The sequence below is a fragment of the Cellulosimicrobium sp. MI9406 genome (assembly GCF_040595865.1).
In the GTDB taxonomy this organism is placed as follows: Bacteria; Actinomycetota; Actinomycetes; order Actinomycetales; family Cellulomonadaceae; genus Cellulosimicrobium; species Cellulosimicrobium funkei.
Window position 1 is genome coordinate 229,684 of record NZ_JALIZI010000003.1, and the last position, 55,294, is coordinate 284,977.

Here is a 55,294-nt window from a genome sequence, read left to right on the forward strand (position 1 = left end):
GGCCTCCCCCCGACGCAGGTGCGCCTGCTCAGCGACGGGCGCGAGCTCGTCATCGACGTCGTGGACCACTCGCCGGACGTCCCCGTCATCGCGGGCCGGCGCTCGCCGGGCGCGGGCGGGTTCGGCCTCGTGCTCGCGCAGCGCGCCTCGACGGCCGTCGGCTGGTTCCGCGCCGGCACCGGCGAGAAGCACGTCTGGGCGCGCTTCGACGTCCCCGTCTTCCGCGGCGGTGCGGGCGTGCGCAGCGCGCTCCTCCCCGTCGGCTGACCCTCCGCCGCACCCGCTCCCCCGCCGCGACGCTCGACCCCCCGCACGTACGCGCCCGGCGCGCGTGCCTCAGGCGTCGCGCCGCACCAGGAGCAGGGTCGCGTCGTCCGCGGAGCGCGGGTCGCGCGCGGCGGCCACGACGCCGTCGACGTCGACCGTCCCCGGCTCCGCCGCGAAGAACGCCGCGAGCCGCCGCAGGCCGTCGAGGATCGACTCCTCGCGCCGCTCCACGAGCCCGTCGCTGTACAGCACGAGCGCGCCGCCGGGCGGCACCTGGACGTGCTGCGCGGGCGGCACGCGGTCCACGAGGCCGAGCGGCGGCACGATCGCGCTCTCCGTCCAGCTCGTGGTCCCGTCGGGCGCGACGACGAGCAGCGGCGGGTGCCCCAGGGAGACGTGCTCGACGACGCCGGTCACCGGGTCCAGCACCGCGACGGCGATCGTCGCGACCTCGCCGGGGAGCGTCCAGCGCGCGACCTCTCCCAGCAGCGTCACCGCCTCGACCGCGGAGCCCGTGCTCACGAGCGCGGCACGCAGCGTCGTCCCGAGCTGGCCCATCGTCGCCGCGGCCTGGAGCCCGTGGCCCGTCACGTCGCCCACGACGAGCGCGAGGCGCCCGGACGGCAGCACGAGCGCGTCGTACCAGTCGCCGCCCACGAGACCCGTGCCGGCCGACTCGTAGCGCGACTGCAGCGTCCACCCCGGGACGTCGGGCAGGAGCGCGGGCAGGAGGCTCCGCTGGAGCTCCTCCGTCGCCCGCACCGCCTTGCGGCCGCGCAGGTAGAGGGCCTCGACGAGGTGGCCACGCAGCGACGTCGCGACGTCCGTCTGGTCCGACGTCCAGGGCACGCTGTGCCCGCGCACGACCTCGCGCCACCGCTCGAACGACTTGCGCGGGCTGAGCCGCACCGAGTCGTCCTCGCCGCGCGCGATCTCCTTGTTGTACGGGTCGCCGCCCCAGTCCACGTGCCGCAGGACCTCGTCGCGCACCCACAGCACGACCTGCCCCTCGGGCAGCACGATCCCGAGGACGCCCGCGACGTCGGGCACGAGCGCCGCGACGTCGGGCGCGTCCCGGTGCAGGGCGTCGGACATGACCAGGTCCTCGCCGTGCCCGAGGACCCACGCGACGAGCGCGCGGCACCCGTCCTCGTCGGGCACGTTGCCGACCGCGATGAGGCCGCCCTCCGCGACGACGACCGCGCCGTCGGCCCGCACGAGGCGGCGCAGCCACCCCGAGCGCGTCAGGGCGATGCCGATGGGGACGCTCTCGTCGCGGCTGTCCGCGGCCAGGTGGGCGAGGACGCCCTCCGCGCGCCGCACCTCGGTCTCGCGCTCGTCCTCCGCCTGGGAGACGAGCCGGACGGAGAGCGCGGACCCGAGGAACTCCGCCGCGGTGCGGACCTCGAAGGGCGGCTCGTGCGGGCCGGAGTAGTGGTGGCACGCGACGAGACCCCACAGCCGGCCGTCGCGCAGGAGCGAGATCGACATCGACGCCCGCACGCCCATGTTGCGCAGGTACTCGAGGTGGATCGGCGAGACGCTGCGCAGCGTCGAGTACGTGAGGTCGAGCGGCGCGCCCGTCGTGGGGAGCAGCGTCGGGACGATCGGCTGGGGCGCGTAGTCCACGTCCGCGATGAGCCGGATCCAGTTCTTCTCGTACAGCGCGCGCGCCTGCGGCGGGATGTCCGACGCCGGGTAGTGCAGCCCGAGGAACGCGTTGAGGTCGTCCCGGCGCGCCTCGGCCACGACCTCCCCGTTGTAGGCCGCGTCGAAGCGGTAGATCATCACGCGGTCGAAGCCCGTGAGCTCGCGCACGTGGCGGGCCGCGTCGTCGTACAGCTCGTCGAGCGTCGCCGCGCGCTCGAGGTCGCGCAGCGCCTGCCGGACGGCGAGGTAGGTGTTGGGGAACGTCAGCGGGCGCGCGCCCGACGCGGTCTCGATCTCCACGACGAGCACCGGCTCGGACCCCGGGCCATGCTCGGGCAGCGGGGGCCGGTGGAGCACGGCGTCGACGTCGAGCGGCCTGCCGTCCCAGCGGTCGAGGTGCAGGGTCACGGGGTTGCGCGTCGCGAGGTCGGTCCCGTCCGCCGCGTGCGCGAGCAGGTCGCGCGCGGGCTCCTCGCCGAGCACGTCGGCGAGCGGCCGGCCCGCGAGCTCCTCCGCGGGGACGCCGAGGTGCCGTTCCACGTTCGCCGACGCCTGGAGCAGCACGCCGTCGGCCTCGCGGACCACCAGCAGGACCCCGCGCGGCTGGATCATGCCGGGGACGTGGATGGGTTCGCGGGCGCAGTTGTCGAGGTCCACCGCCTCGCCGGGCGCGAGAAGCTCCGGCTCGTCGACCGTCCTGGTCACGATCCTCCGTCCGGGCATCGCGTCCGGGGACGGTTGCCGTACTACGGTCGGCGGACCACCTTGGCTCGAGGATCCGGAGACGCGTGCCTCAGGCTACCGCGCTCCGCCGCCCGTTCGTGCGCCGGGCCTCCGGGGAGGTCGGTGGGTGAGCCCCGTGAGCGACGCCACGGAACTCCGCGGTAGCGTCGTTCGTCGGACGAGCGGGAGCCCGGACCGCCCGCCCGGACCCCGACGACCAGAAGGTGACCCATGAGCACGACGACGACCCCCCTCCTGCGCGCCAGCGGCCTCGCGGCCGGTTACGGAGGCCCCGACGTCGTGCACGGCATCGACCTCGACGTGACGCCCGGCACCGCGCCGGTCGGGATCGTCGGGGAGTCGGGCGCCGGGAAGTCGACGATCGTGCGCGCGCTCGTCGGCCTCGTGCGCCCCACGGCGGGCCACGTCACCTACGCCGAGCGGACGGTCGGCAAGCTCTCCCGCCGGGACAAGAAGCAGTTCACGGCCGACGTGCGCCGCGTCTCCCAGGACGGCCTCGCCGGCATCGGCATCGACCCCCGCTGGACGGTGGACCGCACGCTGTCCGCGGCGCTCAAGGACGCGCGGCGCGCCGGCCGCCCGAGCGGACGCTCCGTCGAGGACCTGCTCGGCGACGTCGCGCTCGAGCCCCGCTACGCGCCGCGCACCGTGCAGTCGCTCTCGGGCGGCGAGAAGCAGCGGGTCGCGCTCGCCGTCGCGCTCGCGACGCGCCCCCGGGCGCTCCTCCTCGACGAGCCGCTCACCGCCGTCGACCCCGCGATGCGCGGCGACGTCGTGCGCCGCCTCGCCGACGCGACGACCGCGCTCGGCACCGCCGTGCTGCTGGTCTCGCACGACCTCGAGCTCGTCGAGCGGATGTGCCCCACCGTGCACGTGCTCGCCGACGGGACGTTCGTGGCGTCGGGGTCGCTGCGCGACGTGTTCGCGGGCACCGCCCCGGGTGCCGACCACCCGGCCGTCCGCGGACTCGCCGAGGCCGCCCCGCTCGCCGTCCAGCGCTTCCGCTGACCCGCGAGGTAGAACCTCCCGACGCGAGGTAGAACGCCGCGGGCTCTACCTCGCGACCGGTGCTTCTACCTCGCGAGGACGGACTCGATGGTGGCCGACTCCTCCGGGGTGAGCGGGGGCGCCGAGAGGGCCGCGACGTTGTTCTCGAGCTGGCGGACGCTGCTCGCCCCGACGAGGGCGGAGGTGACGCGGTCGTCGCGCAGCACCCAGGAGAGGGCGAGCTGCGCGAGGGTCTGGCCGCGGGAACCCGCGATCTCGTTGAGCGCCCGGGCGCGCTCCAAGTACGTCTCGTCGAGGTTCTTCTCCGACAGGAACGGCGAGTCCGGGCGGGCCGCGCGCGACCCCTCGGGCGCCGACCCGGAGAGATACCGGTCCGTGAGCAGGCCCTGCTGGAGCGGCGAGAACACGATGGTGCCGACGCCGAGGTCGCCCACGACGTCGAGCAGCGACTCGGTCTGCACGCCGTCGTACGCGTCCTCGTGCGCCGGGTCCTCGACGTGGCGGTTGAGCATCGAGTAGCTCGGCTGGTGGATGAGCAGCGGGGTGCCGAGGTCGGCGAGGATCGCCGCGGCCTCGCGCGTGCGCGCCGGCGAGTAGTTGGAGACGCCCACGTACAGCGCCTTGCCCTGCTGGACGGCGTCGTGCAGCGCGCGCATGGACTCCTCGAGCGGCGTGCTCGGGTCCGGACGGTGGTGGTAGAAGACGTCGACGTAGTCGAGGCCCATCCGGCGGAGCGACTGGTCGAGCGAGGAGAGCAGGTACTTGCGCGAGCCGCCGTCGCCGTAGGGGCCGGGCCACATGTCGTAGCCCGCCTTCGACGAGATGACGAGCTCGTCGCGGTACGCGCCGAGGTCCTGCGCGAGGTGGCGGCCGAAGTTCTCCTCCGCCGAGCCGTAGGGCGGGCCGTAGTTGTTCGCCAGGTCGAAGTGCGTGATCCCGAGGTCGAACGCGCGGCGCAGCACCGCGCGCTGCGTCTCGAACGGGTTCACGTCACCGAAGTTGTGCCACAGACCGAGCGAGATCGCGGGCAGGTCGAGGCCGCTGCGCCCCGTCCGCCGGTAGGTCATGGTGTCGTAGCGGTCGTCGGCGGCGAGGTAGCGCGGGGCGAGAGGCATGGGCCCATTCTGGCGCGCGCCGGCCGCGACGCCCACCCCGGTCCACGACCGCGCCGCCCGGGCCCGGTCCCCGTGCCGGCGACGGAGCGCCTTCCTAGAGTGGCCGGGTGAGCGTCGTGTACACGGTGGGGCACTCCACGCGTCCGGTCGAGGAGCTCCTCGCGCTCCTCCGGGCGAACGGCATCCGCCGCCTGGTCGACGTCCGGACCGTCCCGCGGTCGCGGCACAACCCCCAGTTCGGCCAGGACGCGCTCGCGCCCGTCCTGCGGTCCCACGGGATCACGTACCGCTGGGTGCGCGCGCTCGGCGGCCTGCGGCACGCCCGTCCCGACAGCCCGAACGGCGCGTGGCGCAACCTGTCGTTCCGCGGGTACGCGGACCACATGCAGACGCCGGAGTTCGGCGCCGCGGTCGACGACCTCGTGCGGCGCAGCGCCCACGACGACCTCGTGCTGATGTGCGCGGAGGCCGTCCCGTGGCGCTGCCACCGGTCGCTCGTCGGGGACGCGCTCGTCGTCCGCGGCGTCGAGGTGCGCGACATCGTCTCCGACGCCGCGCCACGGCCCCACACCCTGACGTCCTTCGCCCGCGTCGAGGGCACGCGCGTCTGGTACCCGCCGGAGCCGGACCACACGGCGGGCTGACGCAGCGGGCTCGTCGTCCCGCGTCAGCGGGTCGGGGTCTCCACGACCTGGCCCGCCCACGCGAACCCGCCGCCGAAGCCGAAGAGCAGGGCCGGGACGCCCGCGGGGATCTTGCCCGCGTGCCACCACTTGGAGAGCCCGAGCGGGATGGACGCCGCGGACGTGTTGCCGGACTCGACGATGTCCGTGACGACGACCTTCGACTCCATCCCGAGCGCCTTCGCGAGCGGCTCGATGATGCGCAGGTTGGCCTGGTGCGCGACGAGCACCTCGATGTCGTCGAGCGAGACGCCGGAGCGCTCCACGACGGTGCGCGCACGCTCGGCGGCGCGCGTGATGGCCCACTTGAAGACGGCGCGGCCGTCCTGGGCGAACTTCTCCTGCGGCGCCTCGATGAGCACGGCCGGGGTGAGGTCGGGCTCGGAGCCCCAGGTCACCGGGCCGACGCCGGGCTCGTCCGTCGCGCGCAGCACGGCAGCGCCCGCGCCGTCCGCGGTGAGGATGCACGTGCTGCGGTCGGTCCAGTCGGTGAACGCGGTGAGCTTCTCCGCGCCGATCACGACGGCCGTGCGCGCCGAGCCGCCGCGGATCGCCTGGTCGGCGAGGCCGACGGAGTGGGCGAAGCCGGAGCACGCGACGTTCACGTCGAGCACCGCCGGCCCGACGACGCCTCGCAGGTCGAGCTCGGACGCCTCCTCGGGCGTCGACTGCCCGGGCATGACGCCGGTGCGCAGGTGGTACGCGACGCGGCCCGCCGTGTTGGGCGAGCGGTCCGTCGCGGTCGCCGTGGCGACGATGACGAGGTCGACCTCGGCCGGGTCGACGCCCGCGTCGTCGAGCGCGTGGCGGGCCGCCGCGGTCGCCATGTCGGCGACGGTCGTGTCGTCGTCCGCGACGTGCCGCGTGACGATGCCCGTCCGCGAGCGGATCCACTCGTCGTTGGTCTCGACGAGCTGCGCGATGTCGTCGTTCGTCAGCGTCTTCTCGGGCTGGAAGTGACCGAGGCCGACGATGCGCGACCCGGCCGCGCCGGTGGCGGGAGTGAGCATGAGGACGATCATGTCACGCGGCCGCTCGTCGTCAGAACGCTCCGGGCGGGGCTCCGGGAGGTCGTGCGCCACACCCGTGACGTACCGTCGGGAGGTCCGCCGTCGTGCCACCGAAGGAGCCGTCGTGTCCCGTCCTCCGCTGCCCTCCCGTCTCGTCGAGATGCTCCGCCGCCCGAACGCCGCCGTCATGGCCACGGTGCGCTCCGACGGCGCGCCCGTCACCGCCGCGACCTGGTACGTCTGGGAGGACGACGGCCGCGTGCTCGTCAACCTCGACGAGTCCCGCGTGCGGCTCAAGCACCTGCGCAACGACCCCCGGGTCTCGCTCACCGTGCTCGACGAGAACTGGTACACGCACGTGACGCTCATCGGTCGCGTCGTCGAGCTGCGCGCCGACGAGGGCCTGGCCGACATCGACCGCATCTCGCGCCACTACACCGGCCACGAGTACGCGAACCGCACCGACCCGCGCGTCAGCGCCTGGGTCGAGGTCGAGCGCTGGTACGGCTGGGGCGAGGCGAAGGCCGGCGACGACGCGTAGCGCCGTCGGCCGCCCGCCGTCCGTCCCCGAGGCCGCACTGCGACGCCCCGCGAGGGACGGTCGCGAGAAAGATGTCGATCTCGGCGACCGGGCTTCGTCGTCCTCTCGTACGGCCGCCCGGGCCGTGCGAGAGGAGGAGGCACGATGACGACGTTCCTGGAGACGATCCTCGCGGCGGACCGCGAGCACCCGCCGGACCCTGCGCGGTACCGTGACGGGCGACGCAGCGTCGGGGACGGGACGTCCGCCGCCGACGGGGCGCTCTCCGGGCCGACGGTGCTCCGTCGACCCGCGGCGACGAGGGCGGAGGACCTCTGATGCGCTACCTCATGCTCGTGCTCGGCACCCCGGACGACCCGGGGCTGCCGCCCGAGGAGGCCGAGGCCGCGGCCCCGATCGGGGAGTGGGTCGGGCGGCACTACGGCAGCGGCGCCGCGGTGGTCGGCGACCGGCTGCGCCCCCCGGAGGACGCCGTGGGCGTGCGGGTCCGGGGCGGCAAGGTGCTCGTCACGGACGGGCCGTTCTCCGAGACGAAGGAGTCGATCGCGGGCTTCGACGTCCTCGAGGCACCCGACCTGGACACCGCGATCGCCATCGCGTCCGAGCACCCCATGGCGTACGGCGGCGCGATCGAGCTGCACCCCGCGTGGCCGCTGGACCTCGACGGGTCCTGACCTGCCGACCGCGACGGACCCCGTCGAGGACGCGTTCCGCACCGAGTGGGGACGCGTCCTCGGCGCCGTCGCGCGCAGCACGGGCGACCTCGACCTGGCCGAGGAGTCCGCTCAGGAGGCGTTCGCCGCGGCGCTGCGGACGTGGGGCCGCGACGGCGTGCCCGAGCGTCCCGGCGCGTGGCTGACGACGACCGCGCGCCGCCACGCGATCGACGTCCTGCGCCGTCGTCGGGTCGAGGCGGAGCGGGTCGCGGCGGCGGGCCGCCTGGGCGAGCGCGTCGACCCGGGTCCCCGGGGCGGGGGCCGAGCCGCGGACCCCGTGCTCGACCACGTCGCGCGCGGCCTCGACGACGACGCCTGGGACGCCGACGACCCGGACGGCGACCTCGTGCGCCTGCTCTTCACGTGCTGCCACCCGGCGCTCCCCGCCGAGGCGCGGGTCGCGCTCACCCTCCGGTCGCTGACCGGCATGACGACCGCCCAGGTCGCGCGCGCCTTCCTCGTCCCCGAGGCGACGATGGCGCAGCGCCTGGTCCGGGCCAAGCGCCGCATCCGCGCGACCGGAATGACCTTCCGCGTGCCGCCGGCCGCGCTGCGGGCCGAGCGCGTCGAGGGCGTCCTCGCGGTGCTGTACCTCCTGTTCACCGAGGGGTACGACGCGTGGGCGGAGCCGGCCGACGCCGTCGAGGGCTCGGCCGAGCGGCGCGCGCTCGCCGACGTCGCCGTCCGGCTCGCGCGGCTCACCGCGCGCCTGCTCGACGACGAGCCCGAGGCCCGCGGGCTGCTCGCCCTGCTGCTGCTCCAGCACGCGCGCCGCGACGAGCGCGTGGGCCCCGACGGCGTCACGCGGACCCTGGCCGAACAGGACCGCGCACGCTGGCGGCACGACGAGATCGCCGAGGGCCTGGCCGTGCTCGACGCGGCGCTCGCCGTCGGGCGGCCTGGGCCGTACCAGGTGCAGGCCGCCGTCGCGGCCCTCCACGACGAGGCGACCGACGCGGCCGCGACCGACTGGCCGCAGATCCTCGGCCTCTACGACGTGCTGCTCGACCTCACCGGCTCGCCCGTCGTCGCGCTCAACCGCGCGGTCGCGGTCGCGGAGGTGCACGGCGCGGACGCGGGGCTGGCCGCGGTCGACGCCGTCGCGGACGAGCAGGCGCTCGCGGGCTACCACCTGCTGCCCGCCGTCCGCGCCGAGCTGCTCGTGCGGGCCGGGCGCCCCGCGGACGCTGCCGTCGACCTGCGCCGCGCCCTCACGCTCGTGGACCGTGAGGGCGACCGCCGGCTCCTGGAGCGCCGCCTGGCCGGCCTGCCCCGCGCGCGACCTGTCTAACCGTGGAGAGATCGTCCCCCTGCGCGTCGATCTCGGACTCTCGGTCCGATCTCGTGGTGCCCGGCATCGACCGTCATGTCTGGAAGATGGTGCGAAGCGCCCCGTCGAACCACTCACGAAGCGGCATGCCGACGTCCCACGAATAGAGGCATGCGCCGTAGCCGTGCTCGACCAGCAGGTCGAAGTCCACCTCGGCCGGACACTCCCGGAGCAGGGCGTCGATCTCGTGAGCGGCGTCTCGCTTCTCCTCGTCCGTCATCTCCACCACGTACGACCGGACCGCCTCGTCCGCGCTGGGAAAGTCCTCGCGCCAGTCCTGGTGGAGGGTGGATCCAAGGACCTGGTCGAGAGTGGGACGGAAGGTCACCGACGCTCCCCCTCCTCGAAGACGGGGCCGTAGGCGTCCTCGTCCCGCGAGAAGTACTGGAGCCTCTCGGCGACGCACGCCCGCAGCGCGTCACCCGCGTGGGGCCGGAGCGCGATCCACTGGTCGGGGTGCCCGAGGAGGCGTTCCACCGGCACCTCCTTGCGCAGGTAGACCCAGTGCTCGCCGGGGTGCAGGTCGCGAGGCTCTGCAACGGGCACCTGCACGGGCGTGAACTCGATCTCGACCTCCGTCGAGAAGTCGGCGATCGCGTAGGTCTCGGCGAGCGACACGTTCTCACGGTCGTCCTCCGACGGCTCGCCCTCGAACAGGAAGCGGGCCGTGATCCTGGGGTGGTCGGCGCGCACCGCGACGCCTCGCAGGTTCGGCGTCACGACGTCCCACAGCGCACGCTGGAGCGACAGCAGGACGCTCGTCCGGAACTCCATCGGCTCGGGCCTCCGTCGTGTCGCACGCCAGGAACAGGTTCGCCGGGCCACGGTAGCGCCACCACGGCGCTCGCGACGGCCGCTCGCCGGGCCTGACGGGGAGCGGTCCGGGGCGGCGGGGCGTCCCTCACGCCACCCCGGCAGCGGTGCGGCCGTCAGAGACCCGTCTCGGCATAGAAACCCTCGATGTGGGCGCGGACCTCGCGCGCCGCGCGCTCGCCGTCACCGTCGACCACCGCTCCCAGGACGGCGCGGTGCTCGGCGCGCAGGCGCACCGCGGTCCGCTCCCAGGACGGCAGCCCCGCGCTGCCCGCCGCGACGTAGGACTCGATCGCGCCGCGCAGCCCGGTCATGACGGCCTCGACGAGCGGGTTGCCCGCGAGCCGGACGAGCAGCACGTGGAAGGACGCGTCCAGCTCACGGAACTCCTCGGCCGGGAGCGCCGGGTCGTCCATGCGGTCGAGCAGCTCGCGCGCCGCGGCGAGCACCCCGGCGACCTCCGGCGTGCCGGTTCCCGGCTCGACCCTCCGCTCACCGGCGTCCCGTCCGGCGACGACCCACTCGGCCGCCGCGCGGACGGCCCACGTCTCCAGCAGCACGCGCGTCTCGACGACGTCGCGCACCGCGAGCGTCCCGGACGCGACGTGCAGGCGCACGGCCGCCCCCAGCCCGGCGGCGGGCCGGTCGACGACGGTGGCGCCGGCGTCGGGCCCGGAGCCCACGGCGGTGCGCACGATGCCCATGGCCTCGAGCACGCGGAGCGCCTCGCGCACCGAGGGTCGCGAGACGCCGAGCTCCTCGGCGAGCGCGCGCTCGGCCGGGAGGCGCTCGCCGAGCGCCCAGCGGCCCGCGGCGAGGTCCGCCTCGATGCGGGCGAGGACGCGTTCGTGGGTGCGCACCCGCTCAGGGTAGGCGACCCCGGCTCGCTGTGGTCAGACCACGCCGGCCTCGTGGTCTACAGTGGACGGACTGTGGTCAGACCACAGCCGCGGCGCCTCACCGCGGCGGTCTCGGCAGGCGGCACCGACGCGGCCCGGCGAGACTGGACCCGACTCGCCTCCCCCGGAGCCCTGATGCGCATAGCCCTCACCGCGACCTGCATCGGCGACGTGATGTTCCCCCAGGCACCGCGCGCCACCGCCCTCCTCCTCGAGCGCCTCGGCCACGAGGTGTTCTTCCCCGAGCGCCAGGCCTGCTGCGGCCAGATGCACGTCAACACGGGGTACCTCGACGAGGCGGTCCCCGTGGTGCGCAACCACGTCGAGGCGTTCTCCCCCGTGCTCGACGGCGAGTGGGACGCGATCGTCGTCCCGTCCGGGTCGTGCACCGGGTCCGTGCGGCACCAGCAGGGCATGGTCTGCCGGCGCGCCGGTCTCGACGACCTCGCGCGCACCGCCGACGCGGTCGCCGCGAAGACGTACGAGCTCTCCGAGCTGCTCGTCGACGTGCTCGGCGTGACCGACGTCGGCGCCTACTTCCCCCACCGGGTCACCTACCACCCGACGTGCCACTCGTTGCGCATGCTCGACGTCGGCGACAAGCCGCTGCGTCTCCTGCGCGCGGTCGAGGGCATCGACCTCGTCGAGCTGCCCGCCGCGGAGGAGTGCTGCGGGTTCGGCGGCACCTTCGCGCTGAAGAACGCCGAGACCTCGACGGCGATGCTCGCCGACAAGATGACGCACGTGAAGTCGACGGGCGCCGAGGTCCTCACCGCGGGGGACGCGTCGTGCCTCATGCACATCGGCGGTGGACTGTCGCGCATCCGCGCGGGCGTCCGCACGCTGCACCTCGCCGAGATCCTCGCGTCCACCAAGGACGCGCCCGCCCCCGCCGGGGTCGGCCCGACGACGCGCGGGGGTGCCCGGTGAGCCGCACGTTCCTCGGCCTGCCCGTCCGGCGCGGCGCGCGCACCCTGCCCGACGACGTCGCCCACCCGGGCGGGCACGGCACCTCGGCGGGTGCGGGGGCGGCGTCGGACGCGTTCGGCGACGTGCCGCACCCGGACGCCCCGCTGCGCTGGGGCGGGTCGTTCCCCGACGCGGCGCGCGAGGCGCTCCAGAACACGCAGCTGCGGCGCAACCTCGCGCACGCGACGTCGACCATCCGCGCCAAGCGCGCCGCCGTCGTCGGCGAGGTGCCGGACTGGGAGGCGCTGCGCGACGCGGGCTCCGCGATCAAGACCGACGTCATGGCGCGCCTGCCCGAGCTCCTCGAGGAGCTGGAGCGCAACGTCGTGGCGCGCGGCGGCGTCGTGCACTGGGCGCGCGACGCGGACGAGGCGAACCGGATCGTCGCGGACCTCGTCAAGGCCAAGGGGGTCGACGAGGTCGTCAAGGTGAAGTCCATGGCGACGCAGGAGACCGGGCTCAACGAGGCGCTCGCCGCCGAGGGGATCGCGGCGTACGAGACGGACCTCGCGGAGCTCATCGTGCAGCTCGCCGACGACATGCCGTCGCACATCCTCGTGCCCGCGATCCACCGCAACCGGGCGGAGATCCGCGAGATCTTCCTCGCCCGCATGGGCGACGCCCCGCCGGACCTGTCGGACGTCCCGCGCGAGCTCGCGATGGCCGCGCGCGCCCACCTGCGCCGCAAGTTCCTCTCGGCGAAGGTCGCGATCAGCGGCGCGAACTTCGGCGTCGCGGACACGGGGACGCTGACCGTCGTCGAGTCCGAGGGCAACGGCCGCATGTGCCTCACGCTCCCGGAGACGCTCATCACGGTCATGGGGATCGAGAAGGTCGTGCCCACGTACACCGACCTGGAGGTGTTCCTCCAGCTCCTGCCGCGGTCGTCCACGGGCGAGCGCATGAACCCCTACACGTCCCTGTGGACGGGCGTCACGCCCGGCGACGGCCCGCAGGAGTTCCACCTCGTGCTGCTCGACAACGGGCGCACCGACGTCCTCGCCGACGAGGTCGGGCGGGCCGCGCTGCACTGCATCCGCTGCTCGGCGTGCCTCAACGTGTGCCCGGTGTACGAGCGCGTGGGCGGCCACGCGTACGGGTCGGTGTACCCCGGCCCGATCGGCGCGATCCTCACGCCCCAGCTCACGAAGTCCTCCGGCGGGCTCTCCGGCCACCACGACCCCAACGCGTCGCTCCCCTACGCCTCGACGCTGTGCGGCGCGTGCTACGAGGTGTGCCCCGTGAAGATCGACATCCCGTCGATCCTCGTCGAGCTCCGGGCGCGCGAGGTCGACGCCGACCGCGGCCGCCCCACCGGGTGGGGCGCCGCGATGAAGGCGGCCTCGTTCGTCATGTCCGACGCGCGCCGGTTCGAGCTCGCGGAGAAGGCGGCGGGGGTCGGGCGCCTGGTCGCCGGTCCGAAGGGCCGGATCTCGACCCTCCCCCCGCCCGCGTCCGGGTGGACCCGCTCGCGCGACCTCCCGGCGCCCGCGAAGCAGACCTTCCGTGACTGGTGGCGCGACCGCCCGATCGACGAGCCCCGCACCGAGGGAGGTGAGGACCGGTGAGCGCGCGCGACGACGTCCTCGCCCGCGTGCGCACCGCGCTCGGCCGGTCGACGGCGGCGGGCGGCCCCGCGGCGTCGGGCAGCGTGCCGCGCGCCTACCGCGAGCACGGCGAGCTCGCCCCGGGCTCGCCCGAGGTCGTGGACGTGCTCGTCGACCGGCTCGTCGACTACCGGGCGCACGTGCACCGCGCCGAGACGGCGGCGGACGTGGCGACGGTCGTCGGCGACCTGCTCGCCGACGCGACGTCCGTCGTCGTGCCGGCCGGTCTCGACGCGGCGTGGCTCGCGGGCCTGGGCGCCGGGACCGCCGTCGTGCGGGACGTGCGCGACGACCCGCGCACGCCCGACGAGCTCGACCGCACGGACGCCGTCGTCACCGCGGCGCGCGTCGCGGTCGGCGACACGGGCACGATCGTGCTCGACGGCGAGCCCGACCAGGGCCGCCGGGCGATCACGCTCGTCCCGGACCTGCACGTGTGCGTCGTGCGCACGGACCAGGTGGTGCAGACCGTGCCCGAGGCCGTGCGCCTGCTCGCCGCGCACCCCGGGCGCCCCCAGACGTGGATCAGCGGCCCCAGCGCGACGAGCGACATCGAGCTCTCCCGCGTCGAGGGCGTGCACGGCCCCCGCACCCTCCACGTCGTCCTCGCCCCGCCGAGGTAGAGCCCCGGTCCGCCGAGGTAGAGCCCTGGTTAGCCGAGGTAGAGCCCTGGTTAGCCGAGGTAGAGCCCTGGTCGTGACCAGGGCTCTACCTCGCGCGACCGGGGCTCTACCTCGTGGGGAGTCCTGCCCGACGGCGGTGGCGCACCTCCGCGAGGACCGTCGCCAGGCGGACGGGGAAGTCGTCGGGCGTGCCGGGCGGCAGCGCGTCCACCGGGAACCACGCGACGTCCTCGCTCTCGTCGCTGACGACCGTGCGCGCGTCCGGGTCGGCGAACGCGACGAACCCGACGTCCCAGTGCGTGCGGCAGGTGCCGAACGCCGCGGCGAGGTCGTGCCGGTGCACATCGACCGGGGCGGACGGCGCGGCGTCGGCCCCGACCACGGACTCCGCACCCGGCTCGGGGTCCGCGTCGAGCGGGACGCCCGGCTCGGGGTCCGGGTCGAACGGGACGAGGTCCTCGATGCCGCTCTCCTCGCGCGCCTCGCGGTAGGCGGCACCGGCGAGCGTCGTGTCCTCCGGCTCGGTGTGGCCGCCCACCTGGACCCAGAACCGGCCCTTGCGGTGGAAGCACAGGAGCACGCGGTCGAGACCGGGGCTGAGCACGAAGCAGCTCGCCGTGAGGTGCTGCGGACCGCCGTCGCGCCGCACCGCCTCGGCGCGCGGGCCGGCGTCGCCGCGGACGAACGCGCGGTACTCCGCCGCGAGCGCCTCCTGACGGGGATCCACGGGCTCCCACCGGTCGAGGCGGTCGAGGGCGTCGCGGGCGAGCAGGGCGGCGGGGTCCGGAGCGGTCACCGGGGAAGGCTACGCGCCCCACCCGACGCCCCGCCTCGGGGCTCGCGCCGGACGCTGCGACAATGGTGTCCCGTGAGCGACCCTCAGCACGACGCCGACGGCGGTCCCACCGACGCCGCCACCCGGACCGACCCGGTGCCGACCGGACCCGCCGGGGACCCGGCGCTGTTCGACCTCCCGCCCGGGTCGCGCGAGGTCCCGACGCGGATCGTGCTGCTCACCGGGGCGTCGGGCTCGGGCAAGACGTCGCTCACCCGCCGGCTCGGGCTCCCGGTCGTCGCGCTCGACGACTTCTACCTCGACCACGACCACCCCGACCTGCCGGAGCGCTTCGGCATCGTGGACTGGGACGACCCCCGCTCGTGGGACGCCGAGGGCGCGGTCGCGGCGCTCGTCGACCTCGCGCGCACGGGCCACGCCGACGTGCCGGTCTACGACATCCCGACGTCGCGCCGCACCGGCACGACCCACGTCGACGTCACGGGCTCGCGCGTCGTCCTGGCGGAGGGCATCTTCGCGGCAGAGATCGTCGCGGCCTGCCGCGCGCAGGACGTGCTGGCCGACGCGATCTGCCTCTACCGACCGCGCCTCGTGACGTTCTGGTTCCGCCTCCTGCGCGACCTCGCCGAGATGCGCAAGCCGCCGCTCACCCTGTTCCGGCGCGGGTGGGCGCTGCTGCGCGCCGAGCCCGCGCTCGTGCGGCACTGGGAGTCGCTCGGCTGCCGCGCGCTCACCCCCGCGCAGGCCGAGAAGGAGATCCGCGCACTGCTGCGGCCCGCCTCGGCGTAGGCGTCACCCCGGCGGGGCGGCGACCTCGATCGTCGCGACCGACGGCCCGCCGCACTCCGAGTCGGCACCGTCCGCGCTCTCCCACGTCGGGTCGATCTCGCGCTCGACGACGACGTCGCCCGAGGCGACCTCGACGACACGGACGACGACCGTGCCGACCGGACCGTTCAGCGCCGACCCGGTCCACTCGCCGACGGACGGTGCGTCCTGCGCCCCTTCGCTCTGCTCGGGCGAGGTCTCGACGGCCTGGGGCGGGACGGGGTCGACCGGGTTGGCCGGGTCGACCGGATCGACCGGGATCGTCGTGGGGGCCGGCTCGGGCCCGGGCCGGAGCGTACCGTCGCGCACGAGCGCGCAGGGGTCGGCGCCGACGCAGGCCACCGTGACGCCGTACGCGTCGCGGTCCGGCCAGGAGTCGTCGAGCCGGACCTCCAGGCGCGCCGAGTAGCCGACCGCCGGGCACGCGGTGACCAGACCTCCCGGACCGCTGCACGCCGAGAGCGCGGCGACGAGCAGCGCACCGGCCAGGCCGTGCGCGCGCCGTCGCGCTCGTGCGGTGCTCACCGACGTCCCCTCTCGCGGCCCGCCCGCCCGTCGGGCCCTCGTCCACTCTGTGTCACGGACGGCCCGCGCCTTGCACCACGGCGCACGTTCCCCCTCGACGAGCCTGCCGAGACGTGAGAAGTGGCCCCTGACCCGCGCGTCGCGGGGGCCACTTCTCACGTCTCGGCGGGGAGCGTCCCGACGACGATCGTCGCGCCGATGTCGTCGTCCCGGACGACGCGCGCGACCAGCCCGGCGCGGCCGAGCACCGCGACGGCGCCCGCTGCCTGGCGCTCGCCGGACTCGGTGAGCAGGTGGCCGCCGGGGGCGAGCCAGGCGGGCGCCTCGGTCGCGACGCAGCGCAGCACGTCCAGCCCGTCGCCGCCGCCGTCGAGGGCGACGTGCGCCTCGTGGTCGCGTGCCTCACGCGGCAGCAGCGGGATCTCGGTCGTCGGGACGTACGGCACGTTGGCGAGGAGGAGGTCGACCCGCCCGCGCAGACCGGCGGGCAGAGGGTCGAAGAGGTCGCCCTCGTACGTGGCGCCGCCGACGGCCGCGACGTTCCGCGCCGCGCACGCGACCGCGGCCGGGTCCACGTCGCTCGCGTGCAGCGCGACGGTCTCGTCGCCACCGAGGCCCACCGCGGTCGCGAGCCCCAGCGCGCCGACGCCGCAGCAGAGGTCGACGACGACCGTCCGGCCGTCTGGGCCACCCTCCGGACGACCGCCGGGGCCGCTGCCCGGGCCGCCGTCGGACAGGGGCGCCAGGCGCCCGGCCCGCCGCCCGAGCGCGACCGCCTCGTCGACGAGCAGCGTGGTGCGCTGGCGCGGCACGAACACCCCGGGGTCCACGGCGACCCGCAGCCCGTGGAAGTCGACGTACCCGAGGACGTGCTCGAGCGGCTCGCCCGCGACCCGGCGCGCGACGAGGTCCTCGAGGTGCGCGTCGTCGTCGGCCCGCTCGGCGAGGAGCGCGGCCTCGTCCTCCGCGAAGACGCACCCGGCGGCGCGCAGGCGGGCGGTGAGGTCGTCGAGCCGGCTCTGGTCCACGCTCCGGACGGTACTCCGGGTCGCGGCCGCCCGGGGACCGCCGACCGGCCGGCGATCGACCCGCGCGCCCGAGGTCAGCCCGCGCCCGGGGTCGACCCGCGCGCCCCGGACCGACCCGCAGAGGGTCGACCTCACGACGCCCGGGTCGATCCGCGCGACGGTGACCGTCAGTCGCGCAGGAGCGGGAGGAGCCGGGAGCCCTGGCGCTCGATCTCGCGCAGGTACGGGGTGTCGGACAGGACGAAGTGCGTCACGCCGAGGTCCTCGTAGCGCCGCAGCGACTTCGCGACGTCCTCCGCGGAACCGACGAGCCACGTCGTGCCCGCTCCCCCGCCGCCGAACCGGCCCGGGGCGGTCCACAGGTTGTCGTCGAGCACCTCGCCCCGCTCGGCCAGGTCGAGCAGGCGCTGCTGCCCGACGGCGGTGCTCCGCCCCCGGTCCCGGGCCGACCACGCCTCGCGCTCCGGCGACCGGGCCGCGAGCTGCGCGACCTTCGCCTCGGCGTCGGCCCACGCCTCCTCCGTCGTGTCCCGCACGAACGTCGTGACGCGCAGCCCGAACTCGAGCGGTGCGTGCTCACGGCCGAGCTCGGCGCTCAGCCGCCTCAGCCGGTCGATGCGCTCCGCGATCCCGTCGAGCGGCTCGCCCCAGAAGAGCTGCACGTCGGCCTCGGTCGCCGCGACGCGCTCCGCCGCCTCCGAGGCGCCGCCGAAGTAGATCCGCGGGTGGGCGCGGTCGCCGCGGACGACCGGCCGCGGCCCCAGCGACGAGCGCGTCACCGAGAAGTGCTCGCCCGCGTACGTGACCTCCTCCTGCGTCCACAGCCTGCGGACGATCTGCAGGAACTCGCGCGTGCGGGCGTAGCGGTGCGCCGGGTCGGCCTCGCCGTCGCCGTACGCCTCCTGCCCGTCGGTGCCGGACACGACGTTGACGCGCAGCCGGCCCCCGCTGAGGTGGTCGAGGGTCGCGGCGGCGGACGCGAAGTGCGCCGGCCGCCAGAACCCGGGCCGGATCGCGACGAGCGGCTCGAACGTCGTGGTGCGGGCGGCGAGCGCCGTCGCGACCGTGAACGTGTCGGGACGCCCCCAGCTCGTCCCGAGCAGCGCGCCCGCGAACCCGTGGCGCTCCAGGGCGTGCGCGTGGCTCGTCAGGGTGTCGAGGCTGTTGTGGTCCTCGGTGGTGTCGTCGCCGCGGTGCCCGGGCCGCACCTGGTTCGGGATGTACCAGAGGTGCTCCGCGCTCATGCGAAGGCCCCCTCGACGACTCGTGCCCCGCCGTCGGACGACGTCCCGGCGGGGGCCGCGTCCGTGTAGCGGTTCGCGGGCCGTTCGAGCCCGTAGTGCTCGCGCAGCGTCCGGCCCTCGTACTCGGTGCGGAACAGGCCGCGCTCGCGCAGCACGGGCAGCACGTGCTCGACGAACTGCTCGAGCCCCGACGGCAGGACCGCGGGCATGATGTTGAAACCGTCGGCGGCCTCGGCGTCGTACCAGTCCTGGATCGCGTCGGCGACCTGCTCGGGCGTGCCGGCGAACGTGCGGTGGCCCCGCCCGCCGCCGAGGCGCCCGATGAGCTGGCGCACCGTGAGCCGCTCGCGGCGCGCGAGCTCGACGATCAGCGTGTACCGGCTCTTGGCCCCCTCGATCTCGTCCTCGGTGGGCAGGCCGTCGGGCAGCTCGCGGTCGAGCGGCAGGTCCTCGGGCGCGAGGCGCAGCGTCTTCGCGAGCTGGGCGCGCGCGTACTCGGGGACGATGAGCTCGTCGAGCTCGCGCTCCCGCGCGAGCGCCTCCGCCTCCGTGGACCCGATGACGGGGACGATGCCGGGCAGGATCTTCACCGTGCCCGGGTCCCGCCCGACGGCGACCGCCCGGGCCTTGAGGTCGGAGTAGAACGCCTGGGCGTCGGCGAGCGTCTGGTGCGCGGTGAACACGGCCTCGGCGTACCGCGAGGCGAGGTCCTTGCCGTCCTCGGACGACCCGGCCTGCACGATGAGCGGGCGCGCCTGCGGCGAGCGTGGCGTCGTGAGCGCGCCGTGCACGGAGAAGTGGGTGCCGACGTGCGCGGGCCCGTGGATCTTGGCCGGGTCCGCCCAGACGCCCGCGGCCTTGTCGGCGAGCACGGCGTCGTCCTCCCACGAGTCCCAGAGCCGGAACGCGACGTCGAGGAACTCGGCCGCGCGCTCGTACCGCACGGCGTGCGCCGGCTGGTCGTCGAGGCCGAAGTTGCGCGCGATCTCCGGCCCGGCCGTCGTGACGACGTTCCACCCGGCGCGGCCGCCCGAGACGTGGTCGATCGACGCGAAGCGTCGCGCGAGGTTGTAGGGCGAGTTGTACGTCGTCGACGCCGTCGCGATGAGGCCGATGCGCTCGGTCACGGTCGCGATCGCCGTCAGGACGATGAGCGGGTCGAGCGAGCCCGCCGGGCGGCGCCCGACGTCGGACCGCAGCCCGGGGCCGTCCGCGAAGAAGATCGAGTCGAGCTTCCCCGCCTCCGCGACCTGCGCGAGGCGCTGCAGGTGCGCGATGTTGGTCGAGGTCCACGACGGGTCGCTCTCGGGCAGGCGCCACGACGCCTCGTGGTGGCCCGTGCTCATGAGGAACCCGTTGAGGTGCAGGCGGCCGGGGCGGTGGCCCGAGGAGGCGTGGCGGGTCATGCGGCGGTGTCCTTCCGGTCGGGGTTGGTCGGGGCGTCGCGGACGACGCCGAGCGCGTCGAGGAGCTCGGTGCGGAGCCGGGCGAAGCGGGGGTCGGCGGGGTCGCGGGCCTCGGTGGGGCCGTAGCTCCGGTCGATGCGGCGCTCGGCCGCGATCCGCCCCTCGTCGAGCACGACGACGCGGTCCGCGAGCACGATCGCCTCGTCCACGTCGTGCGTGACGAGCAGGACCGCGGGGCGGTGCCGCGCGCACAGGTCGCGCAGCAGGGCGTGCATCCGGATGCGCGTCAGGGCGTCGAGCGCGCCGAACGGCTCGTCGGCGAGCAGGAGCCGCGGCGAGCGCACGAGCGAGCGGGCGAGCGACACGCGCTGCTGCTCGCCGCCCGAGAGCTCGTTCGGCCACGCGCGCTCGCGCCCGGCCAGGCCGACCTCCGCGAGGCTCGCGCGGCCGGCGTCCCGCGCGGCGCTCCGCCCGCGCGCCCCGGCGTCGAGACCGAGCACCACGTTGTCCAGCACGCGCGCCCACGGGAGGAGCCGCGAGTCCTGGAAGACGACGGACACCTGGTCCGGCACGACGACCTCGCCCGAGCCCGCGACCCCGTGGTCGAGCGCGGCGAGCGCGCGCAGGAGCGTGCTCTTGCCCGAGCCGGACCGGCCCAGGATCGCGACGAACTCGCCGTCGTCCACGGTGAGGTCGAGGTGGTCGAGGATGCGCTGCTCCCCGTACGACCGGACGAGCGAGCGGACCCGCACGGCCGCGCCCGGCGCCGTCGGGCGGGCCTCCTGCGCGGTCAGTCCTCCAGCGTGCGCCGCCACGAGAGCACCCTCCTCTGCAGGAGGCGGACGGCGAGGTCCGCGGAGTAGCCCAGCACGCCGTAGACCACGAGGCCGACGAGGATGATCTCCGTCTGCCCGTACGTCCGGGCGAGCTCCATCATGTAGCCGATCCCGGCCGTCGCGTTGACCTGCTCGACGACGACGAGCGCGAGCATCGACCCCGTGACCGCGAACCGCAGCCCGAGGAAGAACCCGGGCAGCGCGCCCGGCAGGATGACGCGGCGCACGAACTGCCGCCGCGAGAGCTGCACCGTCTCGGCGAGCTCGACGTAACGGCTGTCGATCGCGCGCAGGCCGTTGTGCGTGTGCAGGTAGATGGGGATGAAGACGCCGAGCGCGATGGTGATGACCTTCATCTCCTCGCCGATGCCGAACCACAGGATGAGCAGCGGCAGGAGCGCGAGGTTGGGGATGGCGCGCTTGACCTGGATCGGGCCGTCGAGCACCGCGTCGCCCACCCGGCTCAGCCCGGCGGCCAGCGCGAGCACGACTCCCGCGACGATGCCGGCCGCGAGCCCGAGCGCGGCGCGCGTCAGGGAGACGCCGAGGTGCGCCCCGAGCTTGCCGTTCGCGACGAGCTCCGCGCCCGTGGAGACGACCGTCCACGGCGCGGACAGCACGCGCGGGTCGACGAGCCCCGTCGCGGACCCCACCGACCAGACGACCGCGAGGAGCGTGACCCCGACGAGCGCCGCGAGCGGGACCGGCCGGCCGAGCCCGAGGCGCGTGCCGCGCGGTCGCACGTCCGCCGGGGTCGACGGCGCGGCGTCGTCCCGCGGGACCGCGACGTCGACCCGCTCGACGACCGCGGCGCTCACTGCGCGCCCCCGTCCCGCGCCGCAGCCGCCGCCTCGCCCGCGACCGGGCCGAAGCGCACGTCGAACAGGTCCGCCGCGTCGAGCGGGTGCTCGTCGAGCTCCGCCGCGAGCAGGTCGACCGTCGCCTGCGTGCGCTCGATGCCGTCGGTGAGGTCGGACGGGACGTCCGGGACCGGCGCGTGGTCGACGAGGTACTGCGCGTCCTCCTCGCTGAGCCCCTGGTCCTCGATGTAGTAGCCCTGCTTCCACTCCTCGGGGTGCTCCGCGACCCAGATCTTCGCGGCCGCCCACGCGGCGACGTACTCGCGCAGCGCCGCCGCCCTGGCCGGGTCGCGCACGACCTCGGTCGGGCCGTAGAGGTGCGACGCGTCGTCGCGCAGGTGGTGCTGGACCGACGTCGCGCCGTCGGCCTCGTACGTCGCGAGGTACCGGAAGAGCTGCGTGCCGCCGAGCGGCGCGACGTCGACCTCGCCCGCGGCGAGGGCCGTCGAGTACACGTCGCCCGTGCTCGGGAGCTCGACGAGCTCGACGTCGTCCTGCGTGAGCCCGGCCTCCTCCAGCGCCTTGAGGACGATCGCCCCCTGCGCCTGGCCCGGGCTGAACGCGATGCGGTGACCGCGGAAGTCCTCGAGGGAGTCGAGCTCGACCCCCGGCGCCCCCGCGAACTCGTAGACCGGCGCGTCCTCCCAGTTCTCCCGGTAGACGGACGCGTAGACCTGCACGTCCAGACCCGTCCACGTCGCGTGGATCGGCGGGATCTCCGCGACGGCGCCGACGTCGAGCGACCCGGCCCGGAACGCCTCCGTCGTCGCCGGGCCGCCCGAGATGTTGGCCCACTCGATCTCGAACGAGAAGTCGCTGTCCAGGTCGTCGCCCGCGAGCTCGAACGCCTTCTGCGTGGTCGGGTCGCCGACCCGCAGGACGGTGCCCTCCGGCACCTCGGTGGGCAGCTCGGCGTCCGGGGCGAGCGTGCCGCCGTCGGCCGGGTCACCGCCCCCGGACGCCTCGGCGGTGCTGCACGCACCGGAGGCGAGGAGCGCGACGAGACCGAGGGCGACGGCCGTCGCCCTGCGGCGGCCGGGCGGTGCGGACGGACGGAGCGGGGAAGCAGGCATGACGGGTCCTCTCAGGGAGAGCGCACGGGGAGGCACGAGGCGCGCGGGTGCCGTGCGCGGGAGGGTGGTGGGACGGCCCGACGGCGGCCCGGGGCGGCCGTCGGTCAGTGCGTCGGGGTGCTCAGCGGCACGCGGTCGGACGACACGCGGCCCGACGGCGCAGTCGCGCACGCAGGGCGCGACGACACGCGAGTCCGGGCACGTGCCCGGCGTCGGTGGCGGGGAGGGCGACGAGGCCCCCCGGTGTCGTCGGCATGCGGGCGACTGTGCCAGCGTGCGCACGCCCCGCAAAGGGCGGTCGACCCCTGTCCCACGACGAGGACGGACGTAACGCCGTGCAACGGCCCCTCGCCCGCCGACCAGGTGGTCCGTGTCGGCCGAGCAGGCGATGGTGGTGCGTCGGTCGCCCGGGACGCGCCACGACCACCTGCTCGGCGGGCGAGGGGCGCCGGGACGACGACGGGCCCCGACCCTCCCGGAGGAGGATCGGGGCCCGTGTGTCAGGCGTTCAGGAGTGCGTCACTCCGCGCCGGCCTGCAGCTCGCCCGTCGGGGGCAGGTCGCGGACCGAGACGCCGGTGGGGGCGTCGAGCGCGGCGGCCGCGCCCACGCTCACCGGGCCGCGGTCGTGCTCGCCCTTCGAGACACCCCGGAAGGTGAACTCTCCGAGCAGGCCCTCGCCCTCGGCGTCGACCAGGACGATCTCGCCGGCCTTGAGCTCGCCGAACAGGATCTTCTCGGAGAGCACGTCCTCGATGTCGCGCTGGATCGCGCGGCGCAGCGGACGAGCACCCAGGACCGGGTCGTAGCCCTTCTCGGCGAGGAGCTGCTTCGCGGGCTGCGTGAGCTCGATGCCCATGTCCTTGTCCCGCAGGCGGGCGTCGAGACGGGCGATCATCAGGTCGACGATCTGGATGATCTCGGCCTGCGAGAGCTGCGGGAAGACCACCACGTCGTCGACGCGGTTGAGGAACTCCGGCCGGAAGTGCTGCTTGAGCTCGTCGTTGACCTTCGCCTTCATGCGCTCGTAGGACGTGACCAGGTCGCCGCCGGCGTTGAAGCCGGTCTGGACGCCCTTGGCGATGTCCCGCGTGCCGAGGTTGGTCGTCATGATGATGACGGTGTTCTTGAAGTCCACGACGCGGCCCTGCGAGTCGGTCAGGCGACCGTCCTCGAGGATCTGCAGGAGGGAGTTGAAGATGTCCGCGTGGGCCTTCTCCACCTCGTCGAACAGGACGACCGAGAACGGCTTGCGCCGCACCTTCTCGGTGAGCTGGCCACCCTCGTCGTACCCGACGTAGCCGGGGGGCGAGCCGAACAGCCGCGAGACGGTGTGCTTCTCGGAGAACTCCGACATGTCGAGCTGGATGAGCGCGTCCTCGTCCCCGAAGAGGAACTCGGCGAGCGCCTTGGCCAGCTCCGTCTTCCCGACGCCCGTGGGGCCGGCGAAGATGAACGACCCACCGGGGCGCTTCGGGTCCTTGAGGCCTGCACGCGTCCGGCGGATGGCCTGCGAGAGCGCCTTGATCGCGGCCTCCTGGCCGACGACGCGCTTGTGCAGCTCGTCCTCCATGTTGAGCAGGCGGCTGGACTCCTCCTCGGTGAGCTTGAAGACCGGGATGCCCGTGGCCATGGCCAGGACCTCGGCGATCAGCTCCTCGTCCACCTCCGCGACGGTGTCCAGGTCACCGGACTTCCACGCCTTCTCCTTGTCGGCGCGCTTCGCGGTGAGCTGCTTCTCCTTGTCGCGCAGGCCGGCGGCCTTCTCGAAGTCCTGCGCGTCGATCGCAGACTCCTTCTCGCGGCGCGCCTCGGCGATCTCCTCGTCGAGCTCCTTGAGCTCCGGCGGGGCCGTCATGCGGCGGATGCGCAGGCGCGCGCCCGCCTCGTCGATGAGGTCGATCGCCTTGTCCGGGAGGAACCGGTCGTTGATGTACCGGTCCGCGAGCGTGGCCGCGGAGACCAGCGCGGAGTCCGTGATGGACACGCGGTGGTGCGCCTCGTAGCGGTCGCGCAGGCCCTTGAGGATCTCGATGGCGTGCGGGAGCGACGGCTCGGCGACCTGGATGGGCTGGAAGCGACGCTCCAGGGCCGGGTCCTTCTCGACGTGCTTGCGGTACTCGTCGAGCGTCGTCGCGCCGATGGTCTGCAGCTCGCCGCGCGCGAGCATCGGCTTGAGGATGCTGGCGGCGTCGATCGCGCCCTCGGCGGCACCCGCCCCGACGAGGGTGTGGATCTCGTCGATGAACAGGATGATGTCGCCGCGCGTGCGGATCTCCTTGAGCACCTTCTTCAGGCGCTCCTCGAAGTCGCCGCGGTAGCGCGAGCCGGCCACGAGCGCGCCGAGGTCGAGCGTGTAGAGCTGCTTGTCCTTGAGCGTCTCGGGGACGTCCCCGCGGACGATGTCCTGGGCGAGGCCCTCGACGACGGCCGTCTTGCCGACGCCGGGCTCGCCGATGAGGACGGGGTTGTTCTTGGTGCGGCGGCTCAGCACCTGCATGACGCGCTCGATCTCGAGGCTGCGCCCGATGACCGGGTCGAGCTTGCCCTCGCGCGCGGCCTGGGTGAGGTTGCGCCCGAACTGGTCGAGCACGGCCGAGCCGGACGGCTGGCCCTCGGTGGGACCGCCGGCGGCGACCGGCTCCTTGCCCTGGTAGCCGGACAGGAGCTGGATGACCTGCTGGCGCACCTTGTTGAGGTCGGCGCCCATCTTCGTCAGGACCTGGGCGGCGACGCCCTCGCCCTCGCGGATGAGGCCGAGCAGGATGTGCTCGGTGCCGATGTAGTTGTGGCCGAGCTGGAGCGCCTCGCGCAGCGACAGCTCGAGCACCTTCTTGGCGCGCGGCGTGAACGGGATGTGCCCGCTCGGCGCCTGCTGGCCCTCGCCGATGATCTCGGTCACCTGGGTGCGGACGCCGTCGAGGGAGATCCCGAGGGACTCCAGCGCCTTGGCCGCGACACCCTCGCCCTCGTGGATGAGGCCGAGGAGGATGTGCTCGGTGCCGATGTAGTTGTGGTTGAGCATCCGCGCCTCTTCCTGGGCGAGGACGACGACCCGACGGGCTCGGTCTGTGAATCTCTCGAACATGTGCTGCTCCTCGTGAGCGGCGTACACCTGCCCGCCGGACGACGGGTACAAGCCTGACCGCATTGACTCTATGCGGTTCGAACGAGCCGCACCCCCTCCGTATGCCGTTGTTCGCCAGGGGCGTGAAAGAGGGGTCGCGCCGTGACCTGCCGGGCGGTCGCGGGTGCACGACGGCGGAGATCACCCGGCCCGACACGCGCCGGGGGCGTTGACCGCGGCCCGCGCCACGGGCAGGCTCGGGAGTGCGCCCCGCACGACGTCCAGAAGGGTGGCGAGAGCGATGCACCAACCGGACCAGCCGCCGGAGGACACCCCCGCACCGGACGCGGACGAGCGAGAGGCACGCCCCGCGGGCTCGGCCGCGTCGTGGGAGCAGGTGGTCGCGCGGTTCCACGGCGCCGTCGCGGAGGTCGACGACCCGCTCACCTGGGGTCTCGACCTCGACGAGGAGACGCTCACGGGTGCCGGCCACGGCGCGCACGACCCGGCCGAGGAGCGCTTCCTGCGCTCCTACGTGTCGTTCACGGGCGAGACGCTCGACGTCGAGACGCTGCGGGTGCGGGCCGCGCACGACGAGCAGGCCGAGGACATCGCCCGCACCGCGCTCAGCGGGGCGCTCGCCGCGCCCCTGCACTCCGACACCCCCGGCGACGACGACTTCCTCGACTCCTACCAGGAGTACCGCGCCGCGATGCGCGCGATCGTCGAGGAGGTGGACGTCGCGCCCGTCGTGCGCACCACGTTCCGGGTCGACGGCGAGACCCGCCCCTGCCTGTACGTCACCGTGCGGGAGCACGCCGCGGCGTACGTGCCGGTCGAGGACCGGGCGCTGGTCGTCTCGGGCCCGGCGGACCTGCTCGCGCGGGTCGACGTCGTCACCCGCCCCCTGCGCAACATCCTCCAGGACGAGCCCGACCCGCGGTTCTGACCGGCTCCGCGCGCCGCGCCGCGGGACTCTCGTCCACCACCTCGGGACGCCCGTCCCGGGCGCGGCGCGGCCCCGCGGCCTAGGGTCGAGTCAGCACCGGCGCCGCCGACGGCGTCGGGGACAGCACGCCGACGGCGCACGCGGTCGGCCGACCGGGCGGAGGTGGCGAGATGCGCGGCGTGATCGTCGGTGTCGACGGGTCGGAGGAGTCGGGCGGCGCGCTCGACTGGGCGCTGCGCGAGGCGGCGGACCGGGCGGTGCCCCTGACGGCGGTGCTCGCGTTCGAGTCGCGGCAGGGGCCGGGCGACGGCCCCGACGCGGCGGCCGAGGAGAAGCGGGCGCTCGTCCAGGAGTGGCTCGACGCCGCGCGCGCCCGCACGGGGATCGGCCCGGACGCGGTCACCGCGACGGCCGTCGCCGAGCGCGGCAGCCCCGCGGCCGTCCTGCTCGCCCTCGCCCAGCCGCGCGTCGCGCAGGCAGCCCAGGACGACGTGCGGCCCGACGCCGCCGACGGCGACGACGCCGACCTGCTCGTCCTCGGCCGCTGCGGCCGGGGTCGCCTCGGTCGGATGGTCCTCGGGTCGGTGCCGACCGCCGTCGTGCAGCACGCGACCGTCCCCGTGACCGTGGTGCGCGGGACGCCCGACGTGCGCCACGACCACGCGCGGCCCGTCGTCGTCGGGGTCGACGGGTCGTCGACGTCGGTCCAGGCGCTGCGGCACGGCGCCGACGTCGCGCGGCGCACGGGCGCGACGCTCGAGGCCCTGTTCTGCTGGCAGATCGTCTCGCTCGCGCCCCTGCCCGACTCGTGGGGATGGACGCCGCCCATCGACGACTACGAGAAGTTCGCCGCCCAGAAGCTCGACGCCGCGCTCGAGGCGGCGGGGGTCGACCTGCCCGACGACCGCCTCGTGCGCAGCGTGCAGCACGTGCACGCCGCGAAGGGGGTCATCGAGGCGTCGTCGCGCGCGGAGCGGCTCGTGCTCGGCAACCGCGGCGTCGGCGGGTTCGACCGGCTGCTCCTGGGCTCGGTGAGCCGGCACGCGGTCGAGTACGCGCACTGCCCGGTCACGGTCGTGCGGCCCGCGGACGCGACGCACCCCTCGGGCGCGCACGACGCCTGAGGTCACCCGCGGCGCGCGGCCGACCCCCGGAACGCGAACACGAGGACGCGCACGGCGAGCACGGTCCCGACGAACCCGAGCGCCGCACCGAGGACGGCGAACAGGCGCAGACCCTCGACGAGCTCGGGGCCGGAGTCCGCGGAGACCAGCACGACCGCCGCGACGACGGCCGCGGCAGCGATGACGGTGGACACGACCTGCTGCACGAGGCCGGTGAGGAACGCGCGGTCCTCGGGGTGCGCGAACGAGCGGACGTTGACGGTGAGCCGCCCGGCCTCGACGTCGCTCGTGATCTTCGCGAGCCGGCGCGGGAGCCGTTCCAGCTCGGGCGCGAGGCCGAGGAACAGGCTCGTCGCCCGCTCGCGCAGGCCCTCCGGCGTCACGACGCGCCGCACGAGCGGCTGCGCGGTCGCGCGGGCTCCGGCGACGAGGTCGAACCCGGGGTCGAGCAGGCGCAGCGTGCCCTCCAGCGACGTGAACGTGCGGAACGCGGCGGCGACCTGCGACGGGACGGCGAGGCCCGCGTCGGTGACGAGCCGGAACAGCGCGGTGAACATCGCGCCGCTCGCGCCGGCGCCGCGGAACCGCACGATCACCTGCCCGACGGCGCGCTCCAGGCGGCGCACGTCGAGGTCGACCGGGGCGTCGAGCAGCTCCAGGAGGGCGTCGGTCGCGGCGACGGCGTCGTCGGCGTCGACCGCGAGCAGCACCGCCGCGAGCGCGAGCCGGTCGGGCTCGCCGAGCCGGCCGACGGAGCCCATGTCGAGCAGGCCGAGGCGGCCGTCGGCGGTGACGAGCACGTTGCCGGGGTGGAGGTCGGCGTGGAAGGTGCCCGCGACCAGCACCTGCTCGAGCGTCGCGGTGAGGAGCCGCGAGGCGAGGTCGGCGCGCACGGCGTCGTCGAGGCCCGCGAGCACGTCCGCGGCGCGGCCGAGGGGAACGCCGTCGAGCCGTTCCATGACGAGCAGCGTCGTCCCGGAGAGCTCGGGGTAGACGTCGGGGACCCGGACGCGCGGGCCCGTGCCCGGGTCGGCGTCGTCGTCGGGGCGCCGGTCCCCCGCCGCTCCCCGCGCGAGCGCAGCCCGCAGCGCGAGCGTGTTCTCCAGCTCGACCGTGTAGTCGAGCTCCTCGCGCAGCGACGCGGCGAAGCCGTCGGCGAGGTCGACGACGCCGAGCGAGCGGCCCCACGCGGTGTCGCGCTCGATGCGGCGCGCGAGCCGCCCGAGGATCGCGAGATCCGTCTCGACCTGGGCACGGGCGCCCGGGCGCTGCACCTTGACGACGACGTCGCGCCCGTCGAGCAGGCGGGCCGCGTGGACCTGGCCCACGGACGCCGAGGCGAGGGGCTCCGGCGAGAAGCCGGCGAACGCCTCGTCGACCGGGCGCCCGAGCGCGCCCGCGACGGCCGCCTCCACCTGCGACCAGGGCGCGGGCGGGACCTCGCTCTGGAGCGTGGCGAGCGCGTCGGCGAACGCGGCGGGGACCAGGTCCCGGCGCGTGGACAGCACCTGGCCGAACTTCACGAAGGTCACGCCGGCGTCGCTGAGGGCGTCGCGCAGCGCGGCGGCCTGGCGCCGCTGGTCGGTGCGCGACAGGCGCGAACCGTCCGGCTGCCGCGCCCCGCGCGTGAGCGCCCCGCCGAGGCCGTGCCGGACGCCGATCCCCAGGATCTGGGCGTAGCGCCGCGTCTCGCGGCGGCCCTGGCGCAGCCCCCGGAGCGCGCGCCACGGCCCCGGGACGGAGCCCGTCGGGACGAGGAGCTCGAGCACGAGGAGCACGCACAGCCCGAGCACGAACGCCCACGCGAACGCGAGCACGACGGCGACGAGCGCGACGCCCGGTGCGACGGTGAGCGTCCCGTCCGGGCGCGACCAGCCGGCGTCGAGCAGGCCGCCCGTGAGCACCCAGGACGCGACCGACAGCATCGCGAGGGCCACGACCGCCGAGCGGATCCAGCCGACCGGCGCCCCCATGACGCGCCGCGCCGTCGCGGCGAGGAGCAGCAGCATGCCGACGGTGAAGACGAGGCCGAACAGACCGACGAGGAGACCGGAGACCACCTGCATGGCGGCCACTCTTCCGGACCGCACGGCAGACCACCAGCACGCGCCACCGGCGCGCCCCGCCCGTCCGAGCGGGTCGCGGCGACCAGCGCCGCACGGCCGCGGCACGGGCGGCAGCGACGTCCGCGGCGCGGCATGATGGAGCTCCCCGACAGGCCGGAGCCCCGATGACGAACGTCGACCTCCTCACGGAAGCCCACCTCACGACCGCCCGCACCGCGCCGAACGGTCGCAGCGCCGAGGTCGTGCTGCACGACGGCCCGCTGCGCCAGACGATCCTCGCGCTGCGCGCGGGCGTCGAGCTCGGGGAGCACAACTCCCCGCCCGCGGCGTCGATCCAGGTGCTGCGCGGGCGGGTCCGGGTCACGGCGCTCGGCGAGGGCGACGTCGAGCTGGGCGAGGGCGAGCTGCGCGTGCTCACGCACGAGCGGCACGCGGTGAGCGCGATCGAGGACGCGGCGTTCCTCCTGACGACCGTGACGAGCGTCCCGGGCAGCTGAGCGCCTGCTCCTGCGAACCGCCCGCACGGCTGCCAGGGTGGTGCGGATGAGAGCCTCGACAACGACGACCGTCCTCGCCGCGAGCGCCCTGGTCCTCGCGGCCTGCACCGCGACCCCCGGCGACGCCCCGGGCACCCCGGAACCGTCGGCCCCGGCCCCCTCGACCTCTGCCGCGACCCCGGCACCCGGCGATCCCGCCCCGGCGCTCCCGACGGACGCGCCCGCCGACGTCCTCCTCCCCGCGGGCGCGTGGGGCGGCGAGGGAGCACGCGACGAGGCGGAGGGGGTCGCGGACTGGCACCTTCCGGAGGCGTGCGCCGACGGCGGCCCCGCGGACGCCACGGCGATGCGCACAGCGACCGAGGGCGACGGTGCGGCCGAGGGCACCGTGGGGGTCCACCAGGTCGCGGTGTTCGCCGACGCCGACGCCGCCACCGCCGAGGCCGCACGGCTCGCGGACCTGCTCGCCGCGTGCGCGGCGCAGGGCGGCGCGGAGGGCACGACGTACACGGCCGAGCCGCTCGACGTCGGCGCCCAGGGCAGCGGCCTGGCCACCGACTACTACGGGTCGGGCGGGAGCGGGGACCTGGACACGGCGCTCGGGACCTACCTGGCGACCACGCGCCGCGGTGCCGCGGTCACGCTCGTCGCGCTCGACGGCGGGGAGAGCACCGTGGGCGCGGCCCGCGAGACGGTCGCGGAGCAGGCCCGCGCCGCGTGGGAGCTGCTGTGCCGCTACGAGCAGGCGGGCTGCTGACCGACGGCCCTTCCGCCCGGGAGACTCACTCCCGGGACGTCGCGCCCCGGGTCGCCGTGGCGGGCGCTCAGACCCGGACGGCCCAGGCGGCGAGGGCCAGCGCCGTGACGTCCTCCGCGACGGCGCCGGGCCAGTCGGGCCGCTCGCCGACGGCGAGGCGTCGCCACGCCGCACCGCCCCACGTCCCGACGGCCCCGCCCGCGGCTCCCGCGGCGGCGGCGAGGACCAGCCCGACCGGACCGGTCCGGTGCCGGGCGACGAGCACCCCGCCGACCGCGCCGCTCGCGACGCGGACGACGGGGCCGGGCGGCGCGAGCCGGCTCGGCGTCTGCGGCAGCTTGTCGCCGACGACCTCGCCGACGACGCCGAGGATCGCCGCGCCGCGCGCGAGCGGCCCCGGTCCGTGGCCCGACCGGCCCGACCCGCCGGGCCGCACGAGGCCGGCCAGCACGGGCGCCGCGACCCCGAGGCTGCTGCGCGAGCCCGCGGCGACGCCGAGCGCGAGGGCCCGGGCGAGCACCGCCGTCGTGCCGCGCGGCGCGGCTGCGTGCTGGGACGTCATGAGGTCCTCCTGCGGCGTGGTGGGGCCCGGTCGACCGGGCTCTTCCGAACGTAACCGCTCCCGGGGCGGCCCACCCGGCGACGAGGCGCCCCCGCTAGCCTGTTCCCGTGCCCGGACCCACCCTGAGCGAGGTCGCTCGCGACGCCGGCGTCTCCCTCGCGACCGCGTCCCGCGCGATCAACGGGAGCGCGAACCGCACGGTGCGCCCGGACCTGCGGGAGCGGGTCCTCGCGTCCGCGCGTCGGCTCGGGTACTCCCCCGACCCGAGCGCGCAGGCCATGGCCCGCGGCCGCACGACGAGCGTCGGTCTCGTCGTGCACGACATCGCGGACCCATACTTCTCCTCGCTCGCGGCGGGTGTCGCGGAGGCCGCCGACCACGACGGGCTCATCGTCACGCTGACGAGCACCCGGCACTCCCCCGAGCGCGAGCGCGCGTTCGTCGAGCTCATGGACCGCCAGCGGGCGCGGGCGGTCGTGCTGGGCGGCGGCCGGCTCGCCGACGACGCCGACGGCGCGCTGCGGCACGCGCTGGAGCGGTACCGCGCGTCGGGGGGCGGCGTCTCGCTCGTCGGGCAGCCGCTCGGCGACCTGCCCGCGGTGGAGATCGCGAACGCCGACGGCGCGGCCGCCCTCGCGCGCGCCCTGCACGGGCTGGGCTACCGCGCGTTCGGCGTGCTGGCCGGGCCGGCGAGCCACCGCACCGCCGTGGACCGCGCGCAGGGGTTCACCACCGCGCTCGCCGCGCTGGGGTCCCCGGTCCCGCCGGACGCGGTCGCCGAGTGCGCGTTCACACGCGACGGCGGCCACGGCGGGATGCGCGACCTGCTCGCCCGGGTGGGTGCCGCCGGGCCCGACGGCGCACCGCGCGCCGTCTTCGCGGTGAACGACGTCATGGCCGTCGGCGCGATGGCAGCCGCGCGCGAGGCGGGGCTGCGCGTCCCGGAGGACGTCGCGGTGGCCGGCTTCGACGACATCGTGACGCTGCGCGACGTCACGCCGGGCCTGACGACGGTCCGCATCCCGCTGACCGAGGTCGGCGAGCAGGCGCTGCGCCTCGCGCTCGCCCCGGACGACGACGCACCCCGGCGCGTGGCGGTCGCGTGCACGGTCGTGCTGCGGGAGTCCACCCCCGCGCTCTGACGCAGGACCCTCCCCGTCGCGTCGCTCCCGAACGGTTGACGGATCAGCACCACCGGGGCATGATCGGGAGGAGGAGATACCCCCTAGGGGTATCAGCGGCCGAGAGGAGACACGGTGGACCACCGCACGGAGCACGGCCCCGGGCGCCGGACCGGCGCGGACGGCGAGCACGGGCACCACGAGGCGCACGCGCACCCCGAGGCGCACGGGCACCCCGGCGCGGCGGCGACCACCGCCGTCGACCCCGCGACGCACGACCCGGCCGGGAACGAGGGTCACGACATGGCCGGGCACGGCACGGCGGGCCACGCCGGGCACGACATGGCCGGGCACGGTGGGCACGGGGGGCACGGCGACCACGTCGGGCAGTTCCGCCGCCTGTTCTGGATCATGCTCGTCCTCGCGGTCCCCACGGTCGCGCTGAACGCCATGTTCGCGATGCTCCTGGGCTACGACCTGCCCGACGCCGCGTGGGTGCCCTGGGTCTCCCCCGTCCTCGGCACGGTGATCTACGCCTGGGGCGGGCGCCCGTTCCTCACCGGTGCGGTGAGCGAGCTGCGGAGCCGCAAGCCCGGGATGATGACGCTCATCTCGCTCGCCATCACGGTCGCGTTCGTGTCGTCGCTGGGAGCGAGCCTGGGCCTGCTCGCGCACGAGCTCGACGTCTGGTGGGAGCTCGCGCTCCTCGTCGTCATCATGCTGCTCGGCCACTGGCTCGAGATGCGCTCGCTCGCGCAGACCGCGTCCGCGCTCGACTCGCTCGCCGCGCTGCTCCCGGACGAGGCGGAGCGGGTCGCCGAGGACGGGACCGTGACGACCGTCGCGCCGACGGACCTGCGCGTGGGCGACCTGGTCGTCGTCCGGCCGGGAGGGCGCGTGCCCGCGGACGGCGAGGTCGCGTCCGGGTCCGCGGACGTCGACGAGTCGATGATCACCGGCGAGTCGCGCCCCGTGCGCCGCACCGTCGGGGACGCCGTCGTCGCGGGGACCGTCGCGACGGACGACGCGCTGCGCGTGCGGATCACGGCCGTCGGCGAGGACACCGCGCTCGCGGGCATCGAGCGGCTCGTCGCGGACGCGCAGGCGTCGTCGACGAAGACCCAGCGCCTCGCGGACCGCGCCGCCGGGTGGCTGTTCTGGTACGCGCTCGGCGCCGCTGCCCTGACGATCGGCCTGTGGCTCGTCTTCGGCACGCCCGAGCAGGCGCTGATCCGGGCGATCACCGTCCTCGTCATCGCGTGCCCCCACGCGCTGGGCCTCGCGATCCCGCTCGTCGTCTCGCTGTCGACGGAGCGCGCAGCGAAGGCGGGCGTCCTCGTCAAGGACCGCCTGGCGCTCGAGCGCATGCGCACCGTGGACACCGTCCTGTTCGACAAGACCGGGACGCTCACCGCGGGCGAGCCGGTCGTCGTGCACCTCGCGACGGCGGGCGGCACGTCCGAGGCCGCGCTGCTCGCGCTCGCCGCGGCGGCCGAGGCGGACAGCCAGCATCCGCTCGCCCGCGCGATCGTGCGGGCGGCCGAGGAGCGGGGCGACGACGTCCCCCGCGCCACCGACTTCCGGTCGCTCACGGCCGTCGGCGTCGAGGCGACCGTCCCGACCCCCGACGGCGCGCGCCGCGTCGCGGTCGGCGGGCCGGCACTCCTGCGCGAGCGCGGGCTCGCCCCCCTGCCCGACGCCGCGGCGTGGGCCGAGGACGGGTCGACCGTCCTGCACGTGGTCGTCGCGAGCGACGACGGCACCGGCACCGCGTCGGACGCGCGGTCCGGCGAGGTCGTGGGCGCGTTCGCCCTGGCGGACGCGATCCGTCCCGAGTCGCGCGAGGCCGTCGACGCGCTGCACCGGCGCGGCATCCGGGTCGTCATGATCACCGGCGACGCCGAGCCCGTCGCCCGCGCGGTCGGGCGCGAGCTCGGCATCGACCAGGTCTTCGCGGGCGTCCGCCCCGAGGACAAGGACGCGAAGGTCGCCGAGCTGCAGCACGGCGGGCGCGTCGTCGCGATGGTCGGCGACGGCGTCAACGACGCCCCGGCGCTCGCCCAGGCGGACGTCGGCATCGCGATCGGCGCGGGCACCGACGTCGCGATCGCGTCCGCCGGGGTGATCCTCGCGAGCTCCGACCCGCGGGCGGTGCTGTCGATCATCGAGCTGTCGCACGCGTCGTACCGCAAGATGCAGCAGAACCTGTGGTGGGCCGCGGGCTACAACATCGCGGCCGTGCCCCTCGCCGCGGGCGTGCTCGCGCCCGTCGGGTTCGTCATGCCGATGGCGGTGGGCGCGATCCTCATGTCCGCGTCGACGGTCATCGTCGCGCTCAACGCGCAGCTGCTGCGCCGCACCGACCTCGACCCGGCCCGGCTCGCGTCGCGGTGACCGTGTCCGCGACGCCCCCTCGACCACGAGGTCGCTGTCGTCCTGCCGCGCAGGACGACAGCAACCTCGTGGTCGGCCGCGCGGAAGGTCGTGCTCGACCGTGAGGAACCCCGTGCGCGCTGCGAGACTGGGCCGGTGACCACGCCGCACCCCGACGACCGGCCCGTCGCCGGCGTCCTCCTCACGCCCGGCGCCGGAGCGAGCCGCGACCACCGCGCGCTCGTCGCGATCGACGAGGCGCTGGCCGCCCTCGACCCGCCCGTGCCGGTGCGCCGCGTCGACTTCCCCTACCGGATCGCCGGCAAGCGGATGCCCGACCGGCCGCCCGTCGCGATCGCGCACGTCCGCGCCGAGGCGGAGGCCTTCGCCGCGGAGCTCGGCACCACGACGGACCGCCTCGTGCTCGGCGGCCGCTCCTACGGCGGCCGCATGTGCTCGATGGCCGTCGCCGAGGGGCTCCCCGCCGCCGGGCTGGCCCTCGTCAGCTACCCGCTGCACCCGCCGGGCAAGCCCGAGCGGCTGCGGACCGAGCACTTCCCGGACCTCCACGTGCCGGTCCTCCTCGTCTCCGGGCGCACCGACCCGTTCGCGACGCCGGACGAGCTCGCCGAGCACACCACCGCGATCCCCGGGCCCGTCACGCGCGTCGAGCTGCCCGGCGCCCACGACCTCAAGGGGCAGGACGCGGCCGTGTGCGAGGCCGTCGTCCAGTGGCTCGCGACGCTCGGGGCCTGACGCAGCCAGGGCGCCGCTCCGACGTACCGACCGGCCCGCACGACTGCGTACGATGTGCCGCGGACCGCTCCCGAACGACCCGGAGGTGCTGATGCGTGCCGCTGGCCGCCTGCTCGCCCTCGCACCCCTGGCGGTGCTCGTGGTGGCCGTCGCCGCCGCACCCGCGACCGCCGTCGGCCGGGACGGCGAGAGCGGGCTCGAGGTGAGCGTCGACGGCGTCTCGTTCGACCCGGAGCGCCTCTGGTCCGAGTGGGGCGCCGTCTCCTACGCCGTGAGCGCGCCGGACGGGAGCCGCGAGCGGTACTACTCCGACTCGTACGGCCCGCGCGACTCCGCGGACGGGTTCCTGGCCTTCTCGGTGCCGGCGCGCACGTTCCCCGACGGCTACTGCGTCACGTGGGCCCAGGTGTCCGGCCTGCGCGCGCAGCACGCGCGGTGGAACGGGGACGACCCCGTCTGCACGACGGCGCAGGCCGAGCCCTCCCCCACGACGGCGCCCCCGGCGCCGACCCCCGACGCCCCCGCGACCTCGGCCCCGACGGCCGAGGTGCCGCCGGCCGCGGCGGTCGTGGAGGCGCCCGTCGAGACGCCGGACGCGCCGGAGCCGGACGTCACGGAGGAGCCGACCGCCGAGCCGACGGAGGAACCGACGACGGACGCCCCCGTCGAGCCGACGCCGACCGCCGCGCCCACGACCACCGGCACCGAGCCGGCGCGCGTCCCGCTCGCGTCCGTCGACCGCACGGCGCCGCCCCCGCCCGCCGGCGAGACCTTCCCGATCTTCGCCGCGCTAGGCGTCGGCGGGCTCGTCGCCGCTGCGGCCGGCGGCGTGATCCTGCTCGTGCGCCGCGTGGGCTGAGGCCTCAGCGGCGGACGGTGCCCCGCCGTCGTCCGGGCGGGCCGGCGCTCCCTGCTGGCCCGCGAGCACCCGGGAGCGCGCGGCGCTGCTCAGCCGCTCAGACCGCTGTCCTGCGGTCCGGGTCTCGCGGATGCGCACGGACCTCGGCGTGCGGGACCGGCCGGGCGAAGAGCCCGAGGAGCCCGAGCACGGCGACGGTCCCTCCGACGGCCGCCGTCGTGGCCGCACAACCCAGGAGAAGGGTCACGTGCACGCGCGGCACGCCGTCTTCCGCCAGCGGGTTGTCGGAGATGATGCCGACGGTGTAACCGGTGACGACCCCGGCGACCACCAGCACGAGGCCGAGGACCACCAGGGTGACTGCGACGCTGCGGGACATCTCGCTCCTCGGGGTCGGGTCGTGCGGCCGACGCGCATCGTGCGGCCCGTGCGCCGTCCGGCCGCCACGCGTCGGTGCTCGAGTGCCGCGCCCTCCGTGCCGCCCCTGAGCACGGCGAAGGCCCGGAACCGTGGGTTCCGGGCCTTCGTCACCGAGCCGCCTAAGGGAATCGAACCCTTGACCTATTCATTACGAGTGAATCGCTCTGCCGACTGAGCTAAGGCGGCGTGCTACGTCCCGGTCCGCTCGGCGAACCGGTGGCAACGAGCGCCTACTGTACCCAACGACCGGGCCAGATTCCAAAGCGGGCCCGCGGGCCGCCGTCGGGCGTCCTCCGCGTCAGCAGCGGAGCCCGTCCTCGGGGACGGTCCCGTCCACGAGGTAGGCGTCCACGGCGTCGCTCAGGCAGTCGTTCGCGCGCCCGTACGCGGTGTGCCCCTCGCCCTCCCAGGTGACCAGGACGGCGGAGTCGAGCGTGTCGGCGAGGCCCTCGGCCCACACGTAGGGGGTGGCCGGGTCGTTGGTCGTGCCGATGACGAGGATCGGCGCGGCGCCCTCCGCGGCGAGGTCGAACTCCTGGTCGACGACGGGGTACGCCCAGCCCTCGCACGTGAGCCCGCCGAACGCGAAGAAGTAGCCCATCGTCGGGGCCTCCTTCTCGAGCCGCTCGAGCTGGGCCTGCATCGCGGCCGGGTCGTCGTCCTGGCGCCCGTCGAGGCAGTTCACGGCCCGGAACGCCTCGGACGAGTTCGACGAGTACGTGCCGTCGGCGTTCCGGTCGTTGTAGAAGTCGGCGAGGTAGAGCAGGCCGTTGCCGGTGCCCTCCTCGAACGCCTCGGTGAGCGCCTGCGTGAGCACGGGCCAGCTCTGGTCGTTGTACAGCGTGACGGCGACGCCGTAGAAACCGAGGGTCTGCGTGACGCTGCGACCCGAGTCCGTCGGGAGCGGGTTCGCCTTCGCGGCGTCGAGGAGCGAGCGGATCTGACGCATCCCCGCGTCCGTGTCGCCCTTCAGGGGGCACTTGGCGCCGGCCTGGCAGTCCTCGACGTACGCGCGCAGGGCGTTCTCGAAGCCGACGGCCTGCTGCTCGGAGATCTCGTCCGGGTCGAGCGAGGTGTCGATCGCGCCGTCGAGCACCATGCGGCCGACCTTGTCCGGGAACAGCCCGGCGTACGTGGCTCCGAGCTGCGTGCCGTACGAGTAGCCGAGGTACGCGAGCTTCTCGTCACCGAGGACGGCGCGCAGCATGTCCATGTCGCGGGCAGCGCTCTGCGTGTCCACCTGCCCGAGCAGCTCGCCCGTGTTCTCGGCGCACGCGTCGGCCCACGCGCGACGGTCCTCCGCGAGCGCCTCGAGCCCCGCCTCGTCCGTGTCGAAGTCGCGCGACAGGGACTCGTCCTTCGCGGCGTCGTCGAGGCACACGACGGGCGACGACTGCCCGACGCCGCGGGGATCGAAGCCCACGAGGTCGTAGGCCGCGGTGACGCTCTCGCCGACCGTCGGCGCGAGCGAGGCGACGAAGTCGACGCCCGACGCGCCGGGCCCGCCGGGGTTGGTGAGGAGCGAACCGATGCGCTCACCGGTCGCGGGCTGGCGCTTGACCGCGAGCTCGATCTCGCCCGCCGCCGGGTCCTGCCAGGAGAGGGGGGCGCGGGCCGTCGTGCACTCCCAGCCGGCCCCGCACTCCTCCCACGCGAGGGTCTGCCCGTAGAACTCCTCGAAGCCCTCCGGTCCCGTCTCGCCCGTGCCGGTCGACGACGCGGTCGGGACGTCCTCGACCGGTGTCTGCTGCTTCGGCGGCGCCGAGCACGCGCCCGCGACGAGGGCCAGCACGAGGGTCGCGGCGCAGGCCAGGGCGCGGCGAGCGGGGCGGGAGGAGGGGGACGTCGTCACCCGGACACGGTAGCCGCTCGCCCGTCGCGCGGGAGACGGCCCACCGGCGGCGGCCCGTCCTTTCACGCGCTCTTCACCGCGCGGGTCGTCACCCGGCGGTCCAGGCGAACTCGCCGGCCGCGCCCTCGGCCGGCGGCGGCACGACGACGGTCCCGCGGTCCCCGAGCACGACGCTCACGTCGGCGCTCGGGTCCACGTCGTCGGGCACCGCGACGACGGACGTCGCGGGGACGTAGTCCATGGTGCACGCGGTGTCGGCGGGGATGTCGACGAACGACACGACGACGTCGCTCCCCTCGACCGCGGCGTCGTCCTCGGCGAGCAGCGGGCACGTGCTGGACCCGAACGTCACGACGAGCAGCAGGCCCGGCTCGGCGCTCCACGCGGCGCCGGTGCCGCCCTCGGTCGGCGCGTCCGCGCCGGGCGGCAGGCCCTTGCCGTGCGCGCCCGCGACGACGTCCATCGTCGCGGCGTCGGGCAGGCCCTGCTGCTCGTCGGTGGCGTCGTCGGTCGGCTCCGTGGAGGGGTCCGTCGAGGGGCCGCCGTCGGGCTCCGTGGTCTCCTCGGTGGCGCTCGTGCCGTCACCGCCCCCGTCGGTGTCGGACGCGCACGCCCCGAGCAGGGCGACCGTGGCCGCGAGCGCGAGCGCAGCGCCGACGCGTGCGGTGCGGGCGGCGGGACGACGGGCGGGAACCATGGGGACTCCTCGGTCGGCGACGGGTGCGCGACCATCGTGGTCCGCGCCGGGACCTCGCGCGCGCCGAACCCCCGACGCGCCGCGGGATCGTGACCCGACGGTGACCCGGGGTGGGAGCATCCCCGCATGGACGCACCGCACCCGACCCGCGGCACCGAGCGGCCCCCGCTGCGCTGGGGCCTGCGCACCGACCTCCTGCGGCACGGCGACGGCGGCGACTCGAGCCGGGTCGGCTACGTGGAGCTGTTCTTCGACCTGGTGTTCGTGTTCGCGGTCACCCAGCTCTCGCACGGGCTCATCGCGCACCCCGGCGTCGAGGCGCTCGGGCACACGCTCCTGCTCGGCGTCGCCGTCTGGTGGGTGTGGGTCGACACGATGTGGGTGACGAACTGGCTCGACCCCGAGCGCCTGCCGGTGCGAGGGCTGCTCGTGGTGCTCATGCTGCTGGGCCTCGTCCTCGCGAGCGCGATCCCGGAGGCGTTCGGCGACAAGGGCCTGCTGTTCGCCGTCATGCTCGTCGCGATGCAGGTGGGGCGCAGCCTCTTCACGATGGTCGCGATGGGCCGCGTCTGGCCCGAGAACGCGGTGAACTTCGTCCGCATCACGACGTGGCTCGCGGTGTCGGGCGCGCTGTGGGTGGCGGGCGGCCTCGTCGAGGAGCACCGCCTGCTGGTGTGGGCGGTCGCGGCCGCGATCGACGTCGCCGGGCCGCGCGCGATGTTCTGGCTCCCCGGGATCGGGGCGTCGCGCGCGAGCACGTGGGTGGTCCGCGGGGAGCACATGGCCGAGCGCGTCAGCCTGTTCGTCATCATCTGCCTGGGCGAGTCGATCATCGTCACGGGCGCCGCGTTCGCCGAGCTCCCCCTCGACCTCACGACCGTCTCCGCGTTCTGCTCCGCGTTCGCGAGCACCGTGCTCATGTGGCTGCTGTTCTTCGACCGGTCCGAGCGGCGCGCCACCGAGTACTTCACGTCGCGCGCCGAGCGCGGGATGGTCGCCCAGACGGCGTACACGTACGTCCCGTTCGTCATCGTCGCCGGGATCGTGCTCACCGCCGTCGCCGACGAGCTCGTGCTCCTGCACCCGCTCGGGCACGACGGCGGTCACGCCGACGCCTGGACCGCCGGCCTCGTGTGCGGGGCGGCGGCGACGTACCTCGTGGGGAACGCGCTGTTCCGGCGCGCGACGGGCGGGCGCTGGTCGCTCCCGCACGTGCTGGGCGCGGTCGCGGTCGGCGTGCTCTTCGCCGTCCACGCGTGGCTCTCGCCGCTCGCGCTCAACTGGGTGACGGACGGCGTCCTGCTGGCGGTCATCGTGGGCGACGTGGTCCGCGCGCGGCGGGTCCCGACCCCACCGTCGGACGGGCCGTCGGGTACGCCGTCGGACGTGCCGGGCGCGCCGACGGGGCCACCGCCCGAGGCGCCGTCCGGGACCCCGTGAGCCGGGCCCCGTGCGTCTCGCCGGGCGCGATCGTCGCGACGTCGCTACGTTCGCCCTGATGGCGCGGGGCAGCAGGCCGTCGCGTCGCGGGACCCGTCGAGAAAGGGCGTGACCGTGGACTTCTGGGACTTCTTCTGGCTCCTCGTGTGGAGCTTCTTCTTCATCGCGTACCTCATCGTGCTCTTCCAGATCATCGCGGACCTGTTCCGTGACCGAGAGCTCTCCGGGTGGTGGAAGGCGGTCTGGATCATCTTCCTCATCTTCCTGCCCGTGCTGACGTCGCTCGTCTACCTCATCGCGCGCGGGCGCGGCATGGCGGAGCGGCAGGCCGCGGCCGTCGTCCAGGCGAAGCACGACACGGACGCCTACATCCGCCAGGTCGCGACGACGTCGCCGGCCGAGCAGATCTCCCACGCCAAGTCGCTCCTCGACTCGGGCGCCATCACCCCCGAGGAGTTCGCGCAGCTCAAGGCGAAGGCGCTCGCCTGACCGTCCCCTCCCTCCCCCGGGCCGGGCGTACCCGCGTGCGGGTGCGCCCGGCCCGTCCCACGATCGAGACATGACCCGCTTCGGCTACACCCTCATGACCGAGCAGTCCGGCCCTCGTGCGCTCGTGGAGCACGCGGTCGACGCGGAGCGCGTCGGCTTCGACTTCGAGGTGATGAGCGACCACTACTTCCCCTGGCTCGACGCCCAGGGCCACGCCCCGTACGCGTGGTCCGTGCTCGGGGCGGTCGCCCAGGCGACCGAGCGCGTCGGCCTCATGACGTACGTGACCTGCCCCCTCCTGCGCTACCACCCCGCGGTCGTGGCGCAGAAGGCCGCGACCGTGGCGCTCCTGTCCGACGACCGCTTCACCCTCGGGCTCGGCGCCGGGGAGAACCTCAACGAGCACGTGGCGGGCGAGCGCTGGCCCGCCGTCGGCGAGCGGCACGACATGCTCGAGGAGGCGGTGGAGATCATCCGCTCGCTGCTCGACGGCGAGCGCCTCACGTTCGACGGCGTCCACTATCGCGTCGACTCCGCCAAGCTCTGGGACCTGCCCGACGAGACCGTCGAGATCGGCGTCGCCGTCTCCGGGCCGCAGTCGATCGAGCGGTTCGCCCCGCTGGCCGACCACCTCGTCACGACCGAGCCCGAGGCCGGCGTCGTGCAGCGGTGGTCCTCGGTCCGCGAGCGCGCCGAGCTCGCGCCGTCGCGCGTCGTCGGGCAGATGCCGATCTGCTGGGACCCGGACGAGGAGACCGCCGTGGCGCGCGCGCACGAGCAGTTCCGGTGGTTCGGCGGCGGCTGGCGCGTCAACGCGGACCTGCCGACGACCGAGGCGTTCGAGGCGGCGACGGCGTTCGTGCGGCCCGAGGACGTGGCCGCGTCCATCCCGTGCGGTCCCGACCTGGACGCGGTCGTCGAGGCGGCGTCCGCGTGGTGGGAGGCGGGGTTCACCGACCTCGCGCTCGTCCAGGTGGGCGAGGTCGGGCAGCGCGAGTTCCTCGAGACCGCGGCCGGGCCGCTCCTGGAGAAGCTCCGCGCGGCGGCGCCGTCGAGCTAGCGGCAGTCAGCCCTGGGGGCGCAGCGCGACGACCATCGCCTCCACCGCGAGCAGCGGCGCGACGTTGCCCTCGAGCCGCTCGCGCGCGACGCCGATCGCGTCCATGCGCCGCACCGTCTGCTCGGGCGTCGAGTCCTGCGCGAGCGCGCGCACCGTCTCGGCGAGCTCGGTGTTGACGAGCTCGACCTGCGCCCCGAGCTGGACCACGAGCACGTCGCGGTACAGGGAGAGCAGGTCGACCATCGCGCGGTCGAGCACGTCGCGCTGGTGGCGCGTCGCGCGCCGCTTCTGGTCGGCCTCGAGGTCGCGGAGCTGGGAGCGCAGCCGCGGCGGGAGCGTCTCGCCGTCCGCGACGCCGAGCGCACGCAGGAGCTCGGCCTTCTCCGCGGCGTCGCGCTCCTCCGTCGCCGCCTTCGCCTCGGCCTGCGCGAGGTCCACGAGCTCTCCCGCGGCGAGCACGGCGTCGCCCACCCCGCGGACCCGCCGGGCGAGCGACAGCACGGACGTGCGGCGCTCGCGCGCCCCCGCGTCCCGCGCGAGGCGCCGGGCGAGGCCGATGTGGCTCTGGGCCGCGCGCGCCGCGACGAGGGCGACGTGCTCGTCGACGCCGTCGCGCTGCACGAGCAGGCCCGCGACGGCCTCGACCGGCGGCACCCGCAGCACGACCCCGCGGCACCGCGAGCGGATCGTCACGAGCACGTCCTGCGGGCTCGGGGCGCAGAGGATCCACACCGTGTGCGGGGCGGGCTCCTCGATCGCCTTGAGGAGGACGTTCGTGGTGCGCTCCGCCATGCGGTCGGCGTCCTCGACGACGATGACCCGGCGCCGGCCCTGCGACGGGCTGCGGCTCGCGACCGTCACCAGGTCGCGCACGTCGTCGATCTTGATGGTCACGAGCTCGGTCGCGACGAGCGTCACGTCCGGGTGCGTCCCGGCGAGCGTCGTGCGGCACGCCTGGCAGCGCCCGCAGCCGCCCTCCTCGCACTGGAGCGCGGCCGCGAACGCGCGCGCGGCGTTCGAGCGTCCGGACCCGGGCGGGCCGGTGAGCAGCCACGCGTGGGTCATCGCGGCCGGGTCGGTGGCCGCGGCACGGAGCGTCGCGACGGCCTGCTCCTGCCCGACGACGTCGTCCCAGACGCTCATGCGCGCGCGTCCCCGGCAGGCCGCGCCGGGGCGCCCGGCAGGAGGTCCGTGCCCGGCGCGTAGCCGATCGCGCTGTCCGTGTCGTCGAAGCCGTCGTCGGGCAGCGCGGCGACCGTGTCCTCGGCCTCCTCGACGACGGGCGTGAGCTCGAGCCGCGCGGCGACGTCGACCCGGATCTGCGCCTGGAGGTCGTCGACCGAGCCCGCGGCGTCGAGCACGACCCAGCGGTCCGGGTCCGACGCCGCGCGCGTGAGGAACGCCTCGCGCGTGCGGCGGTGGAACTCCGCGCCCGCGCGCTCGAGGCGGTCGTGCTGGCGGCGGATGCGCCCGGCGGCGACCGCGGGATCGAGGTCGAGCAGGATCGTCACGTCCGGGAGGAGGTCCTGCACGGCCCAGCGCGAGATGAGCTCGACCTCGTCGGCGCCGAGCTCGCGCCCGCCCGCCTGGTACGCGACCGACGAGTCGAGGTAGCGGTCCGTGACGACGATCGCACCGCGCTCGAGCGCGGGGCGCACGAGGCTCGCGACGTGGTGCGCGCGGTCCGCGGCGTAGATGAGCGCCTCCGTGCGGGGGTCCATGTCCTGCCCGTGGAGCACCGCGGCACGCAGCTCCTTGCCGAGCTCCGTGCCGCCCGGCTCGCGCGTCAGCACGACCTCGCGCCCCGTGAGCTCGCCGAGCCACTGCCCGAGCAGGCGCGCCTGCGTCGACTTGCCGACGCCGTCGCCGCCCTCGAAGGAGATGAAGTACCCGGGTGCGCTCACGGCGACCACCCTAGTCGCGACGTCGGACACGGGCCGGTCCCCCGGCCGCCGGACGTGCGGGACAACCGCGGGCGCCGGACGCGCGGGATAGCCTCGGGCCATGCCCGATCCCGTGACCGCCCCCGCGACGGACCCTGCGCCCGCTCCTCTGCCCACCCCCGGCGTCGCGTTCGCCGGGCGGACGTTCGACGCCGTGCTGTTCGACATGGACGGCACCCTCATCGACTCGGTCCCGGCGGTGGACCGGAACTGGCGTCGCTGGGCTGCGGAGCACGGGCTGCCCGACGCCGAGGACTTCCAGATCCAGCACGGCACCCCCGCGCGCACGCTCATCGCGACGCTCCTGCCGGCCGACCAGGTCGAGCCCGCCTACGACCGCATCCACGAGCTGGAGCTCGAGGACAACGAGGGCGTGACGATCCTGCCGGGGACGCGCGACGCGCTCGCCGCCCTGCCCCCGGAGCGGCAGGCGATCGTCACGTCGTGCACGCGCCCCCTCGCGGCGGCGCGCATGGCCGCGTCGGGCCTCGTCGCGCCGTCGGTGGTCGTCACCGCGGACGACGTCGCCCACGGCAAGCCCGACCCGGACCCGTTCCTCCTCGGCGCGGAGCGCCTGGGCGTGGACCCGGCGCGGTGCCTCGTCGTCGAGGACGCCCCCGCCGGGGTCGCGTCCGCCCGCGCCGCGGGGTGCGCGGTGCTCGTCGTGACGGGCACGCACACGGCCGACGAGCTCGCGTCCGCGTCCCCTGCACCCGACGCGCTGGCGGCGGGCCTGGCGTGGGTGCGCTTCGCCGCAGGCCCGGACGCCATCCGGGTCACGGACGCCTGACCACGCGCCGACCATGGGGTCGTCTCCCGTCCTCGTCACCGGACGGGCCAGAACCGCATGCTCGGCGGGCTGCCGTGGGTCAGTAGACCCCGGCGCGTTGGGCGGCCGCGACGACCTTCGACGCGGCGGCGTGGATCTCCGCCAGCTCGTCGAGGGTGAGGCCCGTGGCGGCGACGATCGCGGGCGGGATGCGCTCCGCGTCACGACGCCGCGCGCGCCCCTCGGGCGTGAGCGTCACGCGGACCTGGCGGCCGTCGTCGGGCGACCGGGACCGGCGCACGTAGCCGAGGGTCTCGAGCCGCTTGAGGAGCGGCGAGAGCGTCCCCGCGTCGAGGTGCAGCCGCGCGGCGAGGTCGCCGACGGTCGACGTCGTGCCCGCCGCGTCGTCCTGCCACAGCGCGAGCAGCACGAGGTACTGCGGGTGGGTGATGCCCAGGGGCTCCAGCAGCGGCCGGTACAGGGCGACCATGCCGCGCGCGCCCGCCGAGAGCGCGAAGCACACCTGCGCCTCGAGCGCGAGCGGGTCCGCGAACAGCGTCGCCGCGCCCGGTGCGGACGCCCCGCCGTTCTCCTCGCTCGTCATGGCGCCATGCTACCGAGGATCACGCTATTCTTGGTACGCCAATCATTGGTGCACCAACCATCAGCGGACGAGCACCAGCCACCGGCCCCCGGGCCGGCGACGCGACACCAGCGGAGGACACCGTGGCGCGCAAGAACGACAAGCGCACGCTCGGCATGCGCATCACCGAGGGCTTCCTGCCGATCTTCGGCCCGGCCCAGCTGGGGCGGCAGGAGGCCGACGGCCGCGGCGTGTCCGACGCCGAGCGCGAGCGCGACCAGGAGCTGCGCACCCGCTTCGAGCGGGTCACCGGCCCCGACGGCCGCAGCTACGTCGTCGAGCACACCGACTGACGCGGCGCCCGCCCGCGGGCGTCACTCCCCGGGGTAGACGACCCCGACCTGGCGGCGCACCTCGTCGAGCGTGCGCATGACCTCGAGCGTCGAGCCCCACGACATGCGCGGGCTCTGCGTCTCGCCCGCGGCGACGCGGCGCGCGACCTCGGCGGCCTGGTACTGCTTGCCCTCGCCGGAGAAGCCGTCGTAGTACCAGGACGCGCCGTCGTGCCGGACGACGCGGAACGACGTCGGCGCGTAGAACGTGCCCTCGACCTCGATGCGGCCCGCCGTGCCCGAGATCACCGCCGTGTTCGCGGTGCGCGACCACAGCGTCGTCGAGAGCGTCGCCTGCGTGTCGCCGTAGCCGAGCACGATGCTCACCTGCCCGTCCACGCCCGTCTCCGTGAGCGCACCGACGGCCGTCACGGTCGACGGCGCGCCCAGCAGGTCGTGCGCGAACGACACCGGGTAGACGCCCAGGTCGAGCAGCGCGCCGCCCGCCAGCTCCGGCGCGTAGAGCCGGTGCTCGGGGTCGAACGGGAACCACTGGCCGTGGTCGGCGCTGAGGTTCACGACGTCGCCGATCTCGCCGCGCGCGATCACGCCGCGCAGCGCGGCGACGTGCGGCAGGAACCGCGTCCACATGGCCTCCATGACGAACACCCCCGCCTCGCGCGCGGCGTCGAGCACCTCGACCGCCTCGGCCTCGTTGCGCGTGAACGCCTTCTCCACGAGGACGTGCTTGCCCGCGCGGATCGCGAGCAGGGCGTGCTCGTGGTGGTGCGAGTGCGGCGTCGCGACGTACACGACGTCCACCTGCGGGTCCTCGACGAGCTCGTCGTAGCCGTGGTGCGTCGTGGGGACGCCGTGCGCGGTCGCGAAGCGCTCGGCGCGCACGCGGTCGCGCGAGCCCACCGAGGCGACGCGACCCTGCGTGTGCAGGCGCACCGCCTCCGCGAACGAGGACGCGATGCCGCCCGCGCCGAGGATGCCCCAGCGGATCGGGGGCGCGCTGCGCGGATCGGGGACCGTGCCCGTCACCTCGGCGGACAGGTCGGGGAACGGGTGGACGCCGGAGGCGGCCGGGGTCTCGTCGGGGTGCGCGGCGGGCGGCGGGGCGACGGTGCTCATGCGGCCCACGCTATCGCCCTGCGCGGGCCCCGCCGACGCTCGTCCACAGGCCGCGCGTCGGGCCCGCGAGCACCCCTCCCCCGCACGGGTGGTGCGCGCCGCCGCGCGGCACGTCACGATGGGGGGCATGACGACCCCCGCGCCCCGGACCGGCACGCCGACCGACGCCGGACCCGAGCCCGAGGCACGGGCGAGCGCGCGCGACCTCGTCAAGGTCTACGGCTCCGGCCCGACGGCCGTCCGCGCGCTCGACGGCGTCGACGTTCACTTCGCGCGCGGCCGCCTCACGGCGATCATGGGGCCGTCCGGCTCCGGCAAGTCGACGCTCATGCACTGCCTCGCCGGCCTGGACTCCCCGACGTCCGGCAGCGTCGTGATCGACGGGCAGGAGATCAGCCGGATGTCGCAGCGGCGGCTCACGGCGCTGCGCCGCACGCGCGTCGGGTTCGTCTTCCAGGCGTACAACCTCGTCCCGACGCTCACGGCGGCGGAGAACATCACGCTCCCCCTCGACATCGCGCGCACCCGCGTGGACCGCGACTGGTTCGACGAGGTGACGACCGCCGTCGGGCTCACCGACCGCCTGCACCACCGCCCCTCCGAGCTGTCCGGCGGCCAGCAGCAGCGCGTCGCGTGCGCGCGGGCGCTCGTGTCGCGGCCCTCGATCGTGTTCGCCGACGAGCCGACCGGCAACCTCGACTCGCGCTCCGCGGGCGAGGTGCTCACGTTCCTGCGGCGCTCCGTCGACGAGCTCGACCAGACGGTCGTCATGGTCACGCACGACCCGCGCGCGGCGTCGTACGCGCACCGCGTCGTCTTCCTCGCGGACGGGCGCCTCGCGGGCGAGCTGCACGACCCCACGCAGCAGGACATCCTCGACGCGCTCGCGCTCGCCGCGGACGCCGGCGCATGATCCGCGTCGCGCTGCGGGGCGTGCGCGCGCACGTCGTGCGGTTCGTCCTGTCGGTGCTCGCCGTGACGCTCGGCGTCGCGTTCGTCGTCGGCACGTTCGCGTTCCGCGGCATGCTCTCCTCCACGTTCGACGACATCATCGCGACGACGCTCACGGCCGACGTCTACGTGCGCGGCGCGCAGGAGGTCGAGAGCGACGCGTCCGGGCCCGGTGGCGGCGGCGCCGCCGGCGGGGGCGGGTTCGCGGGCGACCGCACGCTCGTCCCGGCCGACCTCACGACGGAGGTCGAGGGGGTCGACGGCGTCGAGCGGGCCGTGGCGGACGTGTCCGGCCCCGTCGTGCTCGTCGCGGCCGACGGCACCGCCGTCGTGACCACGGGCCCGCCGAGCACGGCGTTCTCCGTCGACCCGGAGGACCCGAGCCTCACGCTGCTCGACGGCGCGTGGCCCGGCCCGAACGAGATCGTGCTGGAGCAGAGCGCGGCCGAGACCGCGGACCTCGCCACGGGCGACGAGACCACGGTCGTGCTGGGCGGGGAGCCGCGCCCCGTGACCGTGTCCGGCGTGTTCGGCATCGAGGCCGCCGCCGCGGGTGCGGTCCTCGTCGGGATCGACGGCGACACCGCGCGCGAGGTCTACGCGCCCGACGGGCTGGTGCCCCAGATCGCGGTCTGGGCGGACGCGAGCGGGCCGGTGGACGAGGACGCGCTCGCCGACCGCGTCGCGTCGGTCCTCCCGTCCGGCGCGGAGGCCGTCACGGGCGAGCAGGCGCGCGCCGAGGCGAGCGAGGCGGTCGAGGAGGTGCTCGGGTTCGTCGAGACCTTCCTGCTCGTGTTCGCCGCCATCGCGCTGTTCGTCGGCGCGTTCATCATCGCGAACACGTTCGCGATGTCGGTGCGCGAGCGCCTGCGCGAGCTCGCCCTCCTGCGCGCGCTCGGCGCGTCGCCCGGCCAGGTGTTCGCGTCGGTCCTCGTCCAGGCGCTCGTCGTCGGGCTCGTGGGTGGCGGGTTCGGCGTGCTCGCGGGGGCCGGCCTGGTGCGCGTCATCCGGTGGGGGCTCGCGCTCGCCGGCTTCGAGTTCTCCGGCCGGGTCCCGCTCGGGACCTCGCAGGTCGTGGCCGCCGTCGCGCTCGGGGCCGTCGTCAGCGTCCTCGCGGCCGTGCTGCCCGCGCGCCGGGCCGCCGCGATCCCGCCCGTGCAGGCGATGCGCGACGACGTCGCGCCCGACCGCGGCACCGGGCTGCGGGCGGTGGGCGGGGCGGTCGTCGTCGCGGCCGGCGCCGGTGTGCTGTGGCTCGCCGCGTACCTGGGATCCTCCGTCGTGGACGCGCCGACCGGCTGGGCCTGGGTCGATGACCTGAGCCCCCGCCTGCTCCTCGGCGTCGGGGCCGGGCTCGTGCTCGTGGGGGTGCTCGTCGGGTCGCCGGCCGTCGCGCGCGGCGTGCTCGCGGTCCTCGCGTGGCCGCTCGTCGTCGCGCTGCGCCCGCTCGGCCGCCTCGCGCGCGGCAACGTCGCGCGCAACCCCCGCCGCACCGCGAGCACCGCGGGAGCCCTGCTCATCGGCATGGCGCTCGTGTCGGTCACGGGCGTCATCGCCGCCTCGACCCAGGCGTCGGTGCGGAGCATCGTCGAGAACGAGGTGCGGGCCGACCTGGTGGTCGACTCCGCGACGCTCGTCGTGCCCGAGGGCGCGGTCGAGGCCGTGACCGCGACGCCGGGCGCCGCCGCCGTGGACACGGTGCGGCTCGGGTCGGCGCCGGTCGCCACGGTCGGCGGCGGCTCCGGCACGGACGACAGCACGGCCGACGGCACGGACGACGGCGCGCGCGGGACCGACGTCGCGGGCGTGCCCGCCGGGTTCTTCGACACCGCGCTCGAACCCGTGACGCTCGCCGGGGACCCGACGGCGACGCTCGAGGACGGGGACGTCGTCGTGCACCGTCGCACCGCGCGCGAGCGCGGCTGGGAGGTGGGCGACACGCTGCGGCTCGGCGAGGGCGACTCCGCCGTCGAGGCGCGCGTGGGCGCGGTGATCGACAGCCAGCTCGTGGGGACCGGCGTCCTGGTGCGCGACGACGTGTTCGACGCCGTCGTTCCGGCCGCCCAGGCGAGCGTGCGGATCGTCTACGTGTCGGCGGCCGACGGCGCGAGCGCCGCCGACGTCGAGGAGCTGCGCACCGCCCTGACGTCGGCGGTCGAGCCGTTCCTCGTCGTCACGGTGCTGGATCGGGAGCAAACCGCGTCCGCGTTCGCCGACCAGGTGAACCAGGTGCTCGTCATCCTCTACGCCCTGCTCGCGCTGTCGATCGTCATCGCGCTGCTCGGCATCGTCAACACGCTCGCGCTGTCGATCATCGAGCGCACGCGCGAGATCGGGCTGCTGCGCGCCGTCGGGCTGGGCCGTCTCCAGCTCGCGGGGGTCATCGCGATCGAGTCGGTGCTCACCGCCGTCTACGGGACGGTGCTCGGCGTCGCGACGGGCATCGGCATCGGCGCCGCCCTCCCGGGCGTGCTCGCCGACGAGGGGCTGAGCACGCTCGCCGTGCCGTGGGGCCAGGTGCTCGCGATCCTCGGCGTCGCCGTCGTCATCGGGCTCGTCGCGAGCGTCTGGCCCGCGATCCGCGCCGCCCGCCTCCCGGTCCTCGACGCGGTGACCGTCGACTGACCCCTCCTCCTGAGCGCACGAGCTCGTCGCGTCCCGGACGCCCGGGCGCGCCGAGCTCCGGCACTCACGGGACGGGGAGGGGGTCCGGTGCCGGGGTGCGGTAGCGGCGCAGCGGGGCGTTGCGCCACGCGACGAGACCGACGACGGCGCTCGCCACCAGCCCGCCCGCCACCAGCGCGACGGGCGCGGACGTCAGCGACGCGAGCACTCCCCCGCGGAAGTTCCCGACCTCCGGGCCGGCGACGCCCACCACGTGCTCGACCGAGGACACGCGGCCCCGGAACTCGTCGGGCGTCTCGAGCTGCACCAGCGCGCCGCGCGTCACGACCGACACCGTGTCCGCCGCGCCGGCGACCGCCAGGCACGCGAGGGCGAGCCACAGCGGTCCCGCGAGACCGAACCCGGCGAGCGCGACGCCCCACGTCGCCGCCGCGGCGAGCTGCAGCGCGCCCGAGCGCGTCGCCCGCGTCACGGCCCCGGAGAGCAGGCCCGCGCCGATCCCTCCCACCGCGACCGCCGAGAGGAACAGGCCGAGGGTGCGGGGGTCGCCGTCGAACCGGATCTCGTTGACGAGCGGGAAGAGCGAGATCGGCATGGCGAGCACGGTCGCCGCGACGTCCGTCGCGAACGCGCCGCGCAGCGTCGGCTTGCGCCACACGATCGACCACCCGCCCGCGGCCGCCCGACGGCGCGGCGCGGGCCCGGGCGGCGCGGCGGCCGGGCCCGTCGTGGCCGAGGGACCGACGGGGAGCGGGGGCAGGGGCGGGAGGCGGACGAGCCCGAGCAGCGCGACGACGGCGGCCACCGCCTGCAGGCCGTACGCCGCGGGCAGGTCCCAGCGCGCCAGGACCAGGCCGGCGAGCGCGGGCCCGACCAGCATGGCCACCTGGAACGCGAGGTTCTGCAGCGCGAGACCCGCGGCGACCTGGTCGGGCGGCAGCAGCCGGGGCGGCACCGTCCGGCGCGCCGGCGAGCCGAGCGCGTTGCACGCCGCGCCCGCGGCGACGAGCCCGAGCAGGAGCCACACCGACCGGTTCCCCGCGAGCGCCTGCGCGGCGAGACCGGCAGCGGCGAGCACCTGCCCGACCGCGGCGAGGCGCATGAGGGTGCGGCGGTCGTGGACGTCGGCGAGGTGCCCGCCCACCAGCCCGAGCGTGAGGAGCGGGACCGCCGTGGCCAGGCCGATCGTGCCCGTCCACAGCGGGCTGCGGGTGAGCTCCCAGACCTGGAGCAGCACCGCGACGTTCGCGATCTGGAACCCGAGGCCGCCCACCGCGGACCCGGCCCACAGGTCGCGGTACGCGCGGCTCGCGCGCAGCGGCCGCAGGTCGAGGACGTGGTGGCGCACCTCAGCGCTCCCGCGGCGCCGGGTGGCCGGCCGCGTCGAGGCGCTCGACGAGCCGCTCGCGCAGCGACCGACGGGCGAGCACGCGCTCCAGCTCGACGACGACCGCGCTCAGGGCGTGCGGCAGCTCGTCGTCGATCTCGGCGACGGACTCCTCGGTCGCCCGCCACTCCGCCTCGAGGAGCGGGACGAGCTCGCGCGACCGCGCCGTGAGCGCGACGCGGCGCGTGCGGGCGTCCGCGCCCGGCGCGGTCTCGACGAGGCCCTCGCGCCGCATCGCGGTGACCGTCTGACTCATCGCCGAGTGCGTGCGGCCGAGCGAGGCGGCGAGCTCCCGGATGGTCAGGGGGCCGGTGTGCGCGAGCCGGATGAGCGGGTAGACGAACCGCGGGCGCACCCCCACGATCCCCCGGTCCGCGTAGACGGTTTCGATCTCGTCGTCGAGGCGTCGGAGCACGGCGTGCAGGGAGTCCCACCGGCCAGGGACCGTGGTCGGGTCCAGAGAAGTCATAGCACTGTTATAACAGCACTCATGCGAATCGCAGGACGCCAGACCACCGATCACTAGGTTGCCGCCCTAACTAGATAGTCGTACTGTCTAGTCATGAGGTTCGACGAGCGGCTCGACCGCGAGCTCCTGCGCGGCGTGCTGCCGCTGTGCGTGCTCGCGGTCGTCGCGACCCACGGCCCCACCTACGGCTACGCGATCACGCGGTCGCTCGCCGACGCGGGCCTCGGCACCGTGAAGGGCGGCACGCTCTACCCGCTGCTGCAGCGGCTGGAGGACGACGGCCTCGTCACGACCTCCTGGCACCAGGGCGAGCGGGGGCCGAGCCGTCGGTACTACGCCGTCACGGACCAGGGTCGCGTCGCGCTCGCCGACGCGACCTCCCGCTGGGACGCCGTGACGACGGCGGCGACCACCCTCGTCGCGGGCGCGCCCTCGCCGGACCGCCCGAGCCCGGCCGCGGGCCTCGACCCACGGGCCGGCGCGCGCCCGGACCCCGACCCGGGAACCGGACCGGTCCACGGGCTGGTCCACGAGCCGGTCCACGGGCCGGTCCGCGAGCCGGGCGCTCTCCCGACCGACGCACCCCCTCCCGACCCCACCCCGACAAGGACTCCCCGATGAGCGACACGACCCGCTACACGATCGAGCGCCGTCACGCGCCGCACGTCGACCCACGATGGGCCGAGGCGCTCCTGCTGGAGCTGCGGCTCCAGGGCGTCGCCGGAGCGCGCATCGGCGCGGTGCTCGCGGAGGTGGACGCGCACGTCGTCGACTCCGGCGAGACCGCGCAGGAGGCGTTCGGCGACCCTGTGGCGTACGCGCGCTCGCTCGACCTGCCCGAGGACCCCGCGCAGTCGAGCTCCTCGATCGGGCGGACGGTCGCCGCCTCCGCCGTGCAGACGGTCGGGATGCTCGGCGTGCTGTGGTCGCTGCGGCCCGCGCTCGACGGCGGCGCCCTCGTCGTCCCGGCCGGGATGCTGCTCGTGCTCGTCGCCGCGCTCGCGGGCTTCGTCGGGCTGTGGCGCGCCGGCGACCGCGTGCTGCGCGCCGCGCTCGCCCACCCCGTGCTGACCGTCCTCGGGAACATGGTCGTGACGGCTGCCCTCGTGGCCGTCGCGGTCACGCTGCGCGCGCCGGTCGCGAGCCTCCCTGCGGTCCCGGTCCTGGTCGCGGCCGCCGTCGCGCTCGTCGTGGGGACCGTCTGGGGCCTGCGCGAGCAGGGCTCGGGCGACCCCGTCGTCGACCCGCTCGACGACGCGCCGCAGGCCCGCACCGACCGCACGGGGCGCTGGGGCGTGCTGCTCCTGCCCGCCGTGACGGTGGTGCTCGGGACGGTCACGGTGCTCGTCCGCTGAGCCCGGAGGGGACCTAGGTCACGCGAACCGGCGTCCCGGTGGTGGTCCCCGGGGACGCGTGACACGGTGGGGATGGCCGGCGGGCACCGGCCTCGCACGGCTGCGGCGCGCCCGACGGCGACCCACCGACTCCACAGGAGGCCACGATGTCCGAGGTTCCCGTCCGCACGCTCATCAGCCCGCTGCGCTACGTCCAGGCTCGCGGTGCGCTCACGCGGCTCGGCGAGTTCGTCCGACCGATCGGCACGAAGCCGCTGCTCGTCGCCGACGACGTCGTGTGGGGCATCGTCCAGGACACGGTCGCCGTGTCCTTCCAGGAGCAGGACCTCCCCCGCCACCGCACCGGGTTCGGCACCTACGCCACCGCCGCGGAGGTCGACCGGCTCGCGCGCGAGATCGACGAGCTCGGCGCCGACGTGATCGTCGGCATCGGCGGCGGCTCGACCATCGACGCGGTGAAGGCCGCGGGCCACCTGCGCGGCATCCGCTGGGTGTCCGTGCCGACCGTCGCGTCCACCGACGCCCCGTGCTCCGCCCTGTCCGTGATCTACACCGAGGACGGCGCGTTCGAGGAGTACCGGTTCTTCCCGCACAACCCGGACCTCGTGCTCGTCGACACGGGCCTCGTCGCGAACGCGCCCGTGAAGTTCCTCGTCGCCGGCGTCGGCGACGCGCTCGCGACGTGGATCGAGGCGCGCGCCGTCGCCGAGGCGAACGCGTCGACCATGGCCGGCGGCCTCCCCCTCGTCACGGGCACGGCGCTCGCGCAGCTCTCGTGGGACATCCTCTGGGAGAACGCGCTGCCCGCGATCGACGCGGTGAGAAACCACCTCGTGACGCCCGCGGTCGAGAAGGTCGTCGAGGCGAACACGCTGCTGTCCGGGCTGGGCTTCGAGTCCGGCGGCCTCGCCGCGGCGCACGCGATCCACAACGGCCTCACCGCCGCGCCCCAGACGCACGGCCTCACGCACGGCCAGAAGGTGAACATCGGCTCCGTGACGCAGCTCGTCCTGGAGGGCGCGCCGACCGAGGAGATCGAGGAGTTCGTGCGCTTCACCACGCGCGTCGGCCTGCCGAACACGCT

55 protein-coding genes and 1 tRNA gene (2 of these 56 running past the window's edge) are annotated in these 55,294 nt (G+C 75.5%); 29 read left to right on the forward strand and 27 right to left on the reverse strand.

Features of this window, described 5'->3' with window-relative positions:
* Positions 1–267, forward strand: the 3' portion of a protein-coding gene (locus MT994_RS06615) for an ATP-binding protein (protein ID WP_086149091.1). Its footprint begins 207 nt before the window's first position; only the last 267 of its 474 coding nucleotides appear in the window; its start codon lies off the left edge, out of view; the stop codon is at positions 265–267.
* Between the two features lie 69 nt (positions 268–336).
* Here MT994_RS06615 and MT994_RS06620 read toward each other — a convergent pair whose 3' ends face one another.
* Positions 337–2,622, reverse strand: a complete 2,286-nt coding sequence (locus MT994_RS06620) for a SpoIIE family protein phosphatase (RefSeq protein WP_354805625.1) — start codon at positions 2,620–2,622, stop codon at positions 337–339.
* Positions 2,623–2,871: 249 nt separating this feature from the next.
* Here MT994_RS06620 and MT994_RS06625 point away from each other — a divergent pair, with 249 nt between their 5' ends.
* Positions 2,872–3,669, forward strand: coding sequence for an ATP-binding cassette domain-containing protein (locus tag MT994_RS06625; RefSeq protein ID WP_034656282.1), 798 nt, complete (start codon positions 2,872–2,874; stop codon positions 3,667–3,669).
* A 65-nt stretch (positions 3,670–3,734) separates the two neighbouring features.
* Here MT994_RS06625 and mgrA read toward each other — a convergent pair whose 3' ends face one another.
* Positions 3,735–4,784, reverse strand: coding sequence for an L-glyceraldehyde 3-phosphate reductase (mgrA, locus tag MT994_RS06630; RefSeq protein WP_354805627.1), 1,050 nt, complete (start codon positions 4,782–4,784; stop codon positions 3,735–3,737).
* Positions 4,785–4,891: 107 nt separating this feature from the next.
* Between mgrA and MT994_RS06635 the strand changes: the two genes are divergently transcribed.
* Entirely contained in the window at positions 4,892–5,428 is a 537-nt protein-coding gene (locus MT994_RS06635) for a DUF488 domain-containing protein (RefSeq protein ID WP_034656293.1), read from the forward strand.
* Between the two features lie 23 nt (positions 5,429–5,451).
* On the opposite strand, the gene MT994_RS06640 is transcribed toward MT994_RS06635, so the two are convergent.
* A complete protein-coding gene (locus MT994_RS06640; RefSeq protein ID WP_031315156.1) occupies positions 5,452–6,477 on the reverse strand; it encodes a beta-ketoacyl-ACP synthase III in 1,026 nt (341 codons plus the stop codon).
* 124 nt (positions 6,478–6,601) lie between these two features.
* Here MT994_RS06640 and MT994_RS06645 point away from each other — a divergent pair, with 124 nt between their 5' ends.
* The 4 genes from MT994_RS06645 (at position 6,602) to MT994_RS06660 (ending at position 9,025) form a co-directional block, all read left to right on the forward strand.
* The gene (locus MT994_RS06645; protein WP_061266625.1) at positions 6,602–7,018 is read left to right on the forward strand and encodes a TIGR03618 family F420-dependent PPOX class oxidoreductase; all 417 of its coding nucleotides are present in this window, start codon (positions 6,602–6,604) and stop codon (positions 7,016–7,018) included.
* 144 nt (positions 7,019–7,162) lie between these two features.
* Positions 7,163–7,336 carry a hypothetical protein gene (locus tag MT994_RS06650; protein WP_354805630.1) on the forward strand — a complete coding sequence of 58 codons (174 nt, stop codon included), beginning with the start codon at positions 7,163–7,165 and terminating at the stop codon, positions 7,334–7,336.
* Complete coding sequence (locus tag MT994_RS06655) at positions 7,336–7,692, forward strand: YciI family protein (RefSeq protein WP_009862891.1); 357 nt, start codon at positions 7,336–7,338, stop codon at positions 7,690–7,692. Before MT994_RS06650 ends, MT994_RS06655 begins: the two co-directional genes overlap by 1 nt.
* Position 7,693: 1 nt before the next feature.
* Entirely contained in the window at positions 7,694–9,025 is a 1,332-nt protein-coding gene (locus MT994_RS06660; RefSeq protein ID WP_354805846.1) for a DUF6596 domain-containing protein, read from the forward strand.
* A gap of 73 nt (positions 9,026–9,098) precedes the next feature.
* Here MT994_RS06660 and MT994_RS06665 read toward each other — a convergent pair whose 3' ends face one another.
* From MT994_RS06665 to MT994_RS06675, 3 genes are all read right to left on the reverse strand, one after another.
* Positions 9,099–9,392 (reverse strand): contact-dependent growth inhibition system immunity protein, encoded by a 294-nt coding sequence (locus MT994_RS06665; RefSeq protein ID WP_354805632.1) that lies wholly within the window; start codon positions 9,390–9,392, stop codon positions 9,099–9,101.
* Positions 9,389–9,838, reverse strand: coding sequence for a hypothetical protein (locus MT994_RS06670; RefSeq protein ID WP_354805633.1), 450 nt, complete (start codon positions 9,836–9,838; stop codon positions 9,389–9,391). Before MT994_RS06670 ends, MT994_RS06665 begins: the two co-directional genes overlap by 4 nt.
* Positions 9,839–9,993: 155 nt before the next feature.
* The gene (locus MT994_RS06675; protein WP_354805635.1) at positions 9,994–10,737 is read right to left on the reverse strand and encodes a GntR family transcriptional regulator; all 744 of its coding nucleotides are present in this window, start codon (positions 10,735–10,737) and stop codon (positions 9,994–9,996) included.
* A gap of 174 nt (positions 10,738–10,911) precedes the next feature.
* On the opposite strand from MT994_RS06675, the gene MT994_RS06680 reads away from it, so the two are divergent.
* The 3 genes from MT994_RS06680 to MT994_RS06690 all read left to right on the forward strand — a co-directional run bounded on the left by MT994_RS06680 (position 10,912) and on the right by MT994_RS06690 (position 13,975).
* The gene (locus MT994_RS06680) at positions 10,912–11,706 is read left to right on the forward strand and encodes a (Fe-S)-binding protein (protein WP_354805636.1); all 795 of its coding nucleotides are present in this window, start codon (positions 10,912–10,914) and stop codon (positions 11,704–11,706) included.
* 122 nt (positions 11,707–11,828) lie between these two features.
* Complete coding sequence (locus MT994_RS06685) at positions 11,829–13,313, forward strand: LutB/LldF family L-lactate oxidation iron-sulfur protein (RefSeq protein ID WP_354805847.1); 1,485 nt, start codon at positions 11,829–11,831, stop codon at positions 13,311–13,313.
* Entirely contained in the window at positions 13,310–13,975 is a 666-nt protein-coding gene (locus tag MT994_RS06690; RefSeq protein WP_354805637.1) for an LUD domain-containing protein, read from the forward strand. Before MT994_RS06685 ends, MT994_RS06690 begins: the two co-directional genes overlap by 4 nt.
* 106 nt (positions 13,976–14,081) lie before the next feature.
* Here the strand turns inward: MT994_RS06690 and MT994_RS06695 are convergent, their stop codons facing one another.
* Complete coding sequence (locus tag MT994_RS06695; RefSeq protein ID WP_354805638.1) at positions 14,082–14,771, reverse strand: NUDIX domain-containing protein; 690 nt, start codon at positions 14,769–14,771, stop codon at positions 14,082–14,084.
* A 72-nt stretch (positions 14,772–14,843) separates the two neighbouring features.
* Here MT994_RS06695 and MT994_RS06700 point away from each other — a divergent pair, with 72 nt between their 5' ends.
* On the forward strand, positions 14,844–15,560 hold the full coding sequence (locus tag MT994_RS06700) for an ATP-binding protein (RefSeq protein WP_354805639.1): 717 nt from the start codon (positions 14,844–14,846) through the stop codon (positions 15,558–15,560).
* Positions 15,561–15,563: 3 nt separating this feature from the next.
* Here MT994_RS06700 and MT994_RS06705 read toward each other — a convergent pair whose 3' ends face one another.
* From MT994_RS06705 to MT994_RS06740, 8 genes are all read right to left on the reverse strand, one after another.
* Positions 15,564–16,124, reverse strand: a complete 561-nt coding sequence (locus tag MT994_RS06705) for a hypothetical protein (RefSeq protein ID WP_354805640.1) — start codon at positions 16,122–16,124, stop codon at positions 15,564–15,566.
* A 155-nt stretch (positions 16,125–16,279) separates the two neighbouring features.
* Complete coding sequence (locus MT994_RS06710) at positions 16,280–17,152, reverse strand: methyltransferase (protein ID WP_354805641.1); 873 nt, start codon at positions 17,150–17,152, stop codon at positions 16,280–16,282.
* Between the two features lie 167 nt (positions 17,153–17,319).
* Positions 17,320–18,396, reverse strand: a complete 1,077-nt coding sequence (locus MT994_RS06715; protein ID WP_354805642.1) for an LLM class flavin-dependent oxidoreductase — start codon at positions 18,394–18,396, stop codon at positions 17,320–17,322.
* A complete protein-coding gene (locus tag MT994_RS06720; RefSeq protein ID WP_354805643.1) occupies positions 18,393–19,802 on the reverse strand; it encodes an LLM class flavin-dependent oxidoreductase in 1,410 nt (469 codons plus the stop codon). The genes MT994_RS06715 and MT994_RS06720 overlap by 4 nt, the downstream gene beginning before the upstream one ends.
* Positions 19,799–20,617, reverse strand: a complete 819-nt coding sequence (locus MT994_RS06725; protein WP_354805645.1) for an ABC transporter ATP-binding protein — start codon at positions 20,615–20,617, stop codon at positions 19,799–19,801. Before MT994_RS06725 ends, MT994_RS06720 begins: the two co-directional genes overlap by 4 nt.
* Complete coding sequence (locus MT994_RS06730) at positions 20,593–21,456, reverse strand: ABC transporter permease (RefSeq protein ID WP_354805647.1); 864 nt, start codon at positions 21,454–21,456, stop codon at positions 20,593–20,595. Before MT994_RS06730 ends, MT994_RS06725 begins: the two co-directional genes overlap by 25 nt.
* A complete protein-coding gene (locus MT994_RS06735; RefSeq protein ID WP_354805649.1) occupies positions 21,453–22,571 on the reverse strand; it encodes an ABC transporter substrate-binding protein in 1,119 nt (372 codons plus the stop codon). The genes MT994_RS06730 and MT994_RS06735 overlap by 4 nt, the downstream gene beginning before the upstream one ends.
* 519 nt (positions 22,572–23,090) lie before the next feature.
* Positions 23,091–25,658: an ATP-dependent Clp protease ATP-binding subunit gene (locus MT994_RS06740; RefSeq protein ID WP_031315080.1), complete on the reverse strand. Its 2,568-nt coding sequence runs from the start codon at positions 25,656–25,658 to the stop codon at positions 23,091–23,093.
* A gap of 280 nt (positions 25,659–25,938) precedes the next feature.
* Here MT994_RS06740 and MT994_RS06745 point away from each other — a divergent pair, with 280 nt between their 5' ends.
* Positions 25,939–26,586, forward strand: a complete 648-nt coding sequence (locus tag MT994_RS06745) for a hypothetical protein (protein ID WP_354805650.1) — start codon at positions 25,939–25,941, stop codon at positions 26,584–26,586.
* Positions 26,587–26,756: 170 nt separating this feature from the next.
* Positions 26,757–27,710, forward strand: coding sequence for a universal stress protein (locus MT994_RS06750; RefSeq protein ID WP_194522051.1), 954 nt, complete (start codon positions 26,757–26,759; stop codon positions 27,708–27,710).
* A gap of 2 nt (positions 27,711–27,712) precedes the next feature.
* On the opposite strand, the gene MT994_RS06755 is transcribed toward MT994_RS06750, so the two are convergent.
* Positions 27,713–29,776, reverse strand: coding sequence for an AarF/UbiB family protein (locus MT994_RS06755; protein WP_354805652.1), 2,064 nt, complete (start codon positions 29,774–29,776; stop codon positions 27,713–27,715).
* A 164-nt stretch (positions 29,777–29,940) separates the two neighbouring features.
* Between MT994_RS06755 and MT994_RS06760 the strand changes: the two genes are divergently transcribed.
* Together MT994_RS06760 and MT994_RS06765 are read left to right on the forward strand one after the other, a co-directional pair.
* Positions 29,941–30,273 carry a cupin gene (locus tag MT994_RS06760; RefSeq protein ID WP_085386519.1) on the forward strand — a complete coding sequence of 111 codons (333 nt, stop codon included), beginning with the start codon at positions 29,941–29,943 and terminating at the stop codon, positions 30,271–30,273.
* A 46-nt stretch (positions 30,274–30,319) separates the two neighbouring features.
* Positions 30,320–31,030, forward strand: coding sequence for a hypothetical protein (locus MT994_RS06765; protein ID WP_354805653.1), 711 nt, complete (start codon positions 30,320–30,322; stop codon positions 31,028–31,030).
* 67 nt (positions 31,031–31,097) lie between these two features.
* On the opposite strand, the gene MT994_RS06770 is transcribed toward MT994_RS06765, so the two are convergent.
* Positions 31,098–31,592 (reverse strand): hypothetical protein, encoded by a 495-nt coding sequence (locus MT994_RS06770; protein ID WP_354805654.1) that lies wholly within the window; start codon positions 31,590–31,592, stop codon positions 31,098–31,100.
* 107 nt (positions 31,593–31,699) lie between these two features.
* Here MT994_RS06770 and MT994_RS06775 point away from each other — a divergent pair, with 107 nt between their 5' ends.
* From MT994_RS06775 to MT994_RS06790, 4 genes are all read left to right on the forward strand, one after another.
* Positions 31,700–32,734, forward strand: a complete 1,035-nt coding sequence (locus MT994_RS06775; RefSeq protein ID WP_354805655.1) for a LacI family DNA-binding transcriptional regulator — start codon at positions 31,700–31,702, stop codon at positions 32,732–32,734.
* Positions 32,735–33,016: 282 nt separating this feature from the next.
* A complete protein-coding gene (locus MT994_RS06780) occupies positions 33,017–35,107 on the forward strand; it encodes a heavy metal translocating P-type ATPase (protein ID WP_354805848.1) in 2,091 nt (696 codons plus the stop codon).
* Positions 35,108–35,242: 135 nt separating this feature from the next.
* Positions 35,243–35,842 (forward strand): alpha/beta family hydrolase, encoded by a 600-nt coding sequence (locus MT994_RS06785; RefSeq protein WP_354805656.1) that lies wholly within the window; start codon positions 35,243–35,245, stop codon positions 35,840–35,842.
* A 91-nt stretch (positions 35,843–35,933) separates the two neighbouring features.
* Entirely contained in the window at positions 35,934–36,701 is a 768-nt protein-coding gene (locus tag MT994_RS06790) for a hypothetical protein (protein ID WP_194522045.1), read from the forward strand.
* Positions 36,702–36,798: 97 nt separating this feature from the next.
* On the opposite strand, the gene MT994_RS06795 is transcribed toward MT994_RS06790, so the two are convergent.
* The 4 genes from MT994_RS06795 to MT994_RS06810 form a co-directional block, all read right to left on the reverse strand.
* A complete protein-coding gene (locus MT994_RS06795) occupies positions 36,799–37,080 on the reverse strand; it encodes a hypothetical protein (RefSeq protein ID WP_354805657.1) in 282 nt (93 codons plus the stop codon).
* Between the two features lie 154 nt (positions 37,081–37,234).
* Positions 37,235–37,307 (reverse strand) — tRNA-Thr (locus MT994_RS06800).
* Positions 37,308–37,419: 112 nt separating this feature from the next.
* Positions 37,420–38,973 (reverse strand): alpha/beta hydrolase, encoded by a 1,554-nt coding sequence (locus tag MT994_RS06805; RefSeq protein WP_354805658.1) that lies wholly within the window; start codon positions 38,971–38,973, stop codon positions 37,420–37,422.
* Between the two features lie 88 nt (positions 38,974–39,061).
* A complete protein-coding gene (locus MT994_RS06810; protein ID WP_354805660.1) occupies positions 39,062–39,670 on the reverse strand; it encodes a hypothetical protein in 609 nt (202 codons plus the stop codon).
* A 126-nt stretch (positions 39,671–39,796) separates the two neighbouring features.
* Here MT994_RS06810 and MT994_RS06815 point away from each other — a divergent pair, with 126 nt between their 5' ends.
* The 3 genes from MT994_RS06815 (at position 39,797) to MT994_RS06825 (ending at position 42,659) form a co-directional block, all read left to right on the forward strand.
* Complete coding sequence (locus MT994_RS06815; protein ID WP_354805661.1) at positions 39,797–41,110, forward strand: low temperature requirement protein A; 1,314 nt, start codon at positions 39,797–39,799, stop codon at positions 41,108–41,110.
* A 108-nt stretch (positions 41,111–41,218) separates the two neighbouring features.
* The gene (locus tag MT994_RS06820) at positions 41,219–41,599 is read left to right on the forward strand and encodes an SHOCT domain-containing protein (protein ID WP_051027601.1); all 381 of its coding nucleotides are present in this window, start codon (positions 41,219–41,221) and stop codon (positions 41,597–41,599) included.
* A 70-nt stretch (positions 41,600–41,669) separates the two neighbouring features.
* Complete coding sequence (locus MT994_RS06825; protein WP_021483001.1) at positions 41,670–42,659, forward strand: TIGR03557 family F420-dependent LLM class oxidoreductase; 990 nt, start codon at positions 41,670–41,672, stop codon at positions 42,657–42,659.
* A 6-nt stretch (positions 42,660–42,665) separates the two neighbouring features.
* Here the strand turns inward: MT994_RS06825 and MT994_RS06830 are convergent, their stop codons facing one another.
* Complete coding sequence (locus tag MT994_RS06830) at positions 42,666–43,802, reverse strand: DNA polymerase III subunit delta' (protein WP_354805663.1); 1,137 nt, start codon at positions 43,800–43,802, stop codon at positions 42,666–42,668.
* The gene (tmk, locus tag MT994_RS06835; RefSeq protein WP_083385458.1) at positions 43,799–44,563 is read right to left on the reverse strand and encodes a dTMP kinase; all 765 of its coding nucleotides are present in this window, start codon (positions 44,561–44,563) and stop codon (positions 43,799–43,801) included. Before tmk ends, MT994_RS06830 begins: the two co-directional genes overlap by 4 nt.
* Positions 44,564–44,663: 100 nt before the next feature.
* Between tmk and MT994_RS06840 the strand changes: the two genes are divergently transcribed.
* Positions 44,664–45,392 (forward strand): HAD-IA family hydrolase, encoded by a 729-nt coding sequence (locus MT994_RS06840; protein ID WP_354805665.1) that lies wholly within the window; start codon positions 44,664–44,666, stop codon positions 45,390–45,392.
* 79 nt (positions 45,393–45,471) lie between these two features.
* On the opposite strand, the gene MT994_RS06845 is transcribed toward MT994_RS06840, so the two are convergent.
* The gene (locus tag MT994_RS06845) at positions 45,472–45,975 is read right to left on the reverse strand and encodes a MarR family transcriptional regulator (RefSeq protein WP_194522038.1); all 504 of its coding nucleotides are present in this window, start codon (positions 45,973–45,975) and stop codon (positions 45,472–45,474) included.
* Positions 45,976–46,097: 122 nt separating this feature from the next.
* On the opposite strand from MT994_RS06845, the gene MT994_RS06850 reads away from it, so the two are divergent.
* Positions 46,098–46,307, forward strand: coding sequence for a hypothetical protein (locus MT994_RS06850; protein WP_021482922.1), 210 nt, complete (start codon positions 46,098–46,100; stop codon positions 46,305–46,307).
* A 21-nt stretch (positions 46,308–46,328) separates the two neighbouring features.
* Here MT994_RS06850 and MT994_RS06855 read toward each other — a convergent pair whose 3' ends face one another.
* The gene (locus tag MT994_RS06855) at positions 46,329–47,423 is read right to left on the reverse strand and encodes a Gfo/Idh/MocA family oxidoreductase (RefSeq protein WP_354805667.1); all 1,095 of its coding nucleotides are present in this window, start codon (positions 47,421–47,423) and stop codon (positions 46,329–46,331) included.
* A 127-nt stretch (positions 47,424–47,550) separates the two neighbouring features.
* Here MT994_RS06855 and MT994_RS06860 point away from each other — a divergent pair, with 127 nt between their 5' ends.
* Entirely contained in the window at positions 47,551–48,336 is a 786-nt protein-coding gene (locus tag MT994_RS06860) for an ABC transporter ATP-binding protein (RefSeq protein ID WP_354805668.1), read from the forward strand.
* Positions 48,333–50,999, forward strand: coding sequence for an FtsX-like permease family protein (locus MT994_RS06865; RefSeq protein WP_354805669.1), 2,667 nt, complete (start codon positions 48,333–48,335; stop codon positions 50,997–50,999). The genes MT994_RS06860 and MT994_RS06865 overlap by 4 nt, the downstream gene beginning before the upstream one ends.
* Positions 51,000–51,063: 64 nt before the next feature.
* Here the strand turns inward: MT994_RS06865 and MT994_RS06870 are convergent, their stop codons facing one another.
* On the reverse strand, positions 51,064–52,347 hold the full coding sequence (locus MT994_RS06870; RefSeq protein ID WP_086149131.1) for an MFS transporter: 1,284 nt from the start codon (positions 52,345–52,347) through the stop codon (positions 51,064–51,066).
* 1 nt (position 52,348) lies between these two features.
* On the reverse strand, positions 52,349–52,855 hold the full coding sequence (locus MT994_RS06875) for a MarR family winged helix-turn-helix transcriptional regulator (protein WP_086149132.1): 507 nt from the start codon (positions 52,853–52,855) through the stop codon (positions 52,349–52,351).
* Between the two features lie 93 nt (positions 52,856–52,948).
* Between MT994_RS06875 and MT994_RS06880 the strand changes: the two genes are divergently transcribed.
* From MT994_RS06880 to MT994_RS06890, 3 genes are all read left to right on the forward strand, one after another.
* Positions 52,949–53,476 (forward strand): PadR family transcriptional regulator, encoded by a 528-nt coding sequence (locus MT994_RS06880; RefSeq protein WP_354805671.1) that lies wholly within the window; start codon positions 52,949–52,951, stop codon positions 53,474–53,476.
* Positions 53,473–54,210, forward strand: a complete 738-nt coding sequence (locus MT994_RS06885; protein WP_354805673.1) for a hypothetical protein — start codon at positions 53,473–53,475, stop codon at positions 54,208–54,210. The genes MT994_RS06880 and MT994_RS06885 overlap by 4 nt, the downstream gene beginning before the upstream one ends.
* A 146-nt stretch (positions 54,211–54,356) precedes the next feature.
* Positions 54,357–55,294, forward strand: the 5' portion of a protein-coding gene (locus MT994_RS06890; protein WP_354805675.1) for a glycerol dehydrogenase. Its footprint extends 208 nt past the window's final position; 938 of the gene's 1,146 nt are visible here — the first part of the coding sequence; the start codon lies at positions 54,357–54,359; its stop codon lies beyond the right edge, outside the window.

What these genes read in the sequence shown, in the direction of transcription:
- MT994_RS06840 (WP_354805665.1), top strand. Translation starts at nt 44,664, where the DNA reads ATGCCCGATCCCGTGACCGCCCCCGCGACGGACCCTGCGCCCGCTCCT.
- MT994_RS06735 (WP_354805649.1), bottom strand. Translation starts at nt 22,571, where the DNA reads ATGCCTGCTTCCCCGCTCCGTCCGTCCGCACCGCCCGGCCGCCGCAGG.
- MT994_RS06830 (WP_354805663.1), bottom strand. Translation starts at nt 43,802, where the DNA reads ATGAGCGTCTGGGACGACGTCGTCGGGCAGGAGCAGGCCGTCGCGACG.
- MT994_RS06880 (WP_354805671.1), top strand. Translation starts at nt 52,949, where the DNA reads ATGAGGTTCGACGAGCGGCTCGACCGCGAGCTCCTGCGCGGCGTGCTG.
- mgrA (WP_354805627.1), bottom strand. Translation starts at nt 4,784, where the DNA reads ATGCCTCTCGCCCCGCGCTACCTCGCCGCCGACGACCGCTACGACACC.
- MT994_RS06715 (WP_354805642.1), bottom strand. Translation starts at nt 18,396, where the DNA reads ATGAGCGCGGAGCACCTCTGGTACATCCCGAACCAGGTGCGGCCCGGG.
- MT994_RS06795 (WP_354805657.1), bottom strand. Translation starts at nt 37,080, where the DNA reads ATGTCCCGCAGCGTCGCAGTCACCCTGGTGGTCCTCGGCCTCGTGCTG.
- MT994_RS06885 (WP_354805673.1), top strand. Translation starts at nt 53,473, where the DNA reads ATGAGCGACACGACCCGCTACACGATCGAGCGCCGTCACGCGCCGCAC.
- MT994_RS06780 (WP_354805848.1), top strand. Translation starts at nt 33,017, where the DNA reads ATGGCCGGGCACGGCACGGCGGGCCACGCCGGGCACGACATGGCCGGG.
- MT994_RS06760 (WP_085386519.1), top strand. Translation starts at nt 29,941, where the DNA reads ATGACGAACGTCGACCTCCTCACGGAAGCCCACCTCACGACCGCCCGC.
- MT994_RS06765 (WP_354805653.1), top strand. Translation starts at nt 30,320, where the DNA reads ATGAGAGCCTCGACAACGACGACCGTCCTCGCCGCGAGCGCCCTGGTC.
- MT994_RS06750 (WP_194522051.1), top strand. Translation starts at nt 26,757, where the DNA reads ATGCGCGGCGTGATCGTCGGTGTCGACGGGTCGGAGGAGTCGGGCGGC.
- MT994_RS06740 (WP_031315080.1), bottom strand. Translation starts at nt 25,658, where the DNA reads ATGTTCGAGAGATTCACAGACCGAGCCCGTCGGGTCGTCGTCCTCGCC.
- MT994_RS06640 (WP_031315156.1), bottom strand. Translation starts at nt 6,477, where the DNA reads ATGCTCACTCCCGCCACCGGCGCGGCCGGGTCGCGCATCGTCGGCCTC.
- MT994_RS06755 (WP_354805652.1), bottom strand. Translation starts at nt 29,776, where the DNA reads ATGCAGGTGGTCTCCGGTCTCCTCGTCGGTCTGTTCGGCCTCGTCTTC.
- MT994_RS06790 (WP_194522045.1), top strand. Translation starts at nt 35,934, where the DNA reads ATGCGTGCCGCTGGCCGCCTGCTCGCCCTCGCACCCCTGGCGGTGCTC.
- MT994_RS06810 (WP_354805660.1), bottom strand. Translation starts at nt 39,670, where the DNA reads ATGGTTCCCGCCCGTCGTCCCGCCGCCCGCACCGCACGCGTCGGCGCT.
- MT994_RS06875 (WP_086149132.1), bottom strand. Translation starts at nt 52,855, where the DNA reads ATGACTTCTCTGGACCCGACCACGGTCCCTGGCCGGTGGGACTCCCTG.
- MT994_RS06845 (WP_194522038.1), bottom strand. Translation starts at nt 45,975, where the DNA reads ATGACGAGCGAGGAGAACGGCGGGGCGTCCGCACCGGGCGCGGCGACG.
- MT994_RS06655 (WP_009862891.1), top strand. Translation starts at nt 7,336, where the DNA reads ATGCGCTACCTCATGCTCGTGCTCGGCACCCCGGACGACCCGGGGCTG.
- MT994_RS06815 (WP_354805661.1), top strand. Translation starts at nt 39,797, where the DNA reads ATGGACGCACCGCACCCGACCCGCGGCACCGAGCGGCCCCCGCTGCGC.
- MT994_RS06625 (WP_034656282.1), top strand. Translation starts at nt 2,872, where the DNA reads ATGAGCACGACGACGACCCCCCTCCTGCGCGCCAGCGGCCTCGCGGCC.
- MT994_RS06860 (WP_354805668.1), top strand. Translation starts at nt 47,551, where the DNA reads ATGACGACCCCCGCGCCCCGGACCGGCACGCCGACCGACGCCGGACCC.
- MT994_RS06865 (WP_354805669.1), top strand. Translation starts at nt 48,333, where the DNA reads ATGATCCGCGTCGCGCTGCGGGGCGTGCGCGCGCACGTCGTGCGGTTC.
- MT994_RS06720 (WP_354805643.1), bottom strand. Translation starts at nt 19,802, where the DNA reads ATGACCCGCCACGCCTCCTCGGGCCACCGCCCCGGCCGCCTGCACCTC.
- MT994_RS06650 (WP_354805630.1), top strand. Translation starts at nt 7,163, where the DNA reads ATGACGACGTTCCTGGAGACGATCCTCGCGGCGGACCGCGAGCACCCG.
- MT994_RS06770 (WP_354805654.1), bottom strand. Translation starts at nt 31,592, where the DNA reads ATGACGTCCCAGCACGCAGCCGCGCCGCGCGGCACGACGGCGGTGCTC.
- MT994_RS06745 (WP_354805650.1), top strand. Translation starts at nt 25,939, where the DNA reads ATGCACCAACCGGACCAGCCGCCGGAGGACACCCCCGCACCGGACGCG.
- MT994_RS06855 (WP_354805667.1), bottom strand. Translation starts at nt 47,423, where the DNA reads ATGAGCACCGTCGCCCCGCCGCCCGCCGCGCACCCCGACGAGACCCCG.
- MT994_RS06680 (WP_354805636.1), top strand. Translation starts at nt 10,912, where the DNA reads ATGCGCATAGCCCTCACCGCGACCTGCATCGGCGACGTGATGTTCCCC.
- MT994_RS06825 (WP_021483001.1), top strand. Translation starts at nt 41,670, where the DNA reads ATGACCCGCTTCGGCTACACCCTCATGACCGAGCAGTCCGGCCCTCGT.
- MT994_RS06670 (WP_354805633.1), bottom strand. Translation starts at nt 9,838, where the DNA reads ATGGAGTTCCGGACGAGCGTCCTGCTGTCGCTCCAGCGTGCGCTGTGG.